49 protein-coding genes and 7 tRNA genes (2 of these 56 cut by a window edge) are annotated in these 57,671 nt (G+C 68.0%); 20 read left to right on the forward strand and 36 right to left on the reverse strand.

Annotated features, from left to right (window positions below; genetic code table 11):
- The 5 genes from ACIQJ5_RS08280 to ACIQJ5_RS08300 form a co-directional block, all read right to left on the reverse strand.
- Positions 1-186, reverse strand: partial view of an HIT domain-containing protein gene (locus ACIQJ5_RS08280; RefSeq protein WP_231090237.1) — the 5' end (the start) only. The gene continues 360 nt to the left of window position 1, outside the view; the window shows 186 of its 546 coding nt (coding positions 1-186); its start codon is at positions 184-186; its stop codon lies beyond the left edge, outside the window.
- Complete coding sequence (gene thrS, locus ACIQJ5_RS08285; RefSeq protein WP_402843427.1) at positions 183-2,102, reverse strand: threonine--tRNA ligase; 1,920 nt, start codon at positions 2,100-2,102, stop codon at positions 183-185. Before thrS ends, ACIQJ5_RS08280 begins: the two co-directional genes overlap by 4 nt.
- Positions 2,103-2,329: 227 nt before the next feature.
- Complete coding sequence (locus ACIQJ5_RS08290) at positions 2,330-3,601, reverse strand: low temperature requirement protein A (RefSeq protein ID WP_402842768.1); 1,272 nt, start codon at positions 3,599-3,601, stop codon at positions 2,330-2,332.
- Between the two features lie 202 nt (positions 3,602-3,803).
- Positions 3,804-4,478: a DNA alkylation repair protein gene (locus tag ACIQJ5_RS08295; RefSeq protein ID WP_402842770.1), complete on the reverse strand. Its 675-nt coding sequence runs from the start codon at positions 4,476-4,478 to the stop codon at positions 3,804-3,806.
- Positions 4,475-5,560, reverse strand: coding sequence for a DUF998 domain-containing protein (locus ACIQJ5_RS08300; protein WP_402842773.1), 1,086 nt, complete (start codon positions 5,558-5,560; stop codon positions 4,475-4,477). Before ACIQJ5_RS08300 ends, ACIQJ5_RS08295 begins: the two co-directional genes overlap by 4 nt.
- A 167-nt stretch (positions 5,561-5,727) precedes the next feature.
- Here ACIQJ5_RS08300 and ACIQJ5_RS08305 point away from each other — a divergent pair, with 167 nt between their 5' ends.
- Both ACIQJ5_RS08305 and ACIQJ5_RS08310 read left to right on the forward strand, forming a co-directional pair.
- Positions 5,728-6,984 carry an MFS transporter gene (locus tag ACIQJ5_RS08305; protein ID WP_402842776.1) on the forward strand — a complete coding sequence of 419 codons (1,257 nt, stop codon included), beginning with the start codon at positions 5,728-5,730 and terminating at the stop codon, positions 6,982-6,984.
- Positions 6,985-7,046: 62 nt separating this feature from the next.
- On the forward strand, positions 7,047-7,577 hold the full coding sequence (locus tag ACIQJ5_RS08310) for a hypothetical protein (RefSeq protein WP_231090242.1): 531 nt from the start codon (positions 7,047-7,049) through the stop codon (positions 7,575-7,577).
- 67 nt (positions 7,578-7,644) lie between these two features.
- Here ACIQJ5_RS08310 and ACIQJ5_RS08315 read toward each other — a convergent pair.
- The 7 genes from ACIQJ5_RS08315 to ACIQJ5_RS08345 all read right to left on the reverse strand — a co-directional run bounded on the left by ACIQJ5_RS08315 (position 7,645) and on the right by ACIQJ5_RS08345 (position 13,095).
- Positions 7,645-7,717, reverse strand: a tRNA-Gly gene (locus ACIQJ5_RS08315).
- Between the two features lie 137 nt (positions 7,718-7,854).
- The gene (locus ACIQJ5_RS08320; protein WP_402842780.1) at positions 7,855-12,123 is read right to left on the reverse strand and encodes an ExeM/NucH family extracellular endonuclease; all 4,269 of its coding nucleotides are present in this window, start codon (positions 12,121-12,123) and stop codon (positions 7,855-7,857) included.
- A 365-nt stretch (positions 12,124-12,488) separates the two neighbouring features.
- Positions 12,489-12,560, reverse strand: a tRNA-Val gene (locus ACIQJ5_RS08325).
- 37 nt (positions 12,561-12,597) lie between these two features.
- Positions 12,598-12,670, reverse strand: a tRNA-Gly gene (locus tag ACIQJ5_RS08330).
- 137 nt (positions 12,671-12,807) lie between these two features.
- Positions 12,808-12,879, reverse strand: a tRNA-Val gene (locus ACIQJ5_RS08335).
- A 24-nt stretch (positions 12,880-12,903) separates the two neighbouring features.
- Positions 12,904-12,974 (reverse strand) — tRNA-Cys (locus ACIQJ5_RS08340).
- Between the two features lie 48 nt (positions 12,975-13,022).
- Positions 13,023-13,095 (reverse strand) — tRNA-Gly (locus tag ACIQJ5_RS08345).
- A 149-nt stretch (positions 13,096-13,244) separates the two neighbouring features.
- On the opposite strand from ACIQJ5_RS08345, the gene ACIQJ5_RS08350 reads away from it, so the two are divergent.
- Positions 13,245-13,317 (forward strand) — tRNA-Val (locus ACIQJ5_RS08350).
- A gap of 220 nt (positions 13,318-13,537) precedes the next feature.
- On the opposite strand, the gene ACIQJ5_RS08355 is transcribed toward ACIQJ5_RS08350, so the two are convergent.
- From ACIQJ5_RS08355 to ACIQJ5_RS08375, 5 genes are all read right to left on the reverse strand, one after another.
- The gene (locus ACIQJ5_RS08355; protein WP_402842783.1) at positions 13,538-14,359 is read right to left on the reverse strand and encodes a hypothetical protein; all 822 of its coding nucleotides are present in this window, start codon (positions 14,357-14,359) and stop codon (positions 13,538-13,540) included.
- A gap of 131 nt (positions 14,360-14,490) precedes the next feature.
- Positions 14,491-14,985, reverse strand: coding sequence for a DUF6932 family protein (locus ACIQJ5_RS08360; protein ID WP_402842785.1), 495 nt, complete (start codon positions 14,983-14,985; stop codon positions 14,491-14,493).
- A gap of 115 nt (positions 14,986-15,100) precedes the next feature.
- On the reverse strand, positions 15,101-15,730 hold the full coding sequence (locus tag ACIQJ5_RS08365; protein ID WP_402842787.1) for a hypothetical protein: 630 nt from the start codon (positions 15,728-15,730) through the stop codon (positions 15,101-15,103).
- 390 nt (positions 15,731-16,120) lie between these two features.
- A complete protein-coding gene (locus tag ACIQJ5_RS08370; protein ID WP_402842790.1) occupies positions 16,121-17,131 on the reverse strand; it encodes a cation transporter in 1,011 nt (336 codons plus the stop codon).
- A complete protein-coding gene (locus tag ACIQJ5_RS08375) occupies positions 17,128-17,466 on the reverse strand; it encodes a hypothetical protein (RefSeq protein WP_402842792.1) in 339 nt (112 codons plus the stop codon). The genes ACIQJ5_RS08370 and ACIQJ5_RS08375 overlap by 4 nt, the downstream gene beginning before the upstream one ends.
- A 265-nt stretch (positions 17,467-17,731) precedes the next feature.
- Here ACIQJ5_RS08375 and ACIQJ5_RS08380 point away from each other — a divergent pair, with 265 nt between their 5' ends.
- Entirely contained in the window at positions 17,732-18,328 is a 597-nt protein-coding gene (locus ACIQJ5_RS08380; protein WP_402842795.1) for a GNAT family N-acetyltransferase, read from the forward strand.
- Entirely contained in the window at positions 18,325-18,681 is a 357-nt protein-coding gene (locus tag ACIQJ5_RS08385; protein ID WP_402842798.1) for a YnfA family protein, read from the forward strand. Before ACIQJ5_RS08380 ends, ACIQJ5_RS08385 begins: the two co-directional genes overlap by 4 nt.
- Positions 18,682-18,684: 3 nt before the next feature.
- Here the strand turns inward: ACIQJ5_RS08385 and ACIQJ5_RS08390 are convergent, their stop codons facing one another.
- From ACIQJ5_RS08390 to zapE, 4 genes are all read right to left on the reverse strand, one after another.
- Positions 18,685-19,254, reverse strand: coding sequence for a hypothetical protein (locus tag ACIQJ5_RS08390; protein ID WP_402842800.1), 570 nt, complete (start codon positions 19,252-19,254; stop codon positions 18,685-18,687).
- Positions 19,251-20,018 carry a type II toxin-antitoxin system PemK/MazF family toxin gene (locus ACIQJ5_RS08395; RefSeq protein WP_402842803.1) on the reverse strand — a complete coding sequence of 256 codons (768 nt, stop codon included), beginning with the start codon at positions 20,016-20,018 and terminating at the stop codon, positions 19,251-19,253. The genes ACIQJ5_RS08390 and ACIQJ5_RS08395 overlap by 4 nt, the downstream gene beginning before the upstream one ends.
- A 68-nt stretch (positions 20,019-20,086) precedes the next feature.
- Positions 20,087-21,313 carry an ammonium transporter gene (locus ACIQJ5_RS08400; RefSeq protein WP_402842806.1) on the reverse strand — a complete coding sequence of 409 codons (1,227 nt, stop codon included), beginning with the start codon at positions 21,311-21,313 and terminating at the stop codon, positions 20,087-20,089.
- Between the two features lie 154 nt (positions 21,314-21,467).
- On the reverse strand, positions 21,468-22,496 hold the full coding sequence (zapE, locus tag ACIQJ5_RS08405; protein WP_231090251.1) for a cell division protein ZapE: 1,029 nt from the start codon (positions 22,494-22,496) through the stop codon (positions 21,468-21,470).
- 159 nt (positions 22,497-22,655) lie between these two features.
- Here zapE and ACIQJ5_RS08410 point away from each other — a divergent pair, with 159 nt between their 5' ends.
- Positions 22,656-23,558, forward strand: a complete 903-nt coding sequence (locus ACIQJ5_RS08410) for a sulfurtransferase (RefSeq protein WP_231090252.1) — start codon at positions 22,656-22,658, stop codon at positions 23,556-23,558.
- Positions 23,559-23,656: 98 nt separating this feature from the next.
- Entirely contained in the window at positions 23,657-24,091 is a 435-nt protein-coding gene (locus ACIQJ5_RS08415) for a SufE family protein (protein WP_231090253.1), read from the forward strand.
- Positions 24,092-24,209: 118 nt separating this feature from the next.
- On the opposite strand, the gene ACIQJ5_RS08420 is transcribed toward ACIQJ5_RS08415, so the two are convergent.
- Entirely contained in the window at positions 24,210-25,391 is a 1,182-nt protein-coding gene (locus ACIQJ5_RS08420) for an alpha/beta hydrolase family protein (protein ID WP_402842811.1), read from the reverse strand.
- 25 nt (positions 25,392-25,416) lie between these two features.
- Between ACIQJ5_RS08420 and ACIQJ5_RS08425 the strand changes: the two genes are divergently transcribed.
- From ACIQJ5_RS08425 to ACIQJ5_RS08440, 4 genes are all read left to right on the forward strand, one after another.
- Positions 25,417-26,004: a DUF3000 domain-containing protein gene (locus tag ACIQJ5_RS08425; RefSeq protein ID WP_402842813.1), complete on the forward strand. Its 588-nt coding sequence runs from the start codon at positions 25,417-25,419 to the stop codon at positions 26,002-26,004.
- A 2-nt stretch (positions 26,005-26,006) separates the two neighbouring features.
- Entirely contained in the window at positions 26,007-27,206 is a 1,200-nt protein-coding gene (locus tag ACIQJ5_RS08430) for a ribonuclease D (protein WP_402842816.1), read from the forward strand.
- Positions 27,207-27,470: 264 nt separating this feature from the next.
- Positions 27,471-28,670 (forward strand): thiolase family protein, encoded by a 1,200-nt coding sequence (locus ACIQJ5_RS08435; protein WP_402842819.1) that lies wholly within the window; start codon positions 27,471-27,473, stop codon positions 28,668-28,670.
- Between the two features lie 4 nt (positions 28,671-28,674).
- A complete protein-coding gene (locus ACIQJ5_RS08440; RefSeq protein ID WP_231090257.1) occupies positions 28,675-30,822 on the forward strand; it encodes a 3-hydroxyacyl-CoA dehydrogenase NAD-binding domain-containing protein in 2,148 nt (715 codons plus the stop codon).
- A gap of 294 nt (positions 30,823-31,116) precedes the next feature.
- Here ACIQJ5_RS08440 and ACIQJ5_RS08445 read toward each other — a convergent pair whose 3' ends face one another.
- Positions 31,117-32,754, reverse strand: a complete 1,638-nt coding sequence (locus ACIQJ5_RS08445) for a DUF222 domain-containing protein (RefSeq protein ID WP_402842823.1) — start codon at positions 32,752-32,754, stop codon at positions 31,117-31,119.
- A 193-nt stretch (positions 32,755-32,947) separates the two neighbouring features.
- Positions 32,948-33,841: a DMT family transporter gene (locus tag ACIQJ5_RS08450; protein ID WP_231090259.1), complete on the reverse strand. Its 894-nt coding sequence runs from the start codon at positions 33,839-33,841 to the stop codon at positions 32,948-32,950.
- A 97-nt stretch (positions 33,842-33,938) separates the two neighbouring features.
- Between ACIQJ5_RS08450 and ACIQJ5_RS08455 the strand changes: the two genes are divergently transcribed.
- Positions 33,939-34,769 (forward strand): LysR family transcriptional regulator, encoded by an 831-nt coding sequence (locus ACIQJ5_RS08455; RefSeq protein WP_231090260.1) that lies wholly within the window; start codon positions 33,939-33,941, stop codon positions 34,767-34,769.
- Here the strand turns inward: ACIQJ5_RS08455 and ACIQJ5_RS08460 are convergent.
- Genes ACIQJ5_RS08460 through ACIQJ5_RS08470 form a run of 3 tightly spaced genes read right to left on the reverse strand, consistent with a single transcriptional unit; the run spans position 34,766 to position 38,908 of the window.
- Entirely contained in the window at positions 34,766-36,391 is a 1,626-nt protein-coding gene (locus ACIQJ5_RS08460; RefSeq protein ID WP_402842828.1) for a GMC oxidoreductase, read from the reverse strand. The two genes, ACIQJ5_RS08455 and ACIQJ5_RS08460, sit on opposite strands and share 4 nt — an antisense overlap.
- Entirely contained in the window at positions 36,388-37,299 is a 912-nt protein-coding gene (locus ACIQJ5_RS08465) for a YegS/Rv2252/BmrU family lipid kinase (RefSeq protein WP_308070514.1), read from the reverse strand. Before ACIQJ5_RS08465 ends, ACIQJ5_RS08460 begins: the two co-directional genes overlap by 4 nt.
- On the reverse strand, positions 37,292-38,908 hold the full coding sequence (locus tag ACIQJ5_RS08470) for an FAD-binding oxidoreductase (RefSeq protein WP_402842831.1): 1,617 nt from the start codon (positions 38,906-38,908) through the stop codon (positions 37,292-37,294). The genes ACIQJ5_RS08465 and ACIQJ5_RS08470 overlap by 8 nt, the downstream gene beginning before the upstream one ends.
- A 20-nt stretch (positions 38,909-38,928) precedes the next feature.
- On the opposite strand from ACIQJ5_RS08470, the gene ACIQJ5_RS08475 reads away from it, so the two are divergent.
- The 4 genes from ACIQJ5_RS08475 to ACIQJ5_RS08490 all read left to right on the forward strand — a co-directional run bounded on the left by ACIQJ5_RS08475 (position 38,929) and on the right by ACIQJ5_RS08490 (position 42,694).
- Positions 38,929-39,525 (forward strand): TetR/AcrR family transcriptional regulator, encoded by a 597-nt coding sequence (locus ACIQJ5_RS08475; protein WP_402842834.1) that lies wholly within the window; start codon positions 38,929-38,931, stop codon positions 39,523-39,525.
- Positions 39,522-41,069, forward strand: coding sequence for an FAD-dependent oxidoreductase (locus tag ACIQJ5_RS08480; protein ID WP_402842837.1), 1,548 nt, complete (start codon positions 39,522-39,524; stop codon positions 41,067-41,069). Before ACIQJ5_RS08475 ends, ACIQJ5_RS08480 begins: the two co-directional genes overlap by 4 nt.
- Positions 41,070-41,227: 158 nt before the next feature.
- Positions 41,228-41,887 (forward strand): TetR family transcriptional regulator, encoded by a 660-nt coding sequence (locus ACIQJ5_RS08485; protein ID WP_402842840.1) that lies wholly within the window; start codon positions 41,228-41,230, stop codon positions 41,885-41,887.
- A 117-nt stretch (positions 41,888-42,004) separates the two neighbouring features.
- Positions 42,005-42,694, forward strand: coding sequence for an SPFH domain-containing protein (locus ACIQJ5_RS08490; protein ID WP_231090266.1), 690 nt, complete (start codon positions 42,005-42,007; stop codon positions 42,692-42,694).
- Here the strand turns inward: ACIQJ5_RS08490 and dxs are convergent, their stop codons facing one another.
- Positions 42,695-44,656: a 1-deoxy-D-xylulose-5-phosphate synthase gene (gene dxs / locus ACIQJ5_RS08495; protein WP_231090267.1), complete on the reverse strand. Its 1,962-nt coding sequence runs from the start codon at positions 44,654-44,656 to the stop codon at positions 42,695-42,697. It lies immediately after the preceding gene.
- A 140-nt stretch (positions 44,657-44,796) separates the two neighbouring features.
- Between dxs and ACIQJ5_RS08500 the strand changes: the two genes are divergently transcribed.
- Entirely contained in the window at positions 44,797-45,381 is a 585-nt protein-coding gene (locus ACIQJ5_RS08500) for a hypothetical protein (RefSeq protein ID WP_402842842.1), read from the forward strand.
- A gap of 74 nt (positions 45,382-45,455) precedes the next feature.
- On the opposite strand, the gene acnA is transcribed toward ACIQJ5_RS08500, so the two are convergent.
- The 4 genes from acnA to dut form a co-directional block, all read right to left on the reverse strand.
- Positions 45,456-48,290, reverse strand: a complete 2,835-nt coding sequence (acnA, locus tag ACIQJ5_RS08505) for an aconitate hydratase AcnA (RefSeq protein WP_402842845.1) — start codon at positions 48,288-48,290, stop codon at positions 45,456-45,458.
- 241 nt (positions 48,291-48,531) lie between these two features.
- Positions 48,532-49,305 (reverse strand): DUF3159 domain-containing protein, encoded by a 774-nt coding sequence (locus tag ACIQJ5_RS08510; protein ID WP_231091371.1) that lies wholly within the window; start codon positions 49,303-49,305, stop codon positions 48,532-48,534.
- Positions 49,306-49,370: 65 nt separating this feature from the next.
- Complete coding sequence (locus ACIQJ5_RS08515; protein ID WP_231090279.1) at positions 49,371-49,961, reverse strand: DUF3710 domain-containing protein; 591 nt, start codon at positions 49,959-49,961, stop codon at positions 49,371-49,373.
- Entirely contained in the window at positions 49,958-50,413 is a 456-nt protein-coding gene (dut, locus tag ACIQJ5_RS08520; RefSeq protein ID WP_402842848.1) for a dUTP diphosphatase, read from the reverse strand. Before dut ends, ACIQJ5_RS08515 begins: the two co-directional genes overlap by 4 nt.
- Positions 50,414-50,446: 33 nt before the next feature.
- On the opposite strand from dut, the gene ACIQJ5_RS08525 reads away from it, so the two are divergent.
- Positions 50,447-50,917 (forward strand): DUF3093 domain-containing protein, encoded by a 471-nt coding sequence (locus ACIQJ5_RS08525; RefSeq protein WP_231090281.1) that lies wholly within the window; start codon positions 50,447-50,449, stop codon positions 50,915-50,917.
- On the opposite strand, the gene ACIQJ5_RS08530 is transcribed toward ACIQJ5_RS08525, so the two are convergent.
- Positions 50,892-51,185, reverse strand: coding sequence for a DUF4193 domain-containing protein (locus ACIQJ5_RS08530; protein ID WP_231090282.1), 294 nt, complete (start codon positions 51,183-51,185; stop codon positions 50,892-50,894). The genes ACIQJ5_RS08525 and ACIQJ5_RS08530 overlap by 26 nt on opposite strands.
- 221 nt (positions 51,186-51,406) lie before the next feature.
- Between ACIQJ5_RS08530 and sepH the strand changes: the two genes are divergently transcribed.
- The gene (gene sepH, locus ACIQJ5_RS08535) at positions 51,407-52,504 is read left to right on the forward strand and encodes a septation protein SepH (RefSeq protein ID WP_231090283.1); all 1,098 of its coding nucleotides are present in this window, start codon (positions 51,407-51,409) and stop codon (positions 52,502-52,504) included.
- Positions 52,505-52,511: 7 nt separating this feature from the next.
- Here sepH and ACIQJ5_RS08540 read toward each other — a convergent pair whose 3' ends face one another.
- Positions 52,512-53,582: an alkaline phosphatase family protein gene (locus tag ACIQJ5_RS08540; RefSeq protein ID WP_402842853.1), complete on the reverse strand. Its 1,071-nt coding sequence runs from the start codon at positions 53,580-53,582 to the stop codon at positions 52,512-52,514.
- 136 nt (positions 53,583-53,718) lie between these two features.
- Between ACIQJ5_RS08540 and ACIQJ5_RS08545 the strand changes: the two genes are divergently transcribed.
- Positions 53,719-56,166 (forward strand): DNA topoisomerase (ATP-hydrolyzing) subunit A, encoded by a 2,448-nt coding sequence (locus ACIQJ5_RS08545; protein ID WP_402842855.1) that lies wholly within the window; start codon positions 53,719-53,721, stop codon positions 56,164-56,166.
- Between the two features lie 71 nt (positions 56,167-56,237).
- Here ACIQJ5_RS08545 and ACIQJ5_RS08550 read toward each other — a convergent pair whose 3' ends face one another.
- Complete coding sequence (locus ACIQJ5_RS08550) at positions 56,238-56,717, reverse strand: hypothetical protein (protein ID WP_402842858.1); 480 nt, start codon at positions 56,715-56,717, stop codon at positions 56,238-56,240.
- 94 nt (positions 56,718-56,811) lie between these two features.
- A protein-coding gene (locus ACIQJ5_RS08555) for a type IIA DNA topoisomerase subunit B (RefSeq protein ID WP_231090287.1) crosses the window boundary here: on the reverse strand, positions 56,812-57,671 show its 3' portion. Its footprint extends 1,228 nt past the window's final position; 860 of the gene's 2,088 nt are visible here — the last part of the coding sequence; its start codon lies beyond the right edge, outside the window; its stop codon occupies positions 56,812-56,814.

Consider the following 57,671-nt stretch of genomic DNA (forward strand, 5'->3'; position numbering starts at 1 on the left):
GCCCCGGTGGACGATCAGCGTCTTCTCGTCCGGCCGGGTGGGGGCGTAGCAGAACGGGCAGTCGGCGACGTGCGGCTCGGGTCCCGCCTCGATGTACACCATGCGGTGCGGGACCCAGAGCCGCTGGAACTCGTCGGGAACACCGGCGAAGTCGGCCGCCAGTCCGAGCTCCACATCATCGCTCATGCGAAATCCGACTCCGTCATGATGCGCGCGTGATCGGTGATCGCCTGGGAGATGCGAGCAACCGCATCGGCAACGGGAACACCGTTGAGCTGCGTGCCGTCGCGGAACCGGAACGAGACCGTGCCCGCCGCCCGGTCCTGCTCACCGGCGATCAGGATCAGCGGCACCTTCGCGGTGGTGTGGTTACGGATCTTCTTCTGCATCCGGTCATCCGAGTGATCGACCTCCGCGCGGACTCCCGCGGCCTTGAGCGTCGCCATCACCTCGTCGAGATAGTCGGCGTACTGCTCCGCCACGGGGACTCCGACCACCTGTGCCGGGGCCAGCCACAGCGGGAAGTCGCCGGCGTAGTGCTCGAGCAGGATGGCGAAGAAGCGCTCGACGGATCCCAGCAGGGCGCGGTGGATCATGACGGGGCGGTGCTTGGCACCGTCCGGTCCGGTGTATTCCAGCTCAAAACGTTCCGGCTGGTTGAAGTCCAGCTGGATGGTCGACATCTGCCAGGTCCGGCCGATGGCGTCACGAGCCTGCACCGAGATCTTCGGGCCGTAGAAGGCCGCTCCGCCCGGATCGGCGACGAGCTCGAGGCCCGACTCGAGCGCCACCTCGCGCAGCGTCTCGATGGCGGTGGTCCACTGCTCGGGCTCGCCGAGGAACTTCGGGTTGCCCTCCTCGTTCGTCGACAGTTCGAGGTAGAAGTCGTTGAGACCGTAATCGCGCAGCAGCGACAGCACCAGGTTCAGGTTGGTGGCGAGCTCCTCGCGCACCTGGTCCTGGGCGACGTAGATGTGCGCGTCATCCTGGGTCAATCCGCGCACCCGGGTGAGCCCGGACAGCGTGCCGCTCTTCTCGTAGCGGTAGACGGTGCCGAACTCCGCGAGGCGCAGCGGCAGCTCGCGGTAGGAACGACCCCGGGCACGGAAGACCAGGTTGTGGAACGGGCAGTTCATCGGCTTGAGGTAGTAGTCCTGGCCCTGGCGGGTGACGTTGCCCTCCTCGTCGACGACCTCGTCGAGGTGCATCGGGGGGAACATGCCGTCCGCGTAGGTCTGCAGGTGGCCCGACGTCATGAAGAGGTCCTTCTTCGTGATGTGCGGGCTGTTCACGAGGTCGTACCCGTTGCGCAGCAGGTGCTTGCGCAGGTTCTCCTCGATCTCGTACCGGATGATGCCGCCCTTCGGGTGGAACACCGCGAGCCCGGATCCGATTTCGTCCGGGAAGGAGAAGAGGTCCATCTCGACACCGAGCTTGCGGTGATCGCGACGCTCGGCCTCGGCGAGGCGCTCCTGGTAGGCGCGCAGCTCGTCCTTGGTGGGCCAGGCGGTGCCGTAGATCCGCTGCAGCTGCGGGTTCTTCTCCGAGCCGCGCCAGTACGCCGCCGCGGTGCGAGTGAGCGACCAGCCGTTGCCGACCATCCGGGTGCTGGGCACATGCGGGCCACGGCAGAGGTCCTTCCAGGCCACCTCACCGTCCTTGCGGACGTTGTCGTAGATGGTGAGTTCGCCCTCGCCGACCTCGACGTCGGCGCCCTCGGCACCCCCGCCCTTCAGACCGATGAGCTCGAGCTTGAAGGGCTGATCGGCCAGCTCCGCGCGCGCCTCGTCCTCCGTGACCACACGACGCACGAAGCGCTGTCCCTCGCGGATGATGCGCTGCATCTCCTTGTCGATGACCTTGAGGTCTTCGGGGGTGAAGGGGTTCTCGACGCCGAAGTCGTAGTAGAAACCGTCGGTGATCGGCGGGCCGATGCCCAGATCGACCTGCGGATTGAGCTTCTGCACGGCCTGAGCCAGCACGTGCGCCGTCGAGTGCCGCAGGATCGCCAGACCTTCCGGGCTCGATACGGTGATCGGCTCCACGACGTCCGTCTCGGTGACGATGGTCGCGAGGTCCTTCTGCTGCCCGTTCACGTGCATGGCGACGACGGAACGATCGGTGAAGAGGGCGAATCCGTCACAGGGATAGGACGGCTGGGGGTTCTCAGACACGAAGATTCTCCAGTTAGCAATGGATGTCGGCAACTCAGCTTCGGACGCTCGCGCGCCCCGCCCGCTCAGGCCTGGGTCGTTCGCGTGCCGGTGACGGCGAGTACGACGGTGTCGTCGCTCGTACGGGTCAGCCGGGCGAAATCCATGCGAAGAGTCTACGCCCCGGTGGTGCTCCCCGCCGTCACTGCGCGGTGCAACTGCGCATCGATTCCGCGCCATCCGCCTGTCTCGTATGCCAGGACCACACCGACCGGCCCAGCCAGGACGACCAGCAGACACAGCCACAGCGGGAGTCCGGCGACCGCGAGCACGATGGCCAGCGCGGGCAGCAGCACGCCCGGCAGCTGGAGCGCGATGTTCTTCGTGGGTTCCCGGGTGAGCCAGGCGTGGATCGCGTAGATCGCGAGGCTGTAGATGATCACGGACACGGCCAGCGAGGTGATGACCGTGACCGTGGGCATGTGCACCTCGGGATCGAACACGTACCCGATCAGGTGGAGGCTTGCCCCCACCGCCGCGATCGCGAGGAAGATGACCGCGTGTCCGTACCCCCACACGAAGGCACGGCTGCGGTGCGCCGCCAGGATCGGTGCCGACGGCAGGAGGAAGTAGGTCCACCACAGGGCGAAGGTCATCGCAATGCCCGCGGCGATCACCACGATGGAGTTCGCACTCCATCCCTCCTCCGCGGTCACCTCCTGAGCGGCGGCGATCGTGCCGATCACCGTCTCGCCGAGGGTGATGATGGCGAGCAGGCTGTATCGCTCGGAAATGTGGTGCGGGTGCCAGGGGGTGCCTCCGGTGGCGGAGCGACGCTCGGCGATGACCGGGCCGAGCAGTTCCACGACCCAGCACAGCGCCGCGGCGATGAGCGTGCCGGACAGCGTCATCGGCACCCACGCCACGATGACCCAGCCGACCTGCGCCAGCGCGATGCACACCACGTAGGTCAGCGCCGTGCGACGGTGGACGGAGCTCCTGGCGGCTCGCAGCCACTGGCCGATCATCGCCACGCGCATGACGATGTAGCCCGCCACCATCACCTGGTTGTCGATCGGCTGGCCGTGCTCGAGCGACGCGAACATGGGCGCCAGCCCGATCGCCAGCACGATGACCCCCGCCATCTGCAGCATGGTCATGAGGCGGAACGCCCAGTCGTCGGTGTCGAAGGCCGAGGCGAACCAGGAGTAGTTGATCCAGGCCCAGATGATCGCAGCGCCACCGAACAGGAATGCGCCCAGCGCCGGCATCACCTCATCGATGGCGATGCCGTGAGCGAACTGCGTTCCCAGCACGCCGAACGCGGCCGCGAAGACCAGGTCGAACAACAGCTCCAGCGGTGATGCGACTCGCCCGTGTTCCGTGGTGCTGCGTCCCGACATCCGGCTCAGTCCGTGCCGGTAGAAACCCTCAGTGTGATCGCTCATGCGTCCCCTCCCGGCGAACATCGTGGCCTCCGTGAGGTCACCGCGCAAGCCGACACGGGGCAATTCGGTGAGTCTGCGTCGGTTTCAGCCCGGCGAGGATCCCGTTGTGATCACAACCGTGCACGCAGTGCCTCCTCGGCACGCTGCTCTTTTGTACACGCTGTTCTCACCGCGCACGCTGCTGTTGCCGTACACGCTGTTCTCACTGCGTGAGGTGCTTGGATGCCTCGCGCACGCTCAACGGGCTCAGGGCCGGGTGCTCGTCAAGAAAGTGCCGGACTCCCGCGGGGTCGGTCCGTGCCACCTCGCGTAGCGCCCACCCGATCGCCTTCCTGATGAAGAAGTCGCGATCGCCGAGGTTCGCCTCGATGGTCTCGGTGAGCAGTGCCCGATCCACCCGGTCCTTCCGGCCCAGCTGGCTGAGGATCGCGAGCCGGCGCATCCAGAGGTTCTCGTCCGTCATCCACTCGCGAACGAACGCCGAGACAGCGACGGGATGCACGTCCAGCAGGTCCGCCACGCGATGCGCGAGCTCATCGGTGACGTCCCACCACTGCGCGCTTCGCACGAACCGCTCGATGAGGGCAAGCAGCGCCAGATCTCCCCGATGCGGTCGGAGGGCGAGGAGCGCGAGTGCGGCGTACCACTGCTCGCGCGCCACTGCGTGGTCCCAGAGCTGAACGGCGGCGTCCCGCAACGTCCCCGTGTCGCGGATGCCCCGCGCCGCCGCCGCGGTGATCCGTCGCGCACGCGGCACCGGCACGCCGAAGAACGGCAACGACGACTTCATGTAGGCCTGCTGCCCGGGGGCGCGCTCGGGGTCGGCCTCGGCGCGCAGCGCCGACGTGATCACCGCAGCGAGCTCGGCACCGTTCACGCCAGTGACTCCAGCGCGGGCGCGTCGGGCGCGTCGGGCGCGTTGTCGCGCACCAGCGCATCGATGGTGCGGATCAGCAGCAGAATCCAGGTGAACACCAGAGCCCCGGCGACGATCTCCACCGCGGTCAGCGTGTAGTAACCCACCAGGAAGAACAGCACGAGCCCCGCGCTGATGGCGAGGAACGTCCAGCCGAGCACCACGAACGAGCGTGCGATCCCCGGCACCCACCGCCCGATCATCACGATCATGACCGCGAAGACGACGAGCATGCCGCTCGCGAAGCCGGTGTGCACCAGGAAGGACACGTTCACCGGCACCAGGCCGACCACCATCAGGCAACACCCAATGACGATCAGCCCGACACGCACGTTCCGCGTGCCGCGCGGGTCGCGCACCCAGAGCTCCCGCGTCGCGTAGCGGGCGAGAGCGGTCACCAGTATCCCCGCCACGATCACCGTGAGGTTGAACAGTGTGGAGGAGGTTTCCCCCACCATGCCCAGCGCAGACAGGTTGTCCTGCCACCAGTGCGGATCGTCGGCGGAGAGTGTGGCGGCCAGCACCCCCTGCACCAGGAACACGGCGAGGATCAGGGCGAACTGGGTGAGATCGAGCTGCGAGGCCGAGATGAAGACGACGTACCCGGTGATCGCCGCCACCGACGCGGCGATCAGTGCGGAGGGCACCGTGTACACGTCGGCATCGACGAACCCGCGGGCCAGGATGTCAGCGACGAGCGACCACGACAACGCGGAGATCACGGCGTAGGCCAGCGCGAGGGCGGCACCATCGACCACATCGAGGAACCTCGGGCGCTCACGGGTACGCAGGTACCCGAGCCAGGACGCGAGGGCGAAGGCCAGGACGGCCACGACGGCCGACGTCGCCGCAGCGAACTGACCGATCGATCCGGCGCCGGCGATCGACACACTGCGGAAGGCGAAGGTGAGCAGAGCCAGCAGACCGGCGATCACACCGCCGATCGCGGCGGCCAGCAGGGCGATCGCCTCGATGCGCTGCAGGCTGGGTTCGGCGATGGCGGTTCGAAGCCAGCGCCAGCCGGCACGGATGCGCGTTCTCACAGGATGAGCGTACTGGCGTGATCCCCCGCAGGGCAGCCGCACAGAGCGCACCCGGTACACTGGTGCCGTTGCATCCTCCGCGGCCATGCAACCTGACACCCGGTGTATCTACCTCCGCTCACGGCGGCACGGCGGCACAAGCCGCGCCGAAACTCCCAGGAGAAACGATGTCAGACACGGCTCAGCCGGCGTCCGCGCCGTCCGATGCAACCGCCCCGGCCCCCAGCCTGATCCGCGCTGCCGGGTTGGCCTACTTCCCGGTCGCCTTCCTCGCCCGCCTTCCGTTCGCCATGAACGTTGTGGGTGTGCTCACCCTCGTCGTGGCCGCACGCGATTCCCTCACTCTCGGTGGGCTGACCTCCGCAGCGGTCGGTCTCGGGACCGCCCTCATCGGCCCGCTGCTCGGAGCAGCCGCCGACCGCTTCGGTCAACGGCCGGTGCTGCTGGCCGCCGGAATCGGCAACAGCCTCGCCCTCCTGCTGATGGCCTGGGTCGCTTTCGCCCCCGTGTCCGATGCGTGGGTGCTGGCCACCGCCATCCTCGTGGGCGCCACCGCCCCGCAGGTGTCCCCCATGTCGCGCAGCCGCCTGGTCACGATCATCGATCGCCGTATCGCCCGCGATCGCCGCGCGAAGACCCTGTCTGCGACTCTCGCCTACGAGTCCTCGGCGGACGAGATCGTGTTCGTCTTCGGACCGGTGCTGGTGGGACTGCTCGCCACCACGCTGAATCCGGCCGCACCGATGATCGGCGCTGCGATCCTCACCCTCGTCTTCGTCGGTGCCTTCGCGCTGCATCCGTCGGGACGCACCACCACGCATGTCGACGCCGACGCTCCGCTCGTGCAGGCCCCGGTGAGCGAGCTGTTCCATCCTCGGGTTCTGGTGCTCGTAGCGGGCGTCCTGGGAATCGGCTTCTTCTTCGGTTCCACCCTCACCTCCCTCACCTCCTTCATGGTGGACGCAGGAAACAAGGAGGCTGCCGGCCTCCTCTACGGCGTGATGGGTGTCGGATCAGCGATCCTCGCGCTCGCGGTGGCGGTGTTCCCCGCCCGCTTCACGCCCCGCTACCGCTGGCTCGTGTTCGCGCTCATTCTCGTGGGCGGCGCCGCGCTCATCGCTTCGGCGCGCACGGTGGATCAGATGATCTGGGCGCTGGCAGTCACCGGCATCGGCATCGGGCCGCTGATCGTGACCGTCTACACCTTCGCCGCCCTGCGAACCCCGGCGGGACGCAGTGCGACCCTGATGACGATGGTCGGGTCAGGCGTGATCGTCGGCCAGTCTTCGTCGTCCGCGATCGTGGGTGTGCTCGCGGACGAGCAGGGCACCGCTCTGGCACAGTGGGCGCCATTCGTCGCGGCGGTCCTCGTGCTGCTGTGCGCCGTGATCAATCTGTTCCTCTCCCGCGGGGACCGACGCTGAGGAGATCGTGCGGAGCTTCCCGATCGGGAGACACGGCCTCACGGACTTCGTAGAATGGCGGCATGAGTCAGCACGGTGAGCTCCTCGCCGCCGACGACGCGCTGCGCGAGCTGCAGCACGAGGCGGATTTCGCGCACGCCCGCCATGGGCGCCTGTACGCGGATGCGCTCAGGCACTACCACGATCAGCTGGCGGCGCTGCTCACCCAGGCTTTCGACGAGCAGGCGCGGTCCAACGACCTCACATTGCCCAAGCGGGATCGGCTGGGACTGCAGCGCCACGCCGCGGAGATCGCGCGTGTCATCGTGACCGACGTGGAGCGGGTGCGCGAGGAGTATCGGAGACTCAGCAGCCGCGCGGTGCCGTCGGATTCCAGCGGACGAGCTCTCGTGGACGCTGTCGTCGTCAGCAGCCGGATGCAGGTCTCGGCCTGGTGGAACGGCCACGCGCATCTGGCGACCCCGGCCGCCACCGCGGTCGCGGCACAGAAGTGGGAGAGCTTCCGGCCAGTGCCGCGCTGGGTGCCCTATGCCGCGGGTGCGGGGGTGGTCGCAGCGGGAGCCTTTCCGATCGCATCGATCTTCCTGCTCTGAGCTCCCGCGTCGCGTGGGCTCCGATGCCAACGGGAGAAGGCCCCTCATTCGAGGGGCCTTCTCACTGAGCGGATGACGAGACTCGAACTCGCGACCCTAACCTTGGCAAGGTTATGCGCTACCAACTGCGCTACATCCGCACGCCGCCTTGCGGCGACATCCCTAGCTTACCCGATCCCGCCCGGTGAGGCGGACATCGCCGAGACGCCGAGCGTGTCGCGCCAGCAACGGGTGATGCCCCGCCGACCAGGTCGACGGGGCATCACCCGGGCAGCGGTCAGCCCTGCTGCGCGCGACGGCGGGCGATCATGATCCCCGCACCGACGGCGAGCACCAGCAACCCGATCGCCAGTGCCGGGTACGGATTGGTTCCCGTGGTCGGCAGCGAGCCTGTGGCCGAGGGAACCGGCACCGGCGCGGTCGGCGCGCCGGTCGACGTCGGAGCAGGGCCCGCGGTCTGCGTGGGCGTCGGTCCCGTCGTCTCCGTCGGCGTCGGCGTGGGCGTGGGGCCCGTCGTCTCCGTCGGCGTCGGCGTGGGAGTCGGCGTCGGCGTCACCGCGGCCAGGACGACGAGCGGCACGGATACCGTGGTGTCATCAGCGCGCAGTGCCACGATCGAGTGATCGCCGGCACTCGTCTCCGCCGGGATCGTCACGTCGACGCTGAAGGCGCCCGCCGCATCGGCGGTGGCCTCGCCCAGTGCGACCGGCTCGGAGTGCAGCTCGAGCGCCACCACCTCACCCGCGGCGAAACCGCTGCCGTTGACGGTGACCGACTCCCCCGCTCGCACTTCCGCTGCGCTCAGGCTGAGCACCGGAGCCGGGGCGACCGCAGCCACCTCGACCGGCAGTGTGAAGACCGTGTCACCAGCCGTGACGACGAGTTCCTGCGTTCCGGACACGCCCGCGGGGACGGTCACCGTGACGTTGGCGCGCCCGACCTCGTCGGTGGCGTCGACCGGCGTCACATCCACCTCTGCCGTTCCCACCACTGTGGTTCCGAGTGAGACCTGCACGGTGGCGGGCTTCGTCTCGGTCGTGCTGAAGGACAGGGAGGACAGTGCGATGTCGAACGTCGCTCCCGGGAGGTACCCGCCGGCGGGAGCCGTGGGCATGGTCACACCGACGGCGCGCTGGGCGAGGTCCGGCGTGGCGGTCTTGTTCTCGGCGAACCAGTCCACCATCGACTGCAGGTCTGTGCGCCCGGTGTCCGCGGCGCCTGCGCCCTCGGCGAAGACGGTGAAGTTGTCTCCCCCGGAGGCGAGGAAGGCATTGACCGCGACGAGGTAGCTGGCCGATTCGTCGAGCTTCTCGCCATTCAGCAGAATCTCGCCGATGTGCGCGCCGGCGGGTGCCGCCGGGTCGTACACGTACGTCAGCTCCTTCGACACGCCCAGCTTGAGGAACGGCCGGGACGCCGTCGCGGGCTGCCACTGCTGTTCGAGCACCGCACGCACCTGGGCCCCGGTGAGCGTCAGGGTCACGAGCGTGTTGGCGAACGGCTGGACCGTGGCGACCTCGCGATAGGTGACGTTTCCGTCAGCATCACCCGCGCCGCTGGAGGCATAGCGCAGGTCCGTGCGCAGTCCACCGGGGTTCATGAAGGCGATGTCGGCGCCCGTCGATTCCCGCTGGACGTCCGCCACGAAGTTGCCGAGGGTGGACTCCCCGCCGCGGTTCTCACTGGTGCCGTCGGATCGCACGGCTCGGTTGAAGTCGCCCGTGATGGCGCCGACGCTGACCGAGCCGAGCTTGTCCGCCTCCGTCTTCGCGTCGTCCACGATCTTCTGCACTTCGGGATCCGGCGCTGCGATCGGCGCACCGTCCTTCGTCAGCGGTCGAACCTCGTTGGTGATCGACAGCAGCTCCTTCGTCGAGGGGTCGACCTGGATCTGCATGACACCCATGTTCTCGCCGTACTGGCCGGCCGAGATCACGGGGCGACCGTCGATCACGTGGTTGTAGGCGAGGTGGGTGTGCGCGGACACGATCGCGTCCACGGCCGGCGAGACACCGTACACGATGCGCCCGAGCGCGGACTCCGGCGTGATGCTGGACACGTCGGTGGTCGTTGCGCCCTCGTGCACCAGCAGGAGGAGAACGTCGGCCTCCCCGTTGCTGTCATCACCGTCGGTGAGATCAGCAGCCACCGCGTTCACCGAGTCCACGATCCCGCGCACGTCCAGCTCGGCGATGCCGGCCGGGCTCACGAGCGTGGGCAGGTCCTCGGTCACCGCTCCGATGAACCCGACCTTGACGCCGTCGATCTCCTTCACCCAGCTGGGCGCCAGAGCGTGGTCGTCGGTGCCCTTGAGGAACACGTTCGCGTTGATGTACTCCCAGTCAGCCCGGTCCTGGATGCGGTCGCGAAGATCCGCCCAGCCCTGATCGAACTCGTGGTTTCCGGTGGCGCTGACGTCCAGGCCCGCGGCGTTCAGCGCGTCGATGGTGGGCTCGTCCTTCTGGATGAACGACGTGAACGTCGAGGCCCCGATGAGGTCACCGGCAGCGGCGAAGATCGTGTTCGGGTTCTCCGCGCGCAGCTCCTTCACCGCTGTGGCCAGCGACGCTGCACCCGCGGACGCACCGCCGGCCTCGATCCGGCCGTGGAAGTCGTTGATCGTGGCCACCTGGATGTCGACCGGCTCCGCGGGAGCGGATGCCAGAGTGAGGCCGACGAGGGCCGGATCGTGGTCGCTGGAGCGGAACGGCGTGCCCGCGTCGGTCGCCGCGTAGTTGTATGCGCGGTCGCCCCACTCCGGGGAGTTGATGCTCCACACGCCTGCGCCGGAGACCGACTCCGCGAACGACGGGGATGCGAGGATGTGATCCAGCGACCCCAGCTCGCCGTTGAACGTGTAGGTGTGCTGCCCGGGAGCGAGGGCCGGCACGAGGTCCGTCCATCCCGCGTCCGCGAACACGCGGATCGGGTCCTCCTGAGCGTAGGCGTTGAAGTCACCGAGGAGCAGCATGTCGGAGCTTCCCGACGCCGTCTCGACCGCGCTGGCCAGCTGCAGAACCTGCTGCGCCTGTGCGACGCGATCGGCGTTGAAGAAGCCCTGCTCGTCTGCCGGCTCCGGGGTGGTCTTGTCCGGCGGGCTCTTGGACTTCAGGTGATTCACGATCACCGAGAACGTCTTGCCCTGCGCCTGGAACGTCTGCGCGATGGGCTCACGGGCGTTGCCCCACACCGTCTCGTCGACCGGGACGGTCACGCTGTCACCCACGGGCGTAACCGACGCCTTCTTGTAGATGATGGCCGTCGTGATCACATCGGTGATCGCAGGATCCTGCAGTGCCGCTGGTGTGGAGACGTAGGCCCACACGTCCGCTCCGGCGGCCTCGTTCAGGCCCGCGACCAGGTCGGCCACGGCGGTGTCGACCGGCTTGCCGAAACGGATGCCGTTCTCGATCTCCATCAGTCCGACGATGTCGGCGTCGAGCCCCTGGATACCGGCGATGATCTTCGATCGCTGGATCTGGAACAGCTCCGGGGTGGCTGCACCCCGGGCGTTCGAGTCCTCGCTGCGAAGCGTGGTGAAGTAGTTCAGGACGTTGTAGGTGGCGACGGTGAGGTCTCCTCCCACGCTCGGCGGGGAGGCGGGACGTTCACCCGCCGAGACGAACGTCGGCTTGTGCGACGCGTCACTGCTGTCATCGATCGGAACGACCGGCTGCAGGCGCCACTTGTCGAATCCGTACTGGAGGATGAGACCCTCGGTCGGGAACTGCACCGCGTCGCCGTTGCGGACGACCTCGTCCTGGGTGAAGTACGGCTGCTCTCCGGGGTGCGATGCGTTGGTCACCTGCGCCGACCAGCCGTCATCGAGCAGGATGCGGTGCGCGGCGTTGTCGGCGGTGATCGCAGTCGCGTCCGTTCCCGGGCGCGCAAGCTCGGTGGACTTGACCGCGAGGTCCTCCCCCGCACTCAGCCAGAGAGTGCCGTAGTTGTACAGCTCGTGGCTCGAGGTCAGCCGGTACGTCCCGGTCGGAGCGACGAGCATGTTCTCGTACTCCTCCCGGTCGGCACCGAGGACCGCGTCGGTCAGGGTGACCGGGGCCGGAACACCGACGCCCGGGGTGAGCACCTCGACGCCGGCCGAAGAGGTCACCGAGATCTGCGTCTGCTCGAAGTACTCGCTCACCTTGCCCGTGACCGAGACGAGGTCACCGCGCTCCAGGGTGACAGCGTTGTTGCCGAGGAACACGAAGATGCCGTCCGAGGCACCCGCCGTCTTGGTGTCGCCTCCGGTGCCCTGCGTCTGAATGACGATGCCGCGGTAGCCGCCTTGGCGGTAGTCGCCGGTGACGATGCCCTGTACGGTCACGGTCTGACCGCTCAGCGGCGACGCGCTTCCGGTGCCCTGCACCTCCGCGATCGTGTGCGTTGCGTCGGCAGCGAGGGCGGGTCCGGCGGCCAGGCCGCCACCGAGACCGGCCACGAGCGCGGTCACAGTGGCGGCGGCGAACAGGGTCAGGCGTCGGTGGCGTGGACTCGGCAGCGCTTCCAGCGCACGCCGAACGTCGCCCGTTTCGGGGTGGTTCACGTGTTCCTCCATGGTCGGTGGGCGCACCGATCGGTGCACGATCGCGCTCCGCTGCGAGACAGGCACGACCTGCCTCCGACCGTAGGAGAGGAACGCGATTCACGGAAGAGACCTGCCGGGCGTTCTCCCAGCGTTCACCCAAACGCGCAGCAGGCCCGGCGCCCATCGCTCACATGCGCACCGCCGCGCCGGGCCCGGTCACACCTGCGCCACGAAGACGGCAGGGACCGCGGTGGGAGAGGGACATCGAACCGCCGAGGGCGCTGTTCGCTGCGTTCTCCATCTTCCAGACCGCAACGATGCCCCGGCACGACGGCAGCGATGCCCGGGAACGCGAAAACCCCCGGAAACCGGGGGTTCGTCTGTGCGCGATACTGGGATCGAACCAGTGACCTCTTCCGTGTCAGGGAAGCGCGCTACCGCTGCGCCAATCGCGCCCGAAGGCTGTTCAGTTATGGGGGATCTCTCCCGCCGAGCGGATGACGAGACTCGAACTCGCGACCCTAACCTTGGCAAGGTTATGCGCTACCAACTGCGCTACATCCGCATGCCGTCCTGCGACGACTCCTCCACTTTACCCGACGATCAGCCGACCACCGAACACGCGCCCCGCCCGGGTGAGTCGGACGCACCGCGCTGAAACGACGAAGCCCCCACGATCTCCCGTGGGGGCTTCGTCTTCTGTGCGCGATACTGGGATCGAACCAGTGACCTCTTCCGTGTCAGGGAAGCGCGCTACCGCTGCGCCAATCGCGCCCGAAGGCTGTTCAGTTGTGATCGAGGTGACAACGGGATTCGAACCCGTGTAAACGGCTTTGCAGGCCGGTGCCTAGCCGCTCGGCCATGTCACCATGTGGCTCAAGCCACGTGAGCGGATCCTCCAGAATCCATCCCACTCGAGCGGATGACGAGACTCGAACTCGCGACCCTAACCTTGGCAAGGTTATGCGCTACCAACTGCGCTACATCCGCGTTGCCGCTCGGTTGCCCTTGCGACTCGGACAACACTACCCGAGACCCGCGCGCAGACCAAACTGGAACCGGTTCGCGCGTGTCGCCCGTTTTGGTCAAAAGTGCCCCAAATGATCCGCTAGTATCGAAGAGTGCTCGCGAGAGCATGAGGGCGATTGGCGCAGTTGGTAGCGCGCTTCCTTCACACGGAAGAGGTCATCGGTTCGAGTCCGGTATCGCCCACAACAGGGAACCGCGTAATCACGCCGAAGTCCCTACTCCCCCAGTGCTGAAAGACGCGCGCTCTGCTGTCTGGTTGTGCACTTGTGGTGCACCCACCCTCGGAACTAGCGCCGCGACGGCCTTGGCGGCATGCCGGGCACGGTCGCCGATCAGGTGCGTGTACACGTCCGACGTGATGACGACTGACGAGTGCCGCAGGCGCTTCGACGTCAGTGTGCGGTCAGATCAGCGTCGGGGCATCGGGTAGCGGCTCGATCGAGCGCAGCGTATAGACCTGTCGACGTCGTGGGTTCGCGCCCTTGCCGACGATCGTGAGCACATCGAACTCGGCGCGTACCCGCTGGTTCGCAGCGTCGTGCTGAACGGCCTGCTCCATCAGGTCAGGGCTTGGGACTGCTGCTTCGATCGCAACCTGCCCATCCGGGGCGAACCAGAGCGCGCCGATCGAGCGTCGCGTGCCATCGATCGCGCCCGACAACGTCGTTGATGTGCTGCTCTCCTGATGCTCGTCAAGCACACGCAGCAGCGCCCTCGCCCCCAGTGGGCCGACGTGCACGTGCTGGAAACCGTGCGTCGAACGCAACTCGCCGTCGATGTCCCAGTCCTGGGCGTCTATCGCCTTCGCGGCTCGCCTGAGCCCCGCGTGCGCTTTCTGAGGCAGATTGGCGGCGAGCCCGGACAGCACGTCGTCGTCGGGCTTCGCCCCCTCGCCCTGCGCGCGCGATAGCAGCACTGCAACGGTGTCGAGCGACGTCGAGTCGACAGACGGTGTACGCGTGTTCTGTGCGGTGCGCCCGGCTGCCTCCTGGGGCGTAGCGGCCTTCAGCACGACGCGCACCGATCCGGGAGTCGGAGCCAGGATGCGCAGCGTCGAGGCGCGGCGTTTGTGCCCGATGATGTGCTTCGCAACCTCCTTCGTCGCGTCCGCGATACCGCGCACCAACTGGGCGAACGACTCGGCATTCGCCTCGTGTTGGTGCACTGTCTCGCCGTTGAGATGCAGTTCGAGTTCAGACTGCGCTCGGTTGGTGAGTTCGAACACGATCGGTGTCAACTCGGGATGCCCGAATGCGAACGCTTCGAGGGAACGTCGGGTGGCTCTGCTCGCGAAATCGTCGCCCTCGGACTCGTGCCACGCGTCGCGGAAGGCGTCGATCTCTGCTGTATTCAGAGTCACGGTCGCACCTCCAAGAATCCCTTGACCATGTTGGGGATCGGATCGCGGTTCTTATCGAGTACCGTCTTCCAATCGTTGATCCATCCGACTGTCGTGTTTATGTCTCCGCGAGCGAACAGGAACGCGTCGACCATCCCCGACATCGGCTGAACCTTGCCGGTCGCTGTCCTCTCGGTCAGCAGGCCGAAGATACGATCCTGCACGTCGACGGGGAGCGCGTTCACGTCTTCCCGCTTCACCATGACTGTAACGTCAACGTCGGACGGTGCAGCCCAGGGCTTGTGCGTGACGAATCCGCCGTCGATCCAGAACCGGGCACCTGTGAGATGCGGAGAGACGATCGAGTACCAGACCTTGAACGCGTCGAAGACGATACGTCGTTCATCACTGAACGGCGCTGCGACCACGAAGCGTGCTTCGATCTCGTCAAGCGTCGTGGTGTGGATGCCGTCTGGGAGGCACCAGGCACCATCTTCGAAGGCCGGGATCACGCGTCATTCCCCATGCGCGTGAGTATATCCATAGCGCTCGCCGCATCTTTGTTCGCGTCACGGGTACATGCGCCGCGCCGCGCTAGCCGAAACTACGCATGGCCGATCTCGATGTTCACTCGTCGCGCGGTGCTGGCGTCTGAAGCGTTTGCCCTGTAGACGTCGCGAGGAACGCCGCTCCGCGATCGGGTGCGTCGAGATCGAAACTGAGCGGCGAGCGTCGAGACGTGCCGTCTCCAAGTTCGACAGCGCCCCGGAACCGTTGCCGACCCTCACGGCGGGCGAACGCCTCGACGTCCGTCAGCATGTACTCACGCGACGCGCTCGCCCCCGGTTCCAAGCGCTGCGGCAGAGAGGGCTCATCCTCGAAAGTCCACGACATGTTCTTGTTCTCGGCAGGCTTGCCAACTGTGAAGAAGAACCGCTCGATGTCGACGGCAGCGCGCCCAGTGTTACGCGCGGTGATCTTGACGAAGACGACCGAGTAAGGGACATGGCTCGGCGGGACTGACGTCGCAGGCCAGTCTCGCTTGCCTCGTCGACCGACCCAAGATGCCGACCGTCCGGGGTTCCGCACAACGGCCTCGATCTCGACGACGACACGATGACCGGATCGCACCCACGCGATGATGTTCCAGATCAGGGCGCTCAGACCGACCAGAGCGGCGAAGATCGAGATGCAGAGCGCGACTAGCGCGAGGGGATCGACGATCGGGTCGCCGGTCGGTTCAGGTGCGGGGGTCACGTCGCTGAGACTATCGCTCTGCGTGTCCGTTGAGAGAGCCGGGCGACTGGCAACGGTAGGTCATGCAACGTCAGATCGTTGTGCATTCCGTTGTGCACACTGCGCACCATCGACCGGTACGGGTCACTACGGGATGCGGTGTGCGAGTGCTGGGACGGCTATAGATCAGCACGTCCCAGCACTCGGCACCACGCGGCAACATGCCGCGATCGTCCTTCACACGGAAGAGGTCATCGGTTCGAGTCCGGTATCGCCCACAGAGAGAAAGCCCCGTCAGGACGACAGTCCTGACGGGGCTTCTTCGTTGCCTCCCGTCGGCGTGGGGCAAACGTGGGGCGAGCATGGAAAACGCATCCCTGGACACGCCCGTGATCGGGAGCGGACAGCCCGCTATCGGGAGAGAGTTGTCGCTGCGTGACCCGGCTCTGACGAGACTCGATCCGCCTCCTGCGGCAAGGCGGACACCGGGACGACAACGACGTCCTGGATCTTCCAGTCCAACGCGGCGATGCCCTTCGACGCGGAGTCGATGTCGGCGACTCGAACGCGGCTCCGGCGTGGCACGACGAACGCTTCGACGTGGAAGACCTGCCCCTGATCTCGCATCCGAACCGCCGCCTCTGCCACCCATGACTGCCGATTCAGGTGACGAACGATCTGCCCGGCGAGCGGGTGCGGGCGCTTGTCGTCGTGCGTCCGGGCACGTTGGTCCATCAGATCGACGATCGCGCCCTTGGTGTTTCGCAGTCCGTCCGCGATGATCCCGAGCGAGATGAACACCGCGGCGGCACCGTCCAGCCACCAGATGCCGAGTCCGATACCCAGCACCCCGATGATCGAGGCGGCGTTGGTCTGCCAGTCCGCTTTCGCCATGTCGGCGTCGGCGTAGAGGAGCTTGTTGTGCAGCACCGGCGCCAGCTTCGCCTTCGCCGGTCCATAGATGAACACCGGTCCCACCACGATGACCGCCATGACGGCGATCATGATCCACCCGAGCCAGACCGTGTGCCCGAACACTTGCACCGTGCCGATCGTCGGGTGCTCACCCGCGATGAGCCCTGCCGCGGATTCGACGGCGAGGTTGACGCCGACGGCGAGGAGCGCCACGCCGGCGACGAGGTGCCCCACGCCCATCGCCCGGTGCAGGCCATACGGGTGAGCGACGGTCGGCCCGCGCCTCACGAAGATGAGCGCTGTGAGGAACGCGATCTGCGGAATCAGCGACAGCATGTCCTCGATCCACGCCGTTCGCATCGCCTGTGAGTTGCCGACGACGAACGCCACGACGGCGATCGTGACCGCGGTGTAGCAGATCGTGAAGATCTCCCAGCGCACCGCCAGCCGCAGCGCGTGTTGTTGCTGCGCGGGAAGATCACGCCTGCCGAACTGGTGCGAGCTCACGATCCGACCTCCTCATCGAGGAAACGTTCCACGTCGGAGAGGAACGCGTTCTCCCCCGGCGGGACGAGCATCACGATGCTGCGGCCGTCCGCACCTTCGATGCCGGCGTACCCCCGCGTCACTCCCACGTGATCCAGCCACGGCGTCTGGTCGGTCAGCCCGCCGATCACGAGGTCCAGTTTCCGCTCCTCGAGCTGCATCACCAGCGTCTCTTCGCTTCCCGGCGTCCAGCGGATCTCGGCGTGCAGCGATTCGGCGTACTTCTTCGTGAGTTCGGCGAGCGGTCCGGACGCCCCGTCGTCGTCTGTGTCGACCAGCCCCGGATCGGCGCTCACTCCGACACGAAGCTCTCCTCCCCGTACAGATTCCAGAGTGGCGTCCGGATCGGCAGGCACCGTGATCCCGCACCCCGCCAACGCGAGGACACCAGCCAACGCGATGATGACGCTGAATGATCGACGTCTCGAACCTCGACTGCAAGAACGTGTCGTCATACCGACATGATGGCAACAGGCCGCCCCGAGCGCCCCTCCGCTGACACGACACGGCCAAACATGCTATGACACCCGCCGCGCGCTGCGGTGTGACGGTGATACGGCGATGAGCGATCAGTCTGCCGCCCGCGCCCACCGCCACGAGGTGCGAGCATGGAGCATCATGACCACCCAGATCCAGTTCCGTCCGTACGCGCGGGAGCACGCGCCGATACTCGCGTCATATGCGCTCGACGAGGTCTACTGCGCGCACGAGGGATGGACCTACCCGAGCGACCCAGCCCGGATGCTCGCGTGGGCCGAGCATCTGGCCGACTCCCCTTCCGACGACCTCGTTCGTTTGATGGCCTTCGTCGACGATGAGCCGGTGGGCTATGTCGACTTTCAGGGGAATGAAGCCACGGAGAGAGAACTCGGCTATGCGATTGCGCCCTCATCCCTGTGGGGTCAGGGGCTCGGCACAGCAGCAGCGCGAGCCGCGCTCGACTACGGCTTCGCCTGTCTTCGGCTCGACCGGATCTGGGCGGAAGCCGTCCAGGCCAACGCCGCGTCCGTGCGTGTCCTCGAGAAGTCGGGCATGACGTTCCTCCGGCGTGGCGATGACGCCCGATTCCTCGATGCGCCCTCGCACTATCGCCAGTACGAGATCACCCGCGATGAGTGGCTGGCGCAACAGGGCCCGCCTGAGACACTGGGGGCATGAACACCCTGCGAATCATCGTCCTGTTCGTCCTCGCGGCGGGCGCGGAGATCGGCGGGGCCTGGCTGATCTGGCAGTCGGTCAGAGAGAATCGCGGATGGCTCTTCGCCGTGCTCGGCGTCGTCGCTCTGGGCGCGTACGGCTTCATCGCGGCGCTCCAGCCGGACGCCAACTTCGGCCGCGTCCTCGCCGCCTACGGTGGCGTCTTCATTGCAGGATCCCTGGCCTGGGGCATCATCATCGAAGGCTTCACACCGACGGTCTGGGATGTCGTGGGCACAGCGGTCGCGCTGCTCGGCGCCGCGATCATCATCCTCGCGCCGGCGCTTTCGCCGGCGACCCCGGCGGCGTCCTGACGGTCAGCGGCTCGCGAGCGTGACGTGTGCGTCGCGCTTGCGCCAGCTGCGCACGGACAACCCCGCCGACTCCAGCTGAGCGATCACCTGGGCCGGCACCGGTGCGATGCGCTCGATCGGGACGTTGCCCTCCCGGTGTGTGCGGTAAATCTCACCAATCGAGCACACGACGCGGGTACCGCGCGCGGGGCGCACGGTGAGCCGCGAGGCCGCGCCCGTACGCGCGAAACGCACCTCCCGGATCTCCGAGAGCGCCATGTCGAGGAGCTCACGCTCGCCCACGCGGACCCGCACACGGCCATCGACGAAGGAAACCTCGGTGTCACCGCGATGCATCACCAGCGGAATCCAGTACGGCAACGCGATCACGACGAGCCCCAGCGCGGCGAGGCCGAGGATCCCCGCGGAATCGTCGTCACTCAGACGCCATACGGCGATCGCCCAGAAGAAGAGGGCGATGACAATGACACTGAGGACGACACGCATCGTGAACGCGCGGCCCGTCGTCCAGGAAGACCCAAAGCGCACGGCAGTGCCCACCCATCGCCCGTCGGTCGTCGCCGGCGAGCTCACACAGACACCGTCCACCCGTACCGTTCGCGAAGCACCGCGGCGACATCCCCGAACCGCCTCCGATCAAGCACGGCCGCCTCCCGTCGAAGACCACGCTCATGCACTTCGTAGAGCTGATCGACATCCACCCAGCTCTCGCGACCCTGCCCGTCCCAATCCCCGCTGCCGATGGAGATGAAGTCGCGCTCGCCATCGTGGGACTTGCTGGTGAGCCGCACGGCGTAGACATGTTCGGCATCCCGCCGGCCGATGATGAGCACGGGACGATCCTTACCGCGTCCGTCAGCCTCCTCGTAGGGAATCCAGGTCCAGACGACCTCGCCAGCGTCTGGCGCGCCGTCCTTCTCCGGGGAATAAGACACCGTGATCGCGCCCACGCTCCGGTGCGAGACCTCGAATGTCGCGCTTGCGCCCAACTGCCCCGGGCTCGGCTCCCCCTCCAGCAACCGCTCGCGCGCCGCCAGCTCGGCGCGTCGTGCGGATGACAACGTCTCATCCGAGGGCGGCGCGGCCTTCTCGGTCGGACGCTGACTCGTGGTCGCCGGTCGTGTGGCCGCGGTGCCGGAGCGGGTCCGGGCGGAGGTCGACGGCTGCGTCCTGATGGTCGGTCGCTTCGTCACCGGTTGCGGAGACTCCGCCGATGAAGGACGCGAGGACCGCTCCGATTTCGTGACGCTCCCGCCGCCGCGGTTCAGCAGCAGTGCTCGCAGCACTTGCCCGACCACGTTCGCCACCTCGACCAGAAACCCGCGTCCAGAACTCACCACGCCACCCTATCCGCACGACACAGCGGGCCGACGCCATCGTCGACCCGCTGTATCCGTTCCTCAGCTCAGACGCGCGCGTCCAGCAGGTACCCCTCCTCGCCGTGCACGACCGTGTCGATACCGGCGATCTCGTCCTCCTTCGTGATGCGGAAGCCCATGGTCCGATCGGTCACCCAGCCGATCGCATACGCGGCGACGAAGGAGTACACGAGAACGGCTGCGGCGGTGACGAACTGCATGAACAGCTGCGACAGGTCTCCCCCGACGAACACACCGGTGCCGGTCGCGAAGAAGCCGAGGTAGAGCGTTCCGAGCATGCCACCGGCGAGGTGGATGCCCACCACATCAAGCGAGTCGTCATAGCCCAGCTTCCATTTCAGCTCGACCGCGAAGCAGCAGATGACACCGGCCAGCAGGCCCAGCAGCAGCGACCATCCGGGCGTGAGGTCGGCACAGGCGGGGGTGATGGCGACGAGTCCGGAGACGGCACCGGATGCGGCACCGACGCTGGTGGATTTGCCCGCCTTCATCTTCTCGACGACGATCCAGCCGAGGATCGCGGCTGCGGTCGCGCCGATCGTGTTGATGATGATCAGACCGGCCCGCGAGTCACCGGTTCCGAGCAGCCCAGCAGTGCCCTCGGCACCGGCGTTGAAGCCGAACCAGCCGAACCAGAGGATCGCGGCACCGAGCAGCACCAGCGGAACGTTGTGGGGCTTGTTGATGCTGCGGTCAAAACCCACGCGCTTGCCCAGCAGCAGACACAGCGCGAACGCTGCGGCACCGGCGTTGATGTGCACCGCCGTGCCACCGGCGTAGTCGATCACGGTGTGATCCAGGCCCAGCATCTCGCCGAGCTTCATCGCCCAGCCGCCGCCCCAGACCCACGCCGCAACCGGGAAGTACACGAGCGTCGACCAGACTCCCACGAACACCATCCAGGCGCCGAACTTCGCGCGGTCGGCGATGGCCCCGGAGATCAGCGCGACGGTGATGATCGCGAAGGTCGCGCTGAACGCGGTCGACACGAGCCGGTCGTTGTCCGCACCGGCCAGCCCCAGGTCACCGAACGGGTTTCCTGCGAACTCCCACGGCGAGCTCACGCTGCTCATGCTCGCGCCGTACAGGATCCACAGCACGGCGATCAGGGCGATCGCTCCGAAGCTCATCATCATCATGCTGATGACGCTCTTCGCACGCACCAGGCCGCCGTAGAAGAAGGCGACGCCCGGCGTCATGAAGAGGACCAGTGCGGTGGCGGTGAGCGCCCACGCGAGGTTGCCGCTGTCCATTCGAGGCTCCGTTCGTGAGGGCCGGCAGCGTTCGCGCCGGATTCCCCCACGATGATGGATCGGCGTTTCCGCCGATGACGCACCTCGTGACACGCAGGTTACGAATGCGCTCGTTATGTGAACAGCGTGTTTCGCCGCACGGTTCCGGGAGCGCTCAACTGTGGGTCTGAGCGTTCAGGCGTGACACCGCGCGCAGGTACTTCTTGCGGTAGCCGCCCCCCACCATCTCCTCGCTGAAGACGTCGTTGAGTGCCAGCCCCGTGGCGCGGATCGGGATCTGGGCGTCGTAGATCCGATCGACGAGTGCGACGAAGCGCAGCGCCTCGGACTGATCGGTGAGCTGGCGGACGTCGCGCAGGCCGACGGCGTCGAGTCCGGTCACCAACCGGACATAGCGAGAGGGATGGACACTGGCCAGGTGGCGGATCACATCGTCGAAATCGTCATCGGAGGCGGTGCCGGCCGCGGCCAGCGCTGCCGTGTACGCCGCATCGTCGAGGGTCACAGCCGTGCCGTCGAGCGCGCGCTGACGGTAGTCGACGCCGTCGATGCGCACCGTCTGGAAGCTGTCTGACATCGCCTGGATCTCGCGCAGGAAGTCCTGCGCGGCGAAGCGTCCCTCACCGAGCGCGTTGGGGGGCGTGTTGCTCGTCGCCGTGATCCGTGTGCCTCCGGCGACGAGCTCGCCGAGGAAACGGGTCATCACCATCGTGTCGCCCGGATCGTCCAGCTCGAACTCGTCGATGCAGAGAAGACCCGTGCCCCGGAAGAGGTCGACCGCGTTGCGATAGCCCAGCGCACCGACGAGAGCGGTGTACTCGATGAATGAGCCGAAGTACTTCCGCCGGGCGGGGAACGCATGGAAGACGGACGCGAGCAGGTGGGTCTTGCCGACTCCGAAGCCGCCATCCAGGTACACGCCGGGCTTCAGCTCGGCTTCCTTCGGCGCCTTGCGACGTGAGAAGAGGCCGCCGCGCTTGGCCGTCGAGGACGGGGCGCAGAAGGCCATCAGCAGTTCCTTCGCCTCACGCTGCGACGGGTAGGCGTCGTCGGTGCGATAGGTCTCGAACGTCGCGCCGTCGAACTGGGGCGGCGGCACGAGGCTCGCCACCATCTCGTCGCCGGTGAGCTGAGGGTTGCGGTCGGTGAGGTGCACGACTGTGCTGCTCGCGGCGGACGTCATCGGGTTCCTGTGTCTGTGTCGTCGAGGACTGGGCGGTGAAGAGCGGACATGTCGTTGTCTTACGAAACGGCTCTCCCGTCCCCAACCCGCAATAGGCTGGAAGGGACGGTGAATACCCTACGCCGTCCGCACCCAGCCCGCCCGCACGAAGGAGAACCCGTGGCCGTCGAATTCGACACGTCGTCCGAGAAGATCAGCGAGTATGCACACCCCGAGCGCCTCGTGACGACCGACTGGCTCGCCGCGCATCTCGACGAGCCCGGACTCGTCGTGGTCGAGTCCGACGAGGACGTGCTCCTGTACGAGACCGGCCACATCCCCGGTGCCGTGAAGGTCGACTGGCACACCGAGCTCAACGACCCGGTGGTGCGCGACTACCTCACCGGTGAGCAGTTCGCCGCGCTGCTCGGCGGAAAGGGCATCTCCCGCGACGACACCATCGTCATCTACGGCGACAAGAACAACTGGTGGGCTGCATACGCTCTCTGGGTGTTCACGCTGTTCGGTCACGAGGACGTCCGCCTCCTCGATGGCGGCCGCGACAAGTGGATCGCCGAGGGTCGTGAACTCACCACCGACAAGCCGGTCCGTGAGGCAGTCGAGTACCCCGTGGTGGAGCGCGACGACTCCAGCATCCGTGCCTTCAAGGAGGACGTGCTCGCTCACTTCGGCAAGCCGCTGATCGATGTGCGCTCCCCCGAGGAGTACAGCGGCGAGCGCACTCACATGCCCGCGTACCCCGAAGAGGGCGCGCTTCGCGGTGGCCACATCCCGTCGGCGCAGAGCGTGCCGTGGGCGAAGGCCGCCGCCGAGGACGCCACGTTCCGCAACCGGGCCGAGCTGGACGCCCTGTACCGCGATGGAGCCGGTCTGAAGGATGGCGACGACATCATCGCCTACTGCCGCATCGGCGAGCGCTCGGCGCACACCTGGTTCGCGCTGACCTACCTGCTCGGTTTCGAGGGAGTGCGCAACTACGACGGTTCCTGGACCGAGTGGGGAAGCGCCGTGCGCGTGCCCATCGTCACCGGCACCGAGCCGGGCGAGATCCCCGCGCGCTGACCTTCGTCTCCCGATGCCCCGCCGGCTTTCGCCCGCGGGGCATCGTCGTCCCTGCGCACGCGGACCCGAGTGCGCCACCGCGTGGGAGGATGGAGGGGATGAATGCTGCAGAACTTCCCGCCACACTCGCCGAGATCCGCGACGAGTTCCTCGAGCTCGACGAGTCCGATCGCCTGGAGCTGCTGCTGGAGTTCTCCAACGAGCTGCCGGATCTTCCCGAGGAGTACCAGGGACATCCCGAGCTGGCTGAGCGCGTGATCGAGTGCCAGTCGCCGGTGTACATCATCGTCGACGTGGATCAGGACGGCGTGGTCTCGATGCACGCGACCGCACCGGCCGAAGCACCCACCACACGCGGGTTCGCCAGCATCCTGTCGCAGGGCATCACCGGTCTCACCGCCGACGAGGTCCTGGCGATCCCCGATGACTTCCCGCAGACCATCGGACTCACGCGCGCGGTCTCGCCCCTGCGGATCGCGGGAATGACCGGCATGCTCATGCGTGCGAAGCGTCAGGTTCGCGAAAAGCGCTGAGCACATCCGGCGGGGAATCTACCCCGATCAACTCGCGAATTCGTCCTCGGATATCAGAAGCGTGTCCGGCATGCTCATGCGTGCGAAGCGTCAGGTTCGCGAAAAGCGCTGAGAGCGCTCAGGCCGTGAAGCCGTGCTCCGCCAGCCAGGAGCGGATGTCGCCGTCCCAGCGGCTCTGATCGTAGTTCCAGAGCTTGGTGTGCCGGGCGACGGAGAAAACGTCCAGCTGCACGATGTCGGGCCGCGCCTCGGCCAGCGCATGCGCCCCGTCGGACGGGACGAAGCCGTCGTCGTCGGACGCGAGGATGAGCACCGGGACATGGAGCCTGTCCGCGCCGGCCACCATGTCCAGGCGGTCGAAGGGAATCGGGGCCCCGGCACCCATCGCGCGTGCGCTCCACCCGCCCTGCAGGGAGGAGACCGCGAGATTCCCGAGCGGTGCCGGAATGCGGTTCTCCTGCGCCTGATAGGTCAGCACGCTCCGCCAGTCGATCACGGGCGATTCCAGCACGATCCCGGCGATCAGCTCGCGATAGGCAGAGCGCGTCGCCGCCTGGAGCACGATGGCCCCGCCCATCGACCACCCCATCAGGATGACCCGGGAGGCCCCGTGACGCTTCGCGTAGCCGATCGCTGCGTCAACGTCCCGCCACTCCGTCTCCCCCAGCGCGTACATTCCCGAGCGGCTGCGCGGAGCCTCTCCATCGTTGCGGTAGGACACGATGAGGGACGTAATCCCGGCGTCGTGGAACACCGGCACGGCGCGCAGGCACTCGGCCCGCCGCGTTCCGCGCCCATGTACCTGGATCACCCAGGTGTCGCCGCCCGGGAAGATCCAGGCCGGAGCGGGGCCGGCTGCGGTGCCGATCAGCTCCGGCTGATAGGGCAGCTGCAGCTGATCGGGCGCGTCGAAGTACCAGCCGCTGAAGGCGGCGTCGCGACCGAGCCGCATCGCACCGTCCACCTCGGTAAGGAGCTTGCGGGTCACCGTGTGCTCGTCTTGAGCGAGGATGGTGCCGAGCTTGATGTAGTCGACGGTTCCCGTCGTGAAAAGCCCGTAGCGGCCCGGCAGGCGGGTGTCCGGGGTGCTCTGAAGCGTGATGGTCTGCGCCTTGAGGTCCAGGCGCACGATCCGCGTGTCGTTCTCCCGGTTCGCCGGCACGACCACCCGGCGGGCGACGGTGCGCACGAGCGCGAAGAGGGCACCGAGTACCACTGCCAGAGTCCCCGCGAGGACCGCGATCAGTACGCGGAGGACAGTGAGGGTACCGGCTGGGACGGCGCGCCTGGGAGTGTTCATCGCCCACTCACTTTAGTCTGTCGGCGTGACGGGAGACTCACCAGTAGACGCGATCTTCGCGCAGGCGCAGGAACTGCTGCGCGCGGTGACGTTCCGCGAGGACTTCTCGGTCCGGGAGATCCCCGCACCCCAGGGCCTCGCCCCGTACGCGATCGCGCTCGCCGGTGACGTCCGCCCCGCCGAGGAGGGTGAGTCGGCATACGGCACCGGCCGGTTCGTGCTCCTGTTCGATCCGTCGTCTCCAGATGTCTGGGAGGGGCCGTGGCGGATCGTGTGCTTCGCGCAGGCCCCGATGGAGCCGGAGATCGGCGCGGACCCGCTCCTGGCCAGCGTCGCCTGGTCCTGGCTGCGTGATGCCCTGACGTCGCACGAGGCGCAGGCTCACGCCGTCTCGGGCACGGCCACCAAGACCATCTCCACCGGCTTTGGATCGCTGGCGGCGGAAGGGGATGGCGCACAGATCGAACTGCGCGCCTCCTGGTCGCCGTCCGGAGCGGTGGACGGACACGTGCGAGCATGGGCTGAGCTGGTCTGCATGCTCGCGGGACTCCCGCCGGGCTCGGAGCAGATCGAGATTTTCGGAGCACGGCATATGCGGAGCACGGCGGAGTGAGTGTGACTGAGTACCAGGTGATCGACACCTCGGCGGGACTGGACGCCGCCATCGAACGGCTGCGCGTCGGCGTGGGCCCCGTCGCCGTCGATGTGGAACGGGCTTCGGGGTTCCGTTACTCGCAGCGTGCCTACCTGATCCAGGTGTACCGGCGCGGCTCAGGCGTCTTCCTGTTCGATCCGCCGCCCATCGGCGATTTCCGCGCACTGCAGGACGCGATCGGCGAGGTCGAGTGGGTGTTCCACGCCGCGAGCCAGGACCTGCCATCCCTGCACGAGCTGGGACTGTACCCGGCCACCCTCTTCGACACCGAGCTCGCGGCGCGTCTGCTCGGACACCAGCGCGTCGGTCTCGGCGCGATCGTCGAGGAGGAGCTGGGCATCACGCTGGAGAAGGCGCACTCCGCCGACGACTGGTCCACGAGGCCTCTCCCCCAGTCCTGGCTGGAGTATGCGGCTCTCGACGTGCTGCACCTCATCGACCTGCAGGAGAAGCTCGTCGCCGAGCTGGAGGAACAGGGAAAGACCCGCTTCGCTCGCGAGGAGTTCGACGCGGTTCGCGACAAGGCCCCCAAGCCGCTGCGCGAAGACCCGTGGCGCCGCCTCAGCGGCCTGCACACCGTCCGAGGCCGCCGCAACCTGGCCGTGGCCCGCGCACTGTGGGAGGCCCGCGAAGCCTACGCCCAGGAGCAGGACGTGGCGCCCGGACGCCTGATTCCGGATCGGGCGATCGTCGCGGCGGTACGCGCGGAGCCCGCCACCAAGCAAGCGCTCGCGTCTCTCAAGGAGTTCACCGGCCGCGCCAGTCGTACGCAGCTGGACCGCTGGTGGTCTGCGATCGAGGCCGGGCGCGCCACCAGCGAGCTCCCGCCGGATCGCGTGGCCTCGGACACGCTCCCGCCGCCCCGGGCGTGGGCGGACCGCAATCCCGCAGCCGATCTGCGCTACAAGGCAGCGCGCCCGGTGCTCGAGGAGCACGCGCGCGAGCTCACGATGCCCAACGAGAACCTGCTCACCCCCGACTTCCTCCGGCGGGTGTCGTGGGATCATCCGGGCGACGACGTCGCCTCGATCTCGGCAGCGCTGCGCGCCCTCGGCGCGCGCGAGTGGCAGATCGAGCAGACCGCACCGCTGATCTCCGCCGCATTCATCGCGGGTCCTCCCGCCGAGCCGACGGCGACCGCCACCGCCGCCGCCGAATGATGCGGGCCAGACCGCACGGCTGATCGCCGGGGCGTCCATCCCGGCCCTCCCCGGAGCCGCCCACCCTCACCGCACGAGCGGAACGCCGTCCGCCTTTCGTGGACGGCGTTCCGCTCTCGTTCACCCGGCACCGGCCCGTGATTGTCGAAAGCGTGCAAGGCTCAGAGGACAGCTGGAAGCTGATTCGTAGAAACACCCCAACGGCTTCCGGTGAACCTGAGTTCCACAATATGCTGGACTCAATCTCACGACATTGGAGGCAGAGTGGCCGAGAACTCGGACGTCTACTTCATCGACGGCATGCGTACGCCCTTCGGGCGAGCCGGCGAGAAGGGCATGTACTGGAACACCCGCGCAGATGACCTCGTCGTCAAGGCGATCATGGGTGTGATGGAGCGGAACCCGCAGGTACCGGGCGAGCGCATCGATGACGTCGCCATCGCAGCGACCACCCAGCAGGGCGACCAGGGCCTCACTCTCGGACGGACCGGCGCCATCCTGGCGGGCCTGCCGTTGTCGGTACCGGGCTTCGCGATCGACCGCATGTGCGCCGGGGCGATGACCTCGGTGGCCACCATGGCCGGCTCCATCGGCTTCGGCATGTACGACCTCGCCCTTGCCGGCGGCGTCGAGCACATGGGACACCACCCGCTCGGTGTCGGCGCAGACCCCAACCCCCGCTTCCTCACCGAGAAGCTGGTGTCCGCGGACGCGCTCAACATGGGCATCACGGCCGAGCGCCTGCACGACCGGTTCCCGCAGCTGACCAAGGAGCGCGCCGACCGCTTCGGGATGCAGAGCCAGCTCAAGGCAGAGGCCGCATACCAGGCCGGCAAGATCCAGCCGGATCTGGTCTCCGTCGCCATTCGCGACGCGAACGGTGCCTGGGGTCTGGCCACCGCTGACGAGGGACGCCGCCCCGAGACCACGATGGAGGGGCTCGCCACGCTCAAGACCCCGTTCCGTCCGCACGGGCGCGTGACGGCCGGAACGTCCTCGCCGCTCACCGACGGCGCCACGATGAGCCTGCTGGCCGGATCGCACGCGGTGTCGGAGCTGGGACTCACGCCGAAGATGCGCCTGGTCTCCTTCGCCTTCGCCGGCGTCGAGCCCGAGGTCATGGGGATCGGCCCGATCCCCTCCACCCAGAAGGCCCTCGACAAGGCCGGACTGACGATCGACGACATCGGCGCATTCGAGCTGAACGAGGCGTTCGCGGTTCAGGTGCTCTCGTTCCTGGATCACTACGGCATCGCCGATGACGACCCGCGCGTCAACCCCTGGGGTGGTGCGATCGCGCTCGGTCACCCGCTGGCAGCCTCCGGCGTGCGCCTGATGATCCAGCTCGCGGCGCAGTTCGCCGAGCATCCGGAGGTCCGCTACGGCCTGACCGCGATGTGCGTCGGCCTGGGCCAGGGCGGATCGATGATCTGGGAGAACCCGAACTACACCGGAAAGAAGTGACCCGATGACCAACTACGACGCCATCGACTTCTCGCCCCTGCAGGCTTTCGCCGCCGATGAGGTCGTCACGCACTCCCCTGTGCGCGACGTCACTCTGCCCTCTGGCAAGGTGCTCGCCCTCATCACGCTGGACAACGGTCGCGACCACACCCGCCCCAACACGCTGGGTCCCGTCTCTCTCACCGAGCTCGGCGAAACTCTCGCCGGACTCAAGGATCGCGCATCACGGGGCGAGATCCAGGCGATCGGGATCACCGGCAAGCCGTTCATCCTCGCCGCCGGCGCCGACCTCTCCGAGGTGGCGAACATCCCGAACCGTGAAGCCGCGCTGCTGATCGCGCAGCTGGGCCACAAGGTGCTGGGCTCGATCACTGAGGTGGGCGTGCCCTCGTTCACCTTCGTGAACGGTCTGGCTCTCGGCGGGGGCGTGGAGATCGGGCTGAACTCCCACTACCGCACCGTCGACGCCTCCGCAGCGGCGATCGCGCTTCCCGAGGTGTTCCTCGGCATCATCCCGGGCTGGGGCGGCGCCTACCTGCTGCCCAACCTCATCGGTATCGAGAACGCGCTGGAGGTTGTGGTCTCCAACCCGCTGAAGCAGAACCGCATGCTGAAGCCCCAGCAGGCGTTCGAGCTCGGCATGATGGATGCCATCTTCCCCGCCGCGAACTTCCTCGAGGATTCCCTCGTGTGGGCAGACGGAGTGCTCAGCGGATCCATCACGGTGGAGCGCAAGAATGAGCCCGGCAAGATCGAGCGTCTCACCAAATGGCCCATCGCCATCAAGATGGCCAAGGGGATGCTGGAGTCGAAGATCGGCACCATGCCCCGCTCGCCGTACAAGGCTCTGGAACTTCTCGACAAGGCCAAATCCGGCACGCGGGCTGAGGGCTTCGAGCGCGAGGACGAGGCGCTGGCCGAACTCATCACCAGCGACGAGTTCGCCGCTTCGATGTACGCCTTCGATCTGGTGCAGAAGCGCGCCAAGCGTCCGGTCGGCGCACCGGACAAGGCCCTGGCCAAGAAGGTCACGAAGGTCGGCATCATCGGCGCAGGTCTCATGGCCAGCCAGTTCGCCCTGCTGTTCGTCCGCAAGCTCCAGGTGCCGGTGCTCATCACCGACCTCGACCAGGCGCGCGTCGACAAGGGCCTGGCGTACATCCACGAGGAGATCGCGAAGCTCGAAACCAAGGGTCGTCTGGACTCCGACACCGCGAACAAGCTGCGCGGCCTGATCCACGGCACCACGGACAAGAGCGAGTACGCGGACTGCGACTTCGTCATCGAGGCGGTATTCGAGGAGGTCGGCGTCAAGCAGCAGGTGTTCGCCGAGATCGAGCCGATCATCGCCGAGGACGCGATCATCGCGACCAACACGTCATCGCTGTCGGTCGCCGAGATCGGTGCGAAGCTCGCTCACCCCGAACGGCTCGTCGGGTTCCACTTCTTCAACCCGGTCGCGGTGATGCCGCTGATCGAGATCGTCAAGACGGACACCACCAACGAGCAGGCGCTCGCGACCGCGTTCGTCGTTGCGCGCGGGCTCGGCAAGAACGCTGTGCTCACCGCCGATGCCCCCGGCTTCGTGGTGAACCGGCTCCTCGCCAAGGTGATGGGCGAAGCTGCGCGGGCGGTCTACGAGGGGACCCCGGTCGAGAAGGTCGAGAAGGCCTTCGGCCCACTGGGCCTGCCGATGGGCCCGTTCCAGCTCATCGACCTGGTGGGCTGGAAGGTGGCAGCCCACGTGCAGGACACGATGGTGCGCGCCTTCCCCGACCGCTTCTACGCGAATGAGAACTTCCACCAGCTGGCGGAGCTGTCCGACATCGTGGAGAAGGACAAGGGCGGCCGCGTCACCGGCTTCACGAAGGCTGCGGAGAAGGTTCTGAAGCCCGCCGTGGGCAAGACCCCGACCGATGAGGCGACCATTCTTCGCCGGGTACAGGATGGCCTCGCCGAGGAGATCCGGATCATGCTCGACACCGAGGTGGTTCCCGAGGTGCAGGACATCGACCTCTGCCTCATCCTCGGCGCTGGCTACCCGTTCATCGATGGCGGAATCACGCCCTACCTGGACCGCGAGGGCGCTTCGCAGCGTGCCGCGGGCGGCGCGTTCCACTCCCCGGAGATTCGCGGCATCGGGAATCGCTGATCGTACATCGTGCGCAGGCGGGCGGTCCTTCGGGGCCGCCCGCCTCGTTGTTCTCGGCGGCAGTGCCGGGTCCGGGCGAGCTGCGGTGCATCTCAGCGGGATGCTGGCGCAATAACTACTCGTCCTCAGCGACGCGACCCGCGATGGCCGTGACCCTCTCGTTCGTTCCCGTCGGTACGTGGTCGGCGGCATGCGCGAAGTCGTCGTCCCGACAGAACCGCGCCACAGCATCGGTCAGGTGAGAATCGCGCTACGGCACCGGGCGCATGAAGAACATCAGGGAGAGTTCGTCCGTCAGAACGGCGGCGGGTCGGCTGGGGAAAGACCCGGGAGGTGGTTCACGGCGACGTGGGTCGCCGCTCTGGCGTCCGTCGAGCTGGGTACCGGCGAGGCGACATCCGACGCCACGGGAGTGAAGCTCACGGCGTGGCGAGGTGGGGTATCGATGTACTCGTGACCGAGGGGACTGGTCCAGCGCAGCACCCCGCCGCCGAGGCTCTCGACCTTCCAGGCGGAGTTGTGTTTCAGGACATGGTGTCGGCGACAGAGGTGAGCGAGGTTGTCGATGCGAGTCTCGCCGCCGTCGTCCCACGCCAGCGTGTGGTCGAGATCGCATTGGTGGGTGGGTCGTCGACATCCGGGGAAGCGGCAGCGCTCATCCCGTGCGGCGAGGAAGCGACGCATCCCCGCTGACGGGGTGTACCGATCGACGGCCAGCACATCGCCGGTGACCCCATCGGTCACGAGGCGATCCCATCCCGGCTGGTGTGCAGCGAGCTCCCGCACGCTGTCCGCATCGATCGGGCCCACTCCGGTGAGCGTGGCCCCCGTGTCGTCACGTCCGGCAAGCGTTGCCACCGGGACCGTCACCTGCACCCGGCCACGGATCGCGGCAACGGCCTGCGACGTTGTCGTCGGTGCGGCGCCGAGCAACAGATCGCACAGCACATCGACGGCGATCTGCGGGAGCGTACGCGTATCCGCGATCGGGCCTGCAGTGCTCGCCGTTCGGGGCCGTCCGCCAGGCGCAGAGCCATCAGAACATCTGGCGAACGAACCGGCAGCGTCCGTCGACGACCCCGGACGCCCGGCACACCCAGAACATGCGCCTGTGCTGCTCTGTCCCAGGTCAGGTGCCGCCGGATCTCCGAAAGAGCCCTGGCCCGCGGGATCGTGCTTGATGGAGCGGGCCATTCCCATGATGCGGTCAAACGCACCATGCGCGAGGAGGGTGGGCATGAACACTGCCAAGCGCGACATACCGTCGGCATCGTCTGTGACGGTGACGCATCGTGCCCGACGCGCCTCACGATGACGATCGCTCACGGAGACGGGCATGGCCTCTTCGGCGAGCACGGCGAGGGAGTTCTTGAGTCGCCACGGGGTCGTGGACTGGGCCTGCTCCACCGCCGCCGCCTCGTACGTCGCCCGAGCCGAGTCGTCTGAGATCGCCGCCCCCGCTTGGACGATGACCCTCACGTGCGCGGCCGTGATCGATCCGCCATCCAACGCGGCGTGCGTCGCGGGGAATCGAGTCACGAGCGTGTACGCATCGCTCAACTGGCGCTGGACCTGCGCATCGCTGAGGTGAAGAGCAGCGGCGAACTCCGCCGCAACAGAGCGTACGGCCAACTCGGAAGACGCCGAGGAGTGATCACCGGACGCCTCCGGACCCACCACCCGGCACAACACCTGCGATAGCAGGGTCGCCTGCGTCGCGGCCAGCATCGCCATCACCCGCTGCAGACGCCGCGCCTGCTCCAGCATGCGCGCCAGGTCGGCAGCCGCGGCATCGGATGCCGGAGACATCGCCGAAGGATCCGCAGCAGGTCGCACGCCCGAGAGCCGCACCAGCATCGCGGACACATCGAGGGTCGGTTTCACCCCGGCGAGTTCCTCCGCGGGCGGTGTCGTGGCGGTCGATGTGAGCATGATCCATTGTCTCAAGATTCGAAGCTTTGTTCGAGTTATCCACATGAGAAGAGCATGTGATCCCGCGCCCGGCGATACGCGGAGATCGCGGACCGAGCCCCAAACCCGACGACGAACGGCGGGGTAATCCCCGGATCAGGGGCCGCACTCCCCTTCCGGGCGCAGCATCCCACCGCCATCTCGAACACCCCCGTCACCGCCAGCGCGCTGCCGGCACCGTCGCCACGCGCTTCGCGGGCTGCACCCGCAGCAGGCACGCCAGTGCCCCGAGAACGAGGCCGACCACCACCGGTGCCGTGATCTCCTCACCGATGACAGCCCAGGCGATCACCGCGGTGACGGCGGGAATCATGGAGAACACGATCGACGCCTCCCCCGCGCCGACGGCACGGACCAGCCACGAGTAGCAGGTCGTGCCGGCCGCGCCGATCAGTCCGATGACCACGATCAGCCCCCAGACGTCGCCGCCCGCGGGCATCTGCAGCGGTGCGGTGAGGAGAAACGGGACGAGGAGAGGGAGACCCACACATGCTCCGATGGCGTTCACCGCGATCGGACTCTCGGCGCGTAGTCGCTCTCCCTGCCAGAGCGAGCCGAGCGACAGTCCCAGCAGCGCCAGGATCACCACCGCGAGAGCGGAACCCACCCGCGCGTCCGCGACGATCTTCGGGACACAGGCGCTCGTCACAGCCGCCGCCCCGACCGCAACGGCCCACCACACGCGCGCGCCCTGCCGCCGCCGCAGGATCACCGACGTCGCCACCGCTGTCATCACGGGGTTCATGGCGATCACGAGCGCGACGATGCCCGCACCCGCGCCATGGCCGAGCGCCCAATAGGACGCGATGAACTGCGCACCCTGAGTGAGGACGTTCACACCGATGACATCGCGCAGCGCGCGCCCGCGCGGAAGACGGATACGCATGACCAGCACTGCCGTCCACAGCACGATCGCGATCACGATCCAGCGCAGGGCGAGCACGAGGAAGGGAGCGACGGCGCCTACCGCGACGGCGCTCAGCACGTAGTTGAGCGCGTATAGGACGATGGTCGCAGCAGCCGCGACGAGCACTGAGGGCTTGAGCATGCTTCGACGGTGCGCCCACAGCGTTGCGGTGCCGAATCCGGATCACGAATCGTGATGGATCGCCGCCGAGTCGGGATTCCGGCATCACACTGGGATGATGAGCGTCCTCGGCATTCCGGAACTGAGAAGTCTGCTCGCGGTGTCCGCCTTCGCCGGCGTGGGACGCGCCGCAGAGGCGCTGCACCTGTCTCAGCCGGCCGTCACCGGACACCTGCGACGTCTGGAGGCCGAGGTGGGTGCACCGCTGATCGTCCGCCGGGGCCGCACCATCGCCCTCACGGCGGCCGGCGAAACTCTCGTCGCCGATGCCTACCGGATCATCGCGGCACACGACGACGCCCTGGATCGCGCCCGCGGACGCATCGGCTCAGATCTCGTCGTCGCGTCCACGAACATGGCCGGAGTCGGGACCCTCCGCACGGTCTCTCGTGTGCTCGCCGCCCATGCTCCCGGGCAGCGTGTCTCCGTCCGATTCCATCGCACCGTGCATCTGGAGGGGTTCGCCCGGGCCGGCACAGCGGATGTGGTGCTCGGCTACGGCCGGTTCGGTGCGGACAGCGTGCCCATCGGCCGCGTCGAGCTGGACTGGTTCACCTCCGCCGCCCACCCGCGCACGGATGCGCTCGTCGCATTCACGGCGCCGTGCCTGGTGCGCGAGACGCTGCTCGCCTCCCCCGTGGCGCGCGGGCTCGATCTCGTCCGCGAGAGCATCGATCTGACCGGCCTCCTGATGGCCGTACGCGCAGGCGAGGGCATGACAGCGCTTCCCCGATCCCACCGCCATGAGCCGGGACTCGCCCCGGTACCGGGACTGGCATCCCCCGGGACGCTGCAGCTGAGTGCGGTCGTCTCCGAACGACTCCCCCGTGATGCTCGCCACGCCCTGGTGCGGGAGCTGCGGGCGGCTGTGGCCGCCGACGTGCTCTAAGCCTGCGGCGGCCGCTCGTCGGGCATGCCCTTGTCCGGCCAGAACGACATGGCGCGCTCCGCGAGTGCGGTGATCGTGAGCGACGGATTCACTCCCGGATTGGCCGGCACCGCCGAACCATCGACGACGAGCAGGCCGGGGTGCCCCCACGCGCGGTGATATTCGTCGACCACGCCCTCTGCCGGGGAAGAGGAGATCACCGCGCCGCCTAGGAAATGCGCGGTGAGGGGAATCCCGAACACCTCGGGCCAGCTGCCTCGCGCAGCCGCGGGTGCACCGGTGTGCTGGCGGATCTGCGCCGCGATGGCTTCGGTCGCGCGATGAGCTTCCGGCAGATACGAGGGGTTCGGCTGGCCGTGTCCCTGCCGGCTCGTCAGTACGAAGCGGCCGAACCGCCGGCGCAGCGACAGCGTCAGCGAGTTGTCCGCTGTCTGCATCACCAGGGCGATGATCCCCCGCTCGCTCCAGCGGTGGAGCGAGGCGAGGCGCAGTTCACGAATCGGATGACGCATCACCTTCCCCGCCAGCGCCAGGATGCGTCCCGCCAGGTTCCGGTCCCCGGGCACCAGTACCGTGGCGAGCATGCCCATCAGGTTGGAGCCCGGCCCGTAGCGCACGTTCTCCACGTGCGTGCGCTCATCCACATGGAAGGAGGTCGTGATGGCCACACCGTCGGCAAGGCCCGCGCCCTCCGGCACGCGTGTGGCGACCGCGCCGTCGAGCGCTTCGGAGTTCGTCCGCGTGAGCCTGCCGAGCGCATCCGACAACCGCGGCAGCGAGCCCGCGGCTCTCATACGATGCAGGAGCTGCTGAGTCCCCCAGGTCCCCGCGGACACGACCACGTGTTCCGCCCGGATCGTCCGGCGTTCCCGAGCGAACCAGGCCCCGGTGCGCTCGGTGGTGACGAGGAAGCCCCCTGCGGAGTCCTCACGCACGTCGACCACGGTCCGCAGCGCTTCGATACGCGCACCGCGACGCTCCGCCAGGGCGAGGTAGTTCTTCACGAGCGTGTTCTTCGCGCCCACCCGGCAGCCGACCATGCAGTTGCCGCACAGCGTGCACCCGGTGCGATCCGGTCCGTCTCCGCCGAAGTACGGATCGGGTACCCGCACGCCGGGCATACCGAGGAAGACGCCCACCGGCGCTTGCCGGAAGGTGTCGGCCACGCCGAGGTCCGCGGCAGCGCCCGCCATGATGCGTTCCACGACGCCGGTATGGGGGTAGTGTTCGACGACGCCGAGCATGCGTCGCGCCGTCTCGTACGAGGCGTGCAGCTCGGCCTCCCAGTCCCGTCCCGCCGGCCACTGGGGATCGGCGAAGAACGCCGGCCCCGGCTGATAGAGCGTGTTCGCGTAGTTGAGTGATCCGCCTCCGACACCTGCGCCGGCGAGCACCATCACGTGCGGCAGCCGGTGAATGCGCTGCACCCCGAAGCAGCCGAGCAGAGGTGCCCAGAGGTATCGACGCACGTCCCACGAGGTCTTCGCGAAATCTTCGTCCGCGAAGCGGCGACCCGCTTCGTACACACGGACGCGATAGCCCTTCTCCGACAATCGCAGCGCGCTCACCGCCCCGCCGAAGCCCGAACCGATCACGACGACGTCCTCATCGAACTCGGTCACCTCGACTCCTTCCCCACCAACATCGTCAGGGCGCCCGGCAGGACGCTCACCCGGCACGCGCCCTGCGCGATCCTCTCGCCGTCCGCGTACACGACGAGATCGGGCGCCGACACCTCGATCGCGCGCGCCCGACAGCGATGGGCCTCCGGGCGATCGAGGTGAGTGCCTGCCAGCAGCCGCGGCAGCAGCAGGATCAGGCGCAACATCGACAGCGGTGCCACATGCACGACATCAAGCACGCCGTCGGCCGGGTCAGCACCGACGCACATCGGCATCCCGCCGCCGTAGCTCGCGGTGTTGCCGATGGCGATGAGGGTGCCGGGCTGCTCGGTCACCGTCTCGCCGTTCATGCCGAGGCGGAACCGCATGGGGCGCACGCGAAGCACCTCGATGGCGATGGCCAGGAAGTAGCGGACCCGCCCGCGCGGATATCGAAGCCGATTCGTGCGCTCGCTGACCTTGGCATCGAAGCCGAGCGCAGCAATGGTGAGGAAGAGGCGTTGTCCGTCTACCGCCTCGATCACCCCGACATCGATCCGCCGCGGGGCGCCGCTGATCGCCGCGTCCGCCGCATTCTCAGGCGAATCGCGCGGGATGCCCAGCGCGCGAGCGAGGTCGTTTCCGGTGCCAGCCGGCACCAGGACGACGGGGGTGCCGTCGCTCACCAGGGGTTCCGCGAGGGCGGAGAGAGTCCCGTCCCCGCCGATGACCACCACTGCGTCCGGCGCGTCCGCCAGGAGCTCGATCAGCAACCGTCGCGCCTCAGACGCATCGTCGCCACGTCGTTCGCTCACCAGCGCGCCCCGGCGACGCAGATGTGCGACCGCCGCATCTCCGATGGCTGCGCCGCGGCCCTTGCCCGAGTGAGGGTTGACGAGGACCGCCACCCGGCGAGCGGGCTCAGTCACGATCCGCGACCAGGACGCCGGGGTTCAGCACCCCGGAGGGGTCGAGTTCCCGCTTGATCGCCCGGAGGATGCGCACACCGGTCTCGCCGATCTCATCCACCAGCCAGGGGGCGTGATCGCGGCCGACGGCGTGATGGTGCGTGATGGTGCCGCCGGCGGACATGATGGTGTCACCGACCCGGCGTTTCACGGGCTCCCAGACCGCCAGCTGGTCACCGCGCACCCCCGCCAGCACCGTGAAGTACAGCGAGGCGCCTGTGGGGTAGACGTGCGATATGTGGCACATGATGAAGCTCTTCGCCCCCGCGGCGGCGAACCCCTCTCGGAGCGCAGCGGTGACGGCATCGCGCAGGCGATGCAGGTTCGCCCAGGTCGTCGCGGTCTCCAGCGTCTCGCAGAAGACCCCCGCCGCCAGCAGCGAGTCACGCAGGTACGGGCCGTCGAATCGGCCGTCCAGCCACTCCTGAGCGGCGGTCCGGCCCGAACTGGTGCCGCCGGCTGCGGAGAGAACGGCAGCGGTGCGTTCGCGCTGGACGTCACTGTCCTCCCCCTCGAAGACCGTCACGGCGCTGGCACCACGAGCGAGCACCCGACCGATCTTGCCCACCTGCGCGAGGCTGACGCCGGTCTCCACCTCGTCCGACAGGCGGATGACGGTGGGTTGCGCGCCGCCGTGCACCACCCGGCGCAGCGCCTCCACGCCGGTGGTGAAGTCGGGGAAGGTCCACGACTCGACGATGCGCTCGGCAGGTATCGGATGCACGCGGACACGCACCTCGGTGATGACGCCGAACGCCCCCTCGGAGCCGAGGAAAACACGGATGAGGTCGGGCCCCGCGGCCGACCCCGGTGCGCGCCCGAGGGTGAGCTCGCCCGTCGGCGTGGCGACGCGGAGCCCGGTGACCATCGCATCGAAGCGCCCGTATCCCGCCGAGTTCTGCCCCGACGAGCGCGCAGCCGCGAAGCCGCCGATGCTCGCGTAGCGGAAACTCTGGGGATAGTGACCGAGCTCGAAGCCGTGCGCGGCGAGCAGCCGCTCGGCCTCAGGGCCGCGCGTACCGGCGCCCAAGGTCGCCTCCCGGCTCACGGGGTCCAGGGCGATGAGCCCGCTCAGGGAAGCGAGATCCAGCGCGATGACAGCGGAGTGCACTCCCCGCTCGGGATCCAGCCCGCCGACCACGCTGGTTCCCCCGCCGAACGGCACCACCGCGATGCCGATGTTCGCAGCTTCAGCCACGAGCCGCGCGACCTCGGGGTGGTCCGCCGGCCGAACCACCGCGTCGGGGACACGCTGCGCGCGCGCTCGACGCCGCAGCAGGTCGGGCGTCGAACGACCACCCGCGTGACGCAGTCGAGCCTCAGCGGTGACATCGACGCCGCCCGGGCCGACGATCCCGTCCAGCGCGACGCGCTGCTCGGGCGACAACCGCGACGGCTCCACCGCCACGTCCGCCAGCTCCGGTGCCGCGTCAGGCCGCTGCAGGCGGCCCAGGAGCGCAGGCAGGAGTGCCCGGACGGCGAGAGGAAGGCCGGTGGCCCGAGCAGGATCGCCCCACCCGTTCCAGAGCATCTGCGGATCGTCGGGGGTGGTTTCGCGACTCTGCTTCACGCGTTACAGTGTGACACATCATGGAAAAACGTCAACCGGTTCTCGAACGCAGCACCGCTCGCTGGGACGAGACGCAACTGCAGATCCTCGACGCCGCCGAGCTCCTGATCACCCAGCGAGGTGTGGGCGGGCTCACCATCGCAGAGCTCGCTCGCACGTCGGGCTTCAGCCGCCCCACGGTGTACCGCAGCTGGCAGGGCGCGGACGATGTGGTTCGGGCGGCGCTGCTGAGGCGCGTCCTGGATCTGCTTTCCGGCTTCACCCCGGCCGCCACGCGCGAGGAACTGGTGGCCGATGTGCTGGAGTTCGCGAGACGCTTCCGCGCTGACGCGATGTATACGGCGCTCCTCGAGCGCGAGCCCGAAGTGTTCACCCGCTACACGTTGCAGCGGTTCGGCAGCAGCCAGCTTGCGATTCTGGACTGGCTCGCCGAGTCGATCACCCGCGCCCAGGAACAGGGCTCGGTGCGTTCGGGAGACCCCGCAGAGATCGCCACCATGCTGCTCCTCATCACGCAGTCGGCGATCCTCTCCCATGGGACCGTCTCGGTCCTCCTCGACGCCGAGGCATGGCGACGTGAGCTGCGCTTCGCCCTGGACGGCCACCTCCGGCCATGACAGACCCCCGGGGATCCTCCGCGCTGCCCCACGCCGGCAGCCGCCGCCGCGCGCTGCAACATGCCGCAGACGGCATATGGGACGTCCTCGTCGTCGGAGGCGGAATCACCGGGGCGGGCGTGGCCCTGGACGCTGCCGCGCGCGGGCTTCGCGTCGTGCTGATCGAGGCCGAGGACCTGGCCTTCGGCACGAGTCGGTGGAGCTCCAAGCTCGTGCACGGCGGACTGCGCTACCTCGCGACGGGCGACTTCGCGACCGCGGTGGAGAGCGCGCACGAACGCCATCTGCTGATGACCCGGATCGCACCCCACCTGATCCGTTCACTCCCCCAGCTCATTCCGTTCGGCACAGCCGTGGATTGGAGACAGCGACTCGGCGGAACGGCCGGCATGGCGATGGGCGATCTGCTGCGCGTGCGCGCAGGCACACCACGCAGTGTGCTGGCCCGGCCCCGCATGGTCCGCGCGACCACGGCGCGCCGTCTTGCCCCCGCCCTGGATGAGCGACACCTGCGCGGCGGCGTGCTGGGCGCCGACGGCCAGCTCGTGGACGACGCCCGCCTCGTCGTCACCGCCGCCCGGACCGCGACCGCCTACGGTGCCACGATCATCACCCGAACCCGCGCAGAGCACCTGCATCGTGACGGTGCCGTGGCGATCGATCAGCTCTCCGGCGAGCGTCTGGAGATCCGGGCGCGAGCGGTGATCAACGCCACCGGCGTGTGGGCCGGCGCGATCGACGACAGTATCCGTGTGCGTCCCAGTCGCGGCACCCATCTGGTGGTGAGTGCGGCAAGCCTCGAACATCCGAGCGCTGCCGTAATGGTCCCCCACCCCGGCTCACTGAGCAGGTTCGTCTTCGCCCTGCCCGCCCAGCTCGGACGGGTCATCATCGGGCTCACCGACGAAGACGCGCCCGGACCCGTCGCCGCGACGCCGACGCCCACCGAGCAGGAGATCGACCTCCTCCTCGCGACCATCAATCCAGCGCTTCGCAGCCCGTTGCCGCGCGAGGCCGTCATCGGCGCGTTCGCCGGACTCCGTCCTCTCATCGACAGCGGCGCCAGAGGTGCGAGCGCCGACATTTCGCGGCGGCACATGGTGACCCTCTCGCCCGCCGGGTTCGTGAACGTGCTCGGTGGCAAGCTCACCACATACCGACGCATGGCGGAGGAAGCGGTCGACCTCGCGCGCGACACCTTCGGGCTCGCGGCGGGGCCGAGCGTCACGGCAGCACTGCCGCTCGTCGGCGCCACGGGCGCCGCTCCCGGCGACACACCACCACAGCTGCGGCAGCGCTTCGGCGCGGATGCAGCGACCGTGCTCGCTATGGCGCAACTCGGCAACCCGTCATCGATGATCGTGCCCGGGGTCGATGTCCTGCGCGCCGAGGTCGAATTCGCGGTGCGCGCCGAAGGTGCGCTGACCGCCGATGACGTCCTCGATCGCCGTACCCGCATCGGACTGGTTCCCGCCGACCGTGATGCCGCCGCCCCCGCCGTCGTGGAGCTGGTCGCCGAGACGCTCGCATCGCTCACACCCTGATCCGGGCTTGTGCCGGGCGCCGACCGCGTTCCGAATCCGGCGCGCCGACGTCGGCGTGGCCCGCTCCTTGCGGTGAGCGCGCGGACCGGGATATTTTCGAACATGTTCGATTCACGGCGCGCGGGGCCCCTCGCAAACGCCTCCCCAGGAGCATGATGATGTCCACCCCGAAGAGCGAGCGTACGCGGGCCGCGATCCGCGATGCGGCGATGGCGTCGTTCCGTCAGCGCGGCTTCGACGCCACCACCATCCGTCTCCTCGCCGACGAACTCGGGATGTCGGTCGGCAGCGCCTACTACCACTTCCCCAGCAAGAGCCACCTGATCCAGGAGCTCTACATCCAGGTGCAGGCCGATCACCGCGCTGCAGCGGCGCCTCTGCTGGCACAGGAAACGAAGCTCGCACCGCGCCTCAGAGCGTTCCTGCACACGGGCCTCGACCAGCTGGAACCATTCGGCGATCACGCCAGCGAGTTCGCCCTCGCAGCACTAGCACCGGGCTCGGACGCGAGTCCGCTCTCACCGGAGTCCAGCACAGCGCGCGAGAGCGTGATCGCGCTGCTGCGGGAAACGGTGGAGGGGTCAGCCGATCGTCTTCCCGCGGAGGTCGCCCAGCTCGCACCGGAGGCGCTCTACCGCATCTATCTGGCGCTCACCCTCGCCTGGGTGCAGGACACGTCTCCGGGACGGGCGCGGACTCGCCGCCTGATCGACAACGGCACACGCCTGCTCGCCGTCGCTCTGCCGGCGCTGAAGCTCCCGCCGGTGCGACGTGCGATCCTCCCCCTCTTGGCGGACGTGGCCGAGCTCGGCGAGTGAGCGAACACTCGACCAACCACAGGTGAACGCTGGCTCGTACACACGAGTCACGCGTGGGCGGTACTACCCCAGCCGACATGATGGTGCTGTGCAGCAGCCCATCCCCCAGGACACCGCATGTTCGACGCACTGAACGGACTCCTCTCCGGAAGCGGAGTGGCCACTCTCCTGAAGACGGGAACGGCCATCGCCGGCACCCTGCTGGTCATCCCCGCGCTCATCAAGCTGTTCCTCGTCACCGTGGACGAAGGATCCGCGGCGATTCGCACCCGCAACGGCAAGCCGATCATCCGCCGAACCGACACGCGACGCGGTTCCGCGGGCGATGTCGTCGTGCTCTCCCCCGGCAGCCACGCGGCGTTCCCGTTGCTGTGGTGGTACCGGATGATCGACGTCCGGACCCGCTCGACCGATCTCCCGGTGCGCGAGCTCACGGGAGCCGATGGCTCACAGCACCGCGTGCACGCTTCCTTCGACTGGCGTCCGCTCCCGACGGGTCACGACCTCAGAGTCTTCGAGCTCGACGTCGTCAGCGTCAAGGAGCGAGCCGGCAACATCGTCAGCGCCGCACTGCGCGATATCGTGCGAAGCCTTCCCGGCCACGCACTCCCGGTCAACGAGCTGCTCTCTCCCGCCGTGGTGGACGCATGCAGAGAACGCGTGCGCGCCGAGTGCGGCATCGAGCTGTTGCGCGTGATGGTCACCGGCGATGCCCTGACCGATGGCTACCTGCTCGCGACGGCGATGCGTGAGCGCGGCGAGGATTCCGCTGCGCTCACCTCCGCGATGCTGCCGAGCCTGCGCTGATCAGCGGACGATGCCGGTGGAGCCGGTCTGGGTGGTGATCTGACCCGTCCACAGCGCGCCGTCCGGATGCGGCCGCGCCATTGGCACGCGCGTCCCGAGCACCTGGGAGACCACGTCCTGGGCGATCTTCGCGGCGGTGAGGCCGGCGTCCTCCAGCACTTGCTCACGCGTCGCGTGGTCGATGAACTCATCCGGCACGCCCAGTTCGTCCACCGCGGTGTCGATGCCTGCCTCGCGCAGCACCTGACGGATGCGGGTTCCGATGCCACCGACGCGGATTCCATCCTCCATCGTGATCACCAGTCGGTGACGGGCGGCCAGATCGACCAGCGATGGGGCAACCGGAACGACCCAGCACGGGTCGATCACCGTTGCGCCGATGCCCTGAGCACGCAGCCGGTCCGCCACCTCCATCGCGAGGTGGGCGAACGGGCCGATGCCGACCAGCAGCACATCCTCCGATTCCGGGCGCGCCAGCACATCCACGCCATCGGCCAGTCGTTCCACGGCGGGCAGGTCTTCGGCCACCGCTCCCTTGGGGAAACGGATGACGGTGGGGGCGTCATCGATCGCGACGGCCTCCCGCAACGCCTCACGCAGGCGCTCCGCGTCCCGCGGGGCGGCGATGCGGATGTGCGGGATGATCTGCAGCATCGCCAGGTCCCACATGCCGTGATGACTGGGGCCGTCCGGTCCGGTGATGCCGGCGCGATCCAGCACGAAGGTGACACCCGCCTTGTGCAGTGCCACATCCATCAGGGCCTGATCGAAGGCGCGGTTCATGAAGGTGGCGTACAGCGCGACGACGGGATGCAAGCCGCCATAGGCCATTCCCGCGGCCGCAGCCACCGCGTGCTGCTCCGCGATGCCGACGTCGTAGACGCGGTCGGGGAAGCGCTCGGCGAAGGCCGCGAGGCCGGTGGGACGCAGCATCGCCGCCGTGATCCCGATGACGTTGGGGTGCTCCTGGCCGACGTTCACGAGCTCTTCGGAGAACACGTCCGTCCACCCCGTGCGCGCTTGCTTCAGCGCCGCTCCGGTGCGCGGGTCGATCGGGTTGACGGCGTGGAACTGGTCCGCCTCATCGTTGCGGGCCGGCGCGTAGCCGCGTCCCTTCTCGGTGATGACGTGCACGATCACCGGAGCGCCGAAGGACTTCGCCTGCTCCAGCGTCTCCATGAGCATGGGCAGGTCGTGCCCGTCGACGGGGCCGAGATACTTGATGTCGAGATTCGAGTACAGCGCCACATTGTTGGTGAAGCGGGAGAGGAACCCGTGAGTGCCGCCGCGGACACCGCGGAAGACAGCGCGGCCCACGGGCCCGAATGCGCGGAAGAACCGATCGGACTTGCGGTGCAGGTCCTTGTAGGCGGATGCGGTGCGGACCCGGTTCAGATAGCGCGACATCCCGCCGATCGTCGGAGCGTAGGAGCGGCCGTTGTCGTTGACGATGATGACGAGGTTGCGATCGTTGTCATCGGAGATGTTGTTGAGCGCCTCCCACGTCATGCCTCCCGTGAGGGCGCCGTCGCCCACCATCGCGACGACGTGACGGTCAGCGCGACCCGTGCGGGTGAACGCGCGGGAGATACCGTCGGCCCAGCTCAGCGAGCTGGATGCGTGAGACGATTCGACGACATCGTGCTCGCTCTCGGAACGCTGCGGATACCCCGCGATACCGCCTCGGGCACGCAGTTCGGAGAAGTCCTGGCGGCCCGTCAGAAGCTTGTGCACGTAGGACTGGTGTCCCGTGTCGAAGATGATCGGATCACGCGGGGAGTCGAACACCCGGTGCACCGCGATGGTGAGCTCCACCACACCCAGGTTGGGTCCCAGATGCCCGCCCGTGCGCGCGACGTTCTGCACCAGGAACTCACGGATCTCGGCCGCCAGTTGGGCCAGTTCGCGTGGGCTCAGCCGGTCCAGATCACGAGGTCCGGAGATGGAGGGCAGGATCGCCATGCTTCACTCCTTCTCGGGACGCAGGAAGCGTCCCGTGCATCCTCCCAGTCTAAAGGGGGCGCTCCCGTCCGCGTCTGGGAACGCGCATGTTTCGCGGCGCCATGGTGGCGATGGAGACGGGAGTCTGGGAGGCTGGCGCGATGAGAACACCCGCGGTGGTCGCGTGCGTCCTGTCCGGCGTCGTCGTCGCAGGCCTGTGCGCGCTCGCCGTCACGCCCCTGCTTGTGCCCATCTCCGAGACGCCGGACACCGTTACCGCGGTCACCACATCTCAGCCGGTGCAGACCCCCGCAGTCAGCTCTCCGCCCACCCCCGGGCCAACACCCGAAGAAGTCATCGACGGTCCCGTGGACTTCGTCAACCTCGGCAACGGAATGCTGATCCCCGCAGGCAGGCCGGAGGGTTGTGCGGAACCGGCGTACATCTGGATCGGTTCGATCGACGGCGGCCCCATGCACGCCGACATGCTCGGCGCAGAGCTGGTGGACAGGGGCGTGCGGGAGTTCGCGACGGGCGAGGCCGCCACAGACAGCGAAGGCCGCCCGGCGACCTACACCGTCGCCCCCGGCGACGTCCTGGACATCATCGGCGACCGTTTCTGCATCTACAACGGCATCGCACTCGGCACCCTCAACGGCTATCGGTCCGGTGAGATCCAGCCCGGCGATGTCCTGACGCTCGATGCGGATCTGGTCACCGATTGGGTCTCCCCCTACGACGACTGATCGTCGCCGAATCCCACCGAGGCAACGACGAGGCCCCCGGCACCGAAGCACCGGGGGCCTGCGAACGAGCGAGATCAGACCAGCGAACGCAGCACGTACTGCAAGATGCCGCCGTTGCGGTAGTAGTCGGCCTCACCGGGGGTGTCGATGCGCACCACGGCGTCGAACACGACCTCCTGCTTGCCCTCGGGCGAGAACTCGCTCGGGGTCGCGGTGACCTTGACCGTCTTCGGGGTGACGCCCTCGTTCAGCGCCTCCAGGCCCTCGATCGAGACGATCTCCGTGCCGTCGAGGCCGAGCGATGCCCAGCTCTCACCGGCGGGGAACTGCAGCGGGACCACACCCATGCCGATGAGGTTGGAGCGGTGGATGCGCTCGAAGCTCTCGGTGATGACCGCCTTGACGCCCAGCAGGCTGGTGCCCTTGGCAGCCCAGTCGCGCGACGAACCCGAACCGTACTCCTTGCCGCCGAAGACGACGAGGGGCGTGCCCTGTGCCTGGTAGTTCTGCGACGCGTCGTAGATGTAGGACTGCGGACCACCGGGCTGGGTGAAGTCGCGGGTGAAGCCACCCTCCACCTCGGCGCCGTCGTTGACCGCACGCACCAGCTGGTTCTTCAGGCGGATGTTCGCGAACGTGCCGCGGATCATCACCTCGTGGTTTCCACGGCGCGAGCCGTAGGAGTTGAAGTCCTTCTGGGCCACACCGTGCTCGGTGAGGTACTGCGCGGCGGGCGTACCCGCCTTGATGTTTCCGGCCGGGCTGATGTGGTCGGTCGTGACCGAGTCGCCCAGCGTCGCCATCACGCGCGCGCCGACGATGTCGGTCACCGGGGTGAGCTCCATCGTCATACCGTCGAAGTACGGCGCCTTGCGCACGTAGGTCGAATCGGCGTCCCACTCGAAGACCGGACCGGTCGGGGTGGGCAGGCTCTTCCAGCGCTCGTCGCCGTCGAAAACGGTGGCGTACTGGGTGATGAACTGCTCGCGCGAGATGGAGGAGTCGATGATCTCCTGCACCTCCTCCGGGGCGGGCCAGATGTCCTTGAGGAACACGTCGTTGCCCTCGCCGTCGACACCGAGCGCGTCGTTGTCGAAGTCGAAGTGCATCGAGCCGGCCAGAGCGTAGGCGACCACCAGCGGCGGCGAGGCCAGGTAGTTCATCTTCACGTCGGGGCTGATACGACCCTCGAAGTTGCGGTTGCCGGACAGCACGGCCGTGACAGCAAGGTCGTGGTCGTTGATGGCGCCCGAGACCTCGGGGATGAGCGGACCGGAGTTACCGATGCAGATGGTGCAGCCGTAGCCAACGGTGTAGAACCCGAGACCCTCGAGGTCCTTGTCGAGTCCGGACTTCTCGTAGTAGTCGGTGACGACCTTCGAGCCCGGGCCGAGCGTGGTCTTGACCCACGGCTTCTGCTTCAGGCCCTTCTCGCGCGCCTTGCGTGCGAGCAGACCCGCGGCGATCATCACCGAGGGGTTGGACGTGTTGGTGCACGAGGTGATGGCGGCGAGGGTGACCGCGCCATTGTCGAGGATGTACTTCTGGCCCTCGGGCGTGGTGACCTCGACCGGGTTGGAGGCCTGCGGGGCCGCGGAGGACGCGAGCACCTTGGGCGCCGTCACGGCCGCCTCGATCTCGACCTCCTCACCCGGGACCGAACCAGCGTCGGAGGCGGGGAACGATCCGGCGTCCGCCACGTCCACGGGCGTGGCCTCGGCGTAGTTCAGGATGTCCTGCTCGAACTGGGTCTTGGCCTCGGACAGCAGGATGCGGTCCTGCGGACGCTTCGGGCCGGCGATGGACGGGACGACCGTCGACAGGTCCAGCTCCATGTACTCGGAGTACGAGGGCTCGTTCGCGGCGTCGTGCCAGAGCTTCTGCTCCTTCGCGTACGCCTCGACGAGAGCCACGGCGTGCTCGTCGCGACCGGTGAGACGCAGGTAGTCCAGCGTCACGTCGTCGATCGGGAACATGGCCGCGGTGGAGCCGAACTCCGGCGACATGTTGCCGATGGTGGCGCGGTTGGCCAGCGGCACCGAGCCGACGCCCTCACCGTAGAACTCGACGAACTTGCCGACCACGCCGTGCTTGCGCAGCATGTCGGTGATCGTGAGGACCACGTCCGTCGCGGTGACGCCCGCGGGGATCTCCCCGGTCAGCTTGAAGCCGACCACACGCGGGATCAGCATGGAGACGGGCTGGCCGAGCATGGCGGCCTCGGCCTCGATGCCGCCCACGCCCCAGCCCAGCACACCCAGGCCGTTGACCATCGTGGTGTGCGAGTCGGTGCCGACGCAGGTGTCGGGGTAGGCGCGCAGCACGCCGTTGACGTTGCGGTCGTAGATGACCTTCGCCAGGTGCTCGATGTTGACCTGGTGGACGATTCCGGTGCCCGGGGGAACGACCTTGAAGTCATCGAAGGCGGTCTGGCCCCAGCGCAGGAACTGGTAGCGCTCGCCGTTGCGCTCGTACTCGATCTCGACGTTGCGCTCGATGGCGTCGGGCCGGCCGAACAGGTCCGCGATCACCGAGTGGTCGATGACCATCTCGGCGGGCGAGAGCGGGTTGATCTTGCTCGGGTCGCCGCCGAGGGCGGTGACAGCCTCACGCATGGTGGCGAGGTCCACGATGCAGGGCACACCGGTGAAGTCCTGCATGACAACGCGGGCCGGCGTGAACTGGATCTCGGTGTCGGGATCGGCATCCGGGTTCCAGGAGCCGAGAGCCTGGATCTGCTCCTTGGTCACGTTCGCGCCGTCCTCGGTGCGCAGGAGGTTCTCCAGCAGCACCTTCAGGCTGAAGGGGAGCTTCTCGTAACCCGGGACCTGATCGATCCGGAAGATCTCATAGTCGGTGCTGCCGACCGTCAGGGTGCTCTGTGCACCGAAGCTGTTCACCGTTGACACGAGGTTCTCTCCTTAGCGTCTTTCGTCACCGCTGCGTTCCATCTTGGAGCGCCGAACCGATCAGGGCTAGCAAGGCCCGCCTAACCAGTGTGCGCCGCGAACGCCGCTCGCAACAGCAGGGAATTTATCTTGACGTCAAGATAAATCTATCACGATGCGGGCCGCCGCTCGGCAGCCACGCCACAACGCCGCAGTGGGTGCGACCGACCGGTCGTACCCACTGCGGCGTGTCGCCGTCGGATCAGTCCGTGGCGGGCGCTGCAGCGGCGGGGCCGTCGGCGGATCCGGCATCGGCGCGACGGTACAGGGCGCGGACGGTCAGCCACGTCACGGCCACCAGCGGGGCGAACAGCGGCAGCCCCATCACGAGCTTCAGTGTGCCGAGCAGCGCGACCGCGCTGGACTCGCTTCCGGGCTGCAGTGACGCCAGGTAGACCGGGAACTGCACGGCCAGGCGCAGGAAGAACAGCGCCGCCCAGGCGATGGCGAGCCAGAAGTACACTCGCCGCTTGCGCTTGGAACGTCGCCACGCGGTGCCCTCTCCCATCAGGTACCCCGCTGCCAGCCCGATGAGTGACCAGCCGATCAGCGCGGAGACCAGCAGCGCCAGCCCGTAGGCGGCGTTGGTGATGAGTCCGGGGACGAAGTTGTTCGATGCATTGCCGGTGAACAGCGCCAGAGCCGCCGCGACGACCGCAGCCATCAGCCCGCCGATCGCCGCCGTGGGCGTGGATCGCGCCATCAGCCGCAGCACCGTGAAAACGACCGCCAGACCGACAGAGATGATGAGGGCCGGGATGAGCTTCTGCATGCTGTCGCCGGTCCACAGCGTGAAGGCGAGGATGAAGGCGAGACTCGGCAGCACGCTCTCGGCGATCCCGCGCCAGCCCCCCATGGCCGCCCACACCACGTGTCCGGTGGATGCCTGCCGCGAGGGATCAAGACCAGCCTGGCGCGCCGCATTGCCGAGCGCGGCGCTCAGCAGGTCCGAGGCGGAGGGCTCGGGCGGCGTCAGCGCGGTGCCCTCGCTGTCAGCGGTGGATCCGCCGTCAGACGTGGAGCCGCTCCCCTGCTTGTCGGTCACGCCGCTCCCGGCGCTGCCGGCATCTTCAGCGGGATGAGATCGCGCGGCGGCATCGGCGAGCCGCCGCGCACCACGACTATCGAGCGGAACAGGTCCTCGACCTGCTCGGCCGCCGCCGTGTCATTGGTGGCAGCACCGCCGATGACACCGCGCAGGAACCAGCGCGGGCCGTCGACTCCGACGAACCGAGCCAGCCGCATCTCGGATGAGCTGCCCGCCACGACGGGCACCTCGGCGAGAAGCTCGGGACCGAGGGGCCCCTCCCGCTCCTCCACTCGCCCGCCCTGCTGGCGCACCTGCTCGCTGATCTGCGCGCGGGTCTCCTCCCAGAGTCCCGTGGTGCGCGGCGCCGCGAAAGGCTGCACCTGCAGCGACGAGTCGGCGTAGTCGAGCCCGACCGCGACGATCCGCTTGCTCTGCTCCTCCACCTCGAGGCGCAGGTTGAGCCCTTCGCGCGGCAGCACCTTGATGCCCCCGAGATCGATGTAGGGGCGAACCGGGTTCGCCTCCGACTCGTCGAACGGGCCGCTGGTGGCGCGGTCCTCGGGTGCGGACTTCTCGGCCGACGTGGGCGTCTCGTCGCTCATGCGTTCACTCCTGTCTGTGTGCCGTAACCGGTGGATCCGAATCCGCCCTCGCCTCGCGCGGAGCCGGGAAGCTCCGCCACGGGGATGAAGGTGGCACGGGTGACCGGCATGACGATGAGCTGAGCGATCCGGTCGCCGACGGCCACGTCATACGCGGCCTCGCGATCGGTGTTCAGCAGGGAGACCTTGATCTCGCCGCGATAGCCCGCATCGACGGTCCCGGGCGAGTTGACGATCGTGATCCCGTGCTTGGCAGCAAGACCGCTGCGAGGAACCACGAAGGCCGCATAGCCGTCAGGCAGGGCGATCGAGACGCCGGTGGGAACGAGGGCCCGCTCACCCGGCTCCAGTCGCAGAGCCACCGCGGAGCGCAGGTCGGCGCCGGCGTCACCGGGGTGGGCGTAGCTCGGAGGCTCGGATGCGACAATGAGGACGTCAACGGAATCGGTCACCCCACGAGGGTAATGCAGAATGCAGGGCGAAGAATGACCTCCACCCCCACCTACCGCGAGCGTCTCACGCCCTCCCTCTGGATCCTGCTGTCCGCGGCGGTGGTTGCGCCCATGGTGGCGCTGGTGTTCGTGCGCGTGGAGCCGACGATCGCATTGGCCATCGGAGCTGCCGTCGGCTTCGCCATCATCTGCGCCCTGATCGCGCTTTCCCCTCGCGTGGAGATCTCCGGCGGCGAGCTGCGCGCGGGTCGCGCTCACATTCCCGTGGACTTGCTGGGAACTCCCGCACACGCCGTGAACGACGAAGCCCGCGCTGCTCGAGGTCAGGGCCTCGATGCGCGGGCTTGGCATCTGATCCGGGGCGGGATCGACGGCATCGTCACGATTCCCGTGATCGATCCCGCCGACCCGACGCCGGTCTGGGTGGTGTCCTCCCGGACACCGGATCGCCTGGCTGCGGCGATCGTCGCTGCGCAGCTTACGCAGCGCACTCCCGACAGATAGGACCGGAAGCGGTCTCGTGGTCCAGCTGGGAACGGTGCTTGACCAGGAAGCAGCTCACGCAGGTGAACTCGTCCTCCTGGGGGGGAAGCACGACGACGTCGAGTTCGAGGTCGGAGAGGTCGGCGCCGGGGAGCTCGAACCCTGAGGGGTTGTCTGCATCCTCGGAATCGATCGACCCGGACGCCTTGTCGGGTACGCGTTCCTTGAGGGCCTCGATCGACTCGCTTTCGTCCTCGTTCTTGCGGGGTGCGTCGTAATCGGTGGCCATGACGGGTATATCTCTTCTTCCGTAAATGTGGGGGTCACCTGTGTGAACAGGCGGCGATAGTTTGCATGACCGTGGGAAGTTTCGCAAATGGGTGTTTTCCCAGCTTCGCCATGCATCCCTCGCTGCCGATCAAACTCGCGGCACGCCCGCGGTATTCCCCGCCTCTGCCGGTGCGCGTGGGAGCATGAAACGAACCCACACAGCGGAAGAGGCGTGGCGAAATGGAACAGCTCACCATCATCGGTACCGAGGGCGAACGACTCGTCCTGGTCACCGAGGCCGGCGACCGTTATGCGCTCGCCATCGATGACGTCCTGCGGACCGAGCTGAAGAAGGCCGCGCGCCGGGAAGCCGCCCCGGAGGCGCCGCATGCGAGCCCCCGCGACATCCAGACCCACATCCGCGCCGGTCTGTCCACCACAGAGGTGGCGGAGCTGTTGGGCACCACCGTGGAGGCAGTGCAGCGCTACGAAGGCCCGGTGCTGGCCGAACGCGAGCACATCGTGAGCCAGGCGCTGGCCGTCCCGGTGCTGGTCGGCAGCGAAGTCGAACCCGATGGAACGCTGAGTTTCGGCATGGCCATCCGGGCCAAGCTCGCCGAAGCGGAGGCCTCCGGTGAGCGCTGGACCAGCTGGAAAGGCGAGGACGGCTGGATCGTCAAGCTCGAGTTCGTCTCCGGAGAGGTCGAGCACGACGCACGCTGGGGCTTCGATCCGCGGCGCAGCACGCTGTCCCCGCAGAACTCCGCCGCGACGCAGCTGTCGCGTCAGGGGTCGCTCCCCGAGGGCCTCATCCCCCGCCTGCGGGCGCTGGACACGACGCCCGCAACGGCGGCAGCGACGACAGCGACGCCATGGAAGGACGAGTCCCGCTTCGACAGCGGCGCCTTCGGCCCCCGGCGCCTGCCCGATCCTGCACCGTCCGACGCCGGGGACGGCGCCGAGACCCCGCAGCGGCCCAGCACGGCCGTGGACGCCGCCATGAATCGCGCCCCGGAGCCCGACCGCCCCACGCACCCCGACACCGCTGACCTTCTGGAAGCGCTACGGCGCCGCCGTGGTCAGCGCGAGCCCGCACCCGCTTTGGAAGACGAGGGCGCCGGTCCGGGACTGGTCACAGCACCCGCCCCGCTGGCCCGCATCGATGCCACTCCGGCAGCACCCGCGCCGGCGCCCGCCCCGGTGGAGGCCGGGGACGACGCCGAGATCGTCGCGGAGAAGCAGGCGGCCGCCGAGCGTGACAACGGCAAGGGGCGGCGCGGACGCACGTCGATGCCCAGCTGGGACGAGATCGTCTTCGGCGCACGTACCGAGGACTGACCCGCGCTCAGACCGCGAAGGCTCCGGCGCGGATGAGCGGCACGATCGTCTCCTCCGGCGTGATGCCGCCGTGCTGGCCGACCATCTTCTGGGGACGGGTGTCGGTTCCGCGATCGTCGTAGTAGGCCCAGATCCCGCGACTGACCACGAGCAGATCACCGATTCGCGGCGCGACTTCGGGATGGACCTCGCCGAACAGACCGAGCGCGATCGCCTCGTCGCGCGTGATCACATCGGCCGTGTTCTGCGCATCGGCCGCCCAGCGGGCATGAACGCGAGACCGGTCGGCGCCCGGTTCGGTATAGACGTGCAGCATCCGCGGCTCGCCGCCGACGTGCGCCACCCCGTCCCAGCGCGGGTCGTCCTCCCCGAGGAGCACGTGGCGGAATCGCGGCACGTCGATCATGCCGTGATCAGCCGTCATGACGAGACCGATGTCGTCCGGAATCGGAACCATGAAGGCGCCGTCGACGTCTTCGAGAGCCGCGCGCCACTGCGGCGAGGCGACACCGAATTTGTGGCCGGCCTTGTCAACCTCCGGCAGGTAGCAATACACCAGTGCACCCTCGTGCTGCGCGGCAAGGCGCACAGCCACCGAGACCCGGTTGGAGATGTTGTCGACAGCCACGTACTCGCTCCCGCGCAGAATGGCGCGCGTAAAGCCGGAGTCGGCATACTCCCCCGGTCCGACCGCGAACGACGGACGTCCCTCGGACGCTGCGCGCTCGAACACGGTCTCGCTGCGCTGCCAGGTGCGCGGATCGACACCTTCGCGTTCCCAGCCGCTGAGCTGATTGACCAGCATGTCGGAGCCGGGATCGAGGACTTTGTAGCCCACGAGCCCGTGCTGCCCGGGGTCGGATCCGGTGAGCAGCGAGGTCAGGGCGGCCGCCGTGGTGGATGGGAAGACCGACCGCGCCACATCCCGGCGCCGCATGAGCGAGCCGAGGCGCCGCGCGTGCCCGGTGTGGGCCCGCAGTTGCAGGGCGCCGAGACCGTCGACGACACAGAGCACCCCGGAGCGTGCGGAACCGAATCGTCCCTCGCTCCCCAGCGATTCCAGGACATCCGACGCCACCCCGGTGATGCTCCGAGCGTGCGCGGGCGCGGCAGGTAGCATGAGGGACATCGGGGCCCAGTCTCGCACATTTCCCCGATGCACCCCTGCTGTCAGGGCGTTTCCCTCCACCCGAGTCTCCGGAGATCCACACCGCATGGCACGCAAGTCGACCGATATCGAGCCCGTCGTCGAGCGCATCGAAGACGTCGATGTCTCGGCGGAGATGCAGGGATCATTCCTCGAGTACGCCTATTCGGTCATCTATTCTCGCGCTCTGCCCGATGCCCGCGACGGGATGAAGCCGGTGCAACGCCGCATCCTGTACCAGATGGCCGAGATGGGCCTTCGCCCCGACCGTGGCCACGTCAAGAGCGCGCGCGTGGTCGGCGATGTCATGGGCAAGCTGCACCCGCACGGCGACTCAGCCATCTACGACGCCCTGGTGCGTCTCGCGCAGCCGTTCTCCCTGCGGGTCCCGCTGGTGGACGGTCACGGCAACTTCGGCTCCCTCGATGACGGGCCCGCCGCTTCCCGGTACACCGAGGCGCGCATGGCGCCCCCCGCGATGGCGATGACGGAGAGCCTCGACGAGGACGTCGTCGACTTCATCCCGAACTACGACGGTCAGTACCAGCAGCCGGCCGTGCTGCCTGCCGCATTCCCGAACCTGCTCGTGAACGGCGCGAGCGGCATCGCCGTGGGCATGGCCACCAACATGGCGCCGCACAACCTGATCGAGGTCGTCGCCGCGGCGGTCCACCTGCTGGAGAACCCCGAGGCCACCACCGAAGAGCTCATGGAGTTCGTGCCGGGGCCCGACTTCCCCTCCGGCGGCATCGTCATGGGTCTGGACGGCGTCAAGGACGCCTACGCCACCGGGCGCGGCGCGTTCAAGGTGCGCGCCAAGACGTCGATCGAGTCGCTGGGCCCGCGCAAGACCGGCATCGTCGTCACCGAGCTGCCCTATCAGGTCGGTCCCGAGCGGGTGATCGAGAAGCTCAAGGACGCCGTGACGGCGAAGAAGCTGCAGGGCATCAGCGACGTCCACGACTTCACCGACCGCAACCACGGTCTCCGGATGGTGATCACCGTCAAGACCGGGTTCGATCCCGCCGCGGTGCTGGAGGCCCTCTACCGTTTCACACCGCTCGAGGACTCGTTCTCGATCAACAACGTCGCCCTGGTGGACGGTCAGCCCCAGACGATGGGGCTCAAAGAGCTGCTGCGGGTGTACCTCGACCACCGGATCGAAGTGGTCACACGGCGCAGCCAGTACCGCCTCGACCGGAGACGCGAACGTCTGCACTTGGTCGAGGGCCTGCTCATCGCGATCCTCGACATCGACGAGGTCATCCAGGTCATCCGGACCTCCGATGACTCGGATGCGGCTCGTTCGCGACTTCAGCAGGTGTTCGATCTCTCCGAGCGTCAGGCCGAGTACATCCTGGAGCTGCGCCTGCGGCGCCTGACGAAGTTCTCCCGGATCGAGCTGGAAACCGAGCGGGACAAGCTGACGGCCGAGATCGAAGAGCTCGAACGCCTGCTCGGTGACCCGGTGCTGTTGCGCGGCCAGGTCGCGCGCGAGCTCGACGCTGCCGCGGAAGCCTACGGGACGCCACGGCGCACGCTGTTGCTCAACGCCGCACCGCCGAAGGCCCGCACGGCACGGGCAGCGGCCGCTGCCGACCTGCAGTTCGCGGACGCGCCGACGCTGCTGCTGCTGTCCGCGTCCGGCCGCGCGGTGCGCGTGAACGGCGACGGCGAGACCCCGCTGACGCCGCCGACGCGACGCAGCAAGCACGATGCGGTGCTCGCACGCCTGCACACGACGACTCGGAGTGAGATCGGCGCGGTGACCTCCCACGGGCGTGTGCTGCGCTTCTCCCCCGTCGACCTGCCCTCGGTGCCGCCGGCGTCGGTACAGCTCGCCGCGGGTGTGGCGCTCAAGGACTACCTCGGCATCACCGACAAGGCCGAGCGCATCCTCGCACTCATCCGCTTCGACGACAACACTCCCCTGGCGCTCGGCACCCGCGACGGCGTCGTCAAGCGCGTCATCCCCTCCGCACTCCCCGTCCGTCCGGAGCTGGAGATCATCTCGCTGAAGACCAAGGACATGGTCGTCGGCGCCGTTCCAGCACCCGACGACGCGGAGCTCGTGTTCGTTTCCAGTGACACGCAGCTACTGCACTTCCCCGCCGAGAGCGTGCGGCCTCAGGGTGCCCCCGCGGGCGGTATGGCGGGCATCAAGCTCGGCGCGGGTGCATCCGTCATCTTCTTCGGCGCGGTGGCTCCCGGAGCTGCCGCACAGGTGGTCACCGTCTCCGGCTCTGACGCCATGCTCGCCGGCACCGACGCGGGGCGGGCGAAGGTGAGCGACTTCGCCGAGTTCCCGGGCAAGGGACGCGCCACGGGTGGCGTGCGTTCCCAGGCACTGTTGAAGGGCGAGGATCGCCTGACCCTGGCATGGGTGGGCGAAGACCCGCGGGCGATCGGCGCCGATGGTGCAGTGCGTCAGCTCCCCGCCGGGGGCGCCAAGCGCGACGGGTCCGGTGTGCCGTTGGAGTCCGCCATCGCCTGGGTCGGCACCGCGATCGCCTGACGCTGCTTCATCGCGCGCACATCGCTCGAATCCTCATCGAATGAGAGCAAGGTGCGCACAATGGACCGGGCTCAGATCCACGGGACCATGTTCGCCGGGACGGCGGGGTCGGCGGCGGGGCGTACGGCGGGCGCGATCGACAGCGTGATCCGTGGCGACTGTTGGTACTGGGCCACGACCACGAGGTACCGTCCCGGTGGGCGCCCGATGCGCGGCGTCGCCTCCGTCACGAGCCGTCGGCCCGAGAACCCCGCGGCACCGGTGAGCTCCTTGAACGTGGGAACGGCGAGAACGCCGTGGGAGGCCACGATCGTATGCGTGAACGTGCGGATCGGACGATCCGGACGGCTCTCCGCCGGTGCGAGAACGTCCAGCGCGGCGTCGGGGCCGAGGTGCATCACGATCCCGTGCTCGTGCTGCCGTTCGGCCGCATATCGCGTCAGCTGATCGGCGAGCGTCGGCGCCTCACTGACATAGGACGCGAAAGCGTGCGGATCGATGAGACAGAACCAGCCGTCACGGTCCAGCTGCAGGCGCGTCATCTCAGTCACGCCTCCACCGTATCGCCCGCCGATCTGGATTCATTGCGCGCGATTGGCTCCTCAACACGCCGAATTGGCGCCATTCGCGCGCGATGAACGCGGATCAGGCGTCGATGGATTCGCGAGACAGCCGATCGGACGAGTCGATGATGAACTCGCGGCGGGGGGCGACGTCATTGCCCATCAGCAGCTCGAACACCTGGTTCGCGGCGTCGGCATCGGCAAGCGTCACCCGTCGCAGCAGCCGGCCGCGCTTGTCCATCGTGGTGGTGGCCAGCTGATCCGCGTCCATCTCGCCGAGGCCCTTGTAGCGCTGCACCGGCTCCTGCCAGCGCTTGCCGGCCTTGGTGAGCTTGGCGAGCAGGCCATGGAGTTCCGCTTCGGAGTAGGTGTAGATCGTCTCGTTCGGCTTGGAGCCGGGGTTCATCACGATGACGCGGTGCAGTGGCGGCACGGCCGCGTACACCCGGCCCGCCTCCACCAGCGGGCGCATGTACCGGAAGAACAGGGTGAGCAGAAGCGTACGGATGTGCGCGCCGTCCACGTCGGCATCGCTCATCAGGATGATCTTCCCGTAGCGCGCCTGCGTGATATCGAACGTGCGCCCGGACCCGGCCCCGATGGACTGGATGATGGCAGCGCACTCCGCGTTGCCCAGCATGTCCGAGACGGAGGCCTTCTGCACGTTGAGGATCTTGCCGCGGATCGGCAGGAGCGCCTGGTGCTCGGAGTCACGGGCGAGCTTCGCCGTGCCGAGAGCCGAATCGCCCTCGACGATGAACATCTCGGACTGGGAGACATCGCTGGAGCGGCAGTCGACGAGCTTGACCGGGAGGGAGGACGACTCCAGGGCGTTCTTGCGCCGCTGGGTCTCCTTGTGTGCGCGCGCGGAGATGCGCGCCTTCATCTCGGAGACCACCTTGTCCAGCAGTTGCGAGGCCTGGTTCTTGTCGTCGCGCTTCG

This window comes from Microbacterium sp. GXS0129 (assembly GCF_044769785.1).
Lineage (GTDB): Bacteria > Actinomycetota > Actinomycetes > Actinomycetales > Microbacteriaceae > Microbacterium > Microbacterium nymphoidis.

What these genes read in the sequence shown, in the direction of transcription:
- thrS (WP_402843427.1), bottom strand. Translation starts at nt 2,102, where the DNA reads ATGCACGTGAACGGGCAGCAGAAGGACCTCGCGACCATCGTCACCGAG.
- ACIQJ5_RS08290 (WP_402842768.1), bottom strand. Translation starts at nt 3,601, where the DNA reads ATGAGCGATCACACTGAGGGTTTCTACCGGCACGGACTGAGCCGGATG.
- ACIQJ5_RS08305 (WP_402842776.1), top strand. Translation starts at nt 5,728, where the DNA reads ATGTCAGACACGGCTCAGCCGGCGTCCGCGCCGTCCGATGCAACCGCC.
- ACIQJ5_RS08310 (WP_231090242.1), top strand. Translation starts at nt 7,047, where the DNA reads ATGAGTCAGCACGGTGAGCTCCTCGCCGCCGACGACGCGCTGCGCGAG.
- ACIQJ5_RS08380 (WP_402842795.1), top strand. Translation starts at nt 17,732, where the DNA reads ATGAGCGATCAGTCTGCCGCCCGCGCCCACCGCCACGAGGTGCGAGCA.
- ACIQJ5_RS08385 (WP_402842798.1), top strand. Translation starts at nt 18,325, where the DNA reads ATGAACACCCTGCGAATCATCGTCCTGTTCGTCCTCGCGGCGGGCGCG.
- ACIQJ5_RS08400 (WP_402842806.1), bottom strand. Translation starts at nt 21,313, where the DNA reads ATGGACAGCGGCAACCTCGCGTGGGCGCTCACCGCCACCGCACTGGTC.
- zapE (WP_231090251.1), bottom strand. Translation starts at nt 22,496, where the DNA reads ATGACGTCCGCCGCGAGCAGCACAGTCGTGCACCTCACCGACCGCAAC.
- ACIQJ5_RS08415 (WP_231090253.1), top strand. Translation starts at nt 23,657, where the DNA reads ATGAATGCTGCAGAACTTCCCGCCACACTCGCCGAGATCCGCGACGAG.
- ACIQJ5_RS08420 (WP_402842811.1), bottom strand. Translation starts at nt 25,391, where the DNA reads ATGAACACTCCCAGGCGCGCCGTCCCAGCCGGTACCCTCACTGTCCTC.
- ACIQJ5_RS08440 (WP_231090257.1), top strand. Translation starts at nt 28,675, where the DNA reads ATGACCAACTACGACGCCATCGACTTCTCGCCCCTGCAGGCTTTCGCC.
- ACIQJ5_RS08445 (WP_402842823.1), bottom strand. Translation starts at nt 32,754, where the DNA reads ATGCTCACATCGACCGCCACGACACCGCCCGCGGAGGAACTCGCCGGG.
- ACIQJ5_RS08450 (WP_231090259.1), bottom strand. Translation starts at nt 33,841, where the DNA reads ATGCTCAAGCCCTCAGTGCTCGTCGCGGCTGCTGCGACCATCGTCCTA.
- ACIQJ5_RS08455 (WP_231090260.1), top strand. Translation starts at nt 33,939, where the DNA reads ATGAGCGTCCTCGGCATTCCGGAACTGAGAAGTCTGCTCGCGGTGTCC.
- ACIQJ5_RS08475 (WP_402842834.1), top strand. Translation starts at nt 38,929, where the DNA reads ATGGAAAAACGTCAACCGGTTCTCGAACGCAGCACCGCTCGCTGGGAC.
- ACIQJ5_RS08480 (WP_402842837.1), top strand. Translation starts at nt 39,522, where the DNA reads ATGACAGACCCCCGGGGATCCTCCGCGCTGCCCCACGCCGGCAGCCGC.
- ACIQJ5_RS08485 (WP_402842840.1), top strand. Translation starts at nt 41,228, where the DNA reads ATGTCCACCCCGAAGAGCGAGCGTACGCGGGCCGCGATCCGCGATGCG.
- ACIQJ5_RS08490 (WP_231090266.1), top strand. Translation starts at nt 42,005, where the DNA reads ATGTTCGACGCACTGAACGGACTCCTCTCCGGAAGCGGAGTGGCCACT.
- dxs (WP_231090267.1), bottom strand. Translation starts at nt 44,656, where the DNA reads ATGGCGATCCTGCCCTCCATCTCCGGACCTCGTGATCTGGACCGGCTG.
- ACIQJ5_RS08500 (WP_402842842.1), top strand. Translation starts at nt 44,797, where the DNA reads ATGAGAACACCCGCGGTGGTCGCGTGCGTCCTGTCCGGCGTCGTCGTC.
- ACIQJ5_RS08515 (WP_231090279.1), bottom strand. Translation starts at nt 49,961, where the DNA reads ATGAGCGACGAGACGCCCACGTCGGCCGAGAAGTCCGCACCCGAGGAC.
- ACIQJ5_RS08525 (WP_231090281.1), top strand. Translation starts at nt 50,447, where the DNA reads ATGACCTCCACCCCCACCTACCGCGAGCGTCTCACGCCCTCCCTCTGG.
- ACIQJ5_RS08530 (WP_231090282.1), bottom strand. Translation starts at nt 51,185, where the DNA reads ATGGCCACCGATTACGACGCACCCCGCAAGAACGAGGACGAAAGCGAG.
- sepH (WP_231090283.1), top strand. Translation starts at nt 51,407, where the DNA reads ATGGAACAGCTCACCATCATCGGTACCGAGGGCGAACGACTCGTCCTG.
- ACIQJ5_RS08545 (WP_402842855.1), top strand. Translation starts at nt 53,719, where the DNA reads ATGGCACGCAAGTCGACCGATATCGAGCCCGTCGTCGAGCGCATCGAA.